The 57,671-nt window shown below is 47.0% G+C and carries 52 protein-coding genes (1 of these 52 running past the window's edge); 38 read left to right on the top strand and 14 right to left on the bottom strand.

The annotated features are described in order from the left end of the window. Positions 1 to 129 carry the end of a bifunctional phosphoribosylaminoimidazolecarboxamide formyltransferase/IMP cyclohydrolase gene (gene purH, locus AS034_RS15105; protein ID WP_058299117.1) on the top strand. 1,407 nt of this gene lie to the left of the window's left edge, so only the last 129 of its 1,536 coding nucleotides appear in the window; its start codon lies beyond the left edge, outside the window; it ends in the stop codon at positions 127 to 129. Positions 130 to 544: 415 nt separating this feature from the next. Continuing rightward, a complete protein-coding gene (purD, locus tag AS034_RS15095; protein WP_058299115.1) occupies positions 545 to 1,816 on the top strand; it encodes a phosphoribosylamine--glycine ligase in 1,272 nt (423 codons plus the stop codon). On the opposite strand, the gene AS034_RS23425 is transcribed toward purD, so the two are convergent. Together AS034_RS23425 and AS034_RS22400 are read right to left on the bottom strand one after the other, a co-directional pair. Continuing rightward, positions 1,794 to 1,883 carry an EYxxD motif small membrane protein gene (locus tag AS034_RS23425; RefSeq protein WP_336433374.1) on the bottom strand — a complete coding sequence of 30 codons (90 nt, stop codon included), beginning with the start codon at positions 1,881 to 1,883 and terminating at the stop codon, positions 1,794 to 1,796. The two genes, purD and AS034_RS23425, sit on opposite strands and share 23 nt — an antisense overlap. Before the next feature lie 110 nt (positions 1,884 to 1,993). After that, entirely contained in the window at positions 1,994 to 2,476 is a 483-nt protein-coding gene (locus AS034_RS22400; protein WP_082641707.1) for a YgaP family membrane protein, read from the bottom strand. Between the two features lie 214 nt (positions 2,477 to 2,690). Between AS034_RS22400 and AS034_RS15085 the strand changes: the two genes are divergently transcribed. The 18 genes from AS034_RS15085 (at position 2,691) to AS034_RS15000 (ending at position 27,153) form a co-directional block, all read left to right on the top strand. After that, positions 2,691 to 4,430 carry an adenine deaminase C-terminal domain-containing protein gene (locus tag AS034_RS15085; RefSeq protein WP_058299114.1) on the top strand — a complete coding sequence of 580 codons (1,740 nt, stop codon included), beginning with the start codon at positions 2,691 to 2,693 and terminating at the stop codon, positions 4,428 to 4,430. A 42-nt stretch (positions 4,431 to 4,472) separates the two neighbouring features. Continuing rightward, on the top strand, positions 4,473 to 5,507 hold the full coding sequence (locus AS034_RS15080) for a DUF3048 domain-containing protein (RefSeq protein WP_058299113.1): 1,035 nt from the start codon (positions 4,473 to 4,475) through the stop codon (positions 5,505 to 5,507). A 21-nt stretch (positions 5,508 to 5,528) separates the two neighbouring features. Continuing rightward, on the top strand, positions 5,529 to 5,831 hold the full coding sequence (locus tag AS034_RS15075) for a YerC/YecD family TrpR-related protein (protein WP_032085452.1): 303 nt from the start codon (positions 5,529 to 5,531) through the stop codon (positions 5,829 to 5,831). 595 nt (positions 5,832 to 6,426) lie between these two features. After that, positions 6,427 to 7,113 carry a heptaprenylglyceryl phosphate synthase gene (gene pcrB, locus AS034_RS15070; protein WP_058299112.1) on the top strand — a complete coding sequence of 229 codons (687 nt, stop codon included), beginning with the start codon at positions 6,427 to 6,429 and terminating at the stop codon, positions 7,111 to 7,113. Between the two features lie 83 nt (positions 7,114 to 7,196). Further along, positions 7,197 to 9,434, top strand: coding sequence for a DNA helicase PcrA (pcrA, locus tag AS034_RS15065; protein ID WP_032085454.1), 2,238 nt, complete (start codon positions 7,197 to 7,199; stop codon positions 9,432 to 9,434). Between the two features lie 346 nt (positions 9,435 to 9,780). Continuing rightward, positions 9,781 to 11,787 carry an NAD-dependent DNA ligase LigA gene (gene ligA, locus AS034_RS15060; RefSeq protein ID WP_058299111.1) on the top strand — a complete coding sequence of 669 codons (2,007 nt, stop codon included), beginning with the start codon at positions 9,781 to 9,783 and terminating at the stop codon, positions 11,785 to 11,787. A gap of 15 nt (positions 11,788 to 11,802) precedes the next feature. Beyond that, positions 11,803 to 12,957: a CamS family sex pheromone protein gene (locus tag AS034_RS15055; RefSeq protein ID WP_032085456.1), complete on the top strand. Its 1,155-nt coding sequence runs from the start codon at positions 11,803 to 11,805 to the stop codon at positions 12,955 to 12,957. 298 nt (positions 12,958 to 13,255) lie between these two features. Then, positions 13,256 to 13,522, top strand: coding sequence for a DUF3949 domain-containing protein (locus AS034_RS15050; RefSeq protein WP_052011227.1), 267 nt, complete (start codon positions 13,256 to 13,258; stop codon positions 13,520 to 13,522). A gap of 309 nt (positions 13,523 to 13,831) precedes the next feature. Beyond that, complete coding sequence (gene aceA / locus AS034_RS15045; RefSeq protein WP_244888169.1) at positions 13,832 to 15,115, top strand: isocitrate lyase; 1,284 nt, start codon at positions 13,832 to 13,834, stop codon at positions 15,113 to 15,115. 351 nt (positions 15,116 to 15,466) lie between these two features. After that, positions 15,467 to 16,501 (top strand): N-acetyl-gamma-glutamyl-phosphate reductase, encoded by a 1,035-nt coding sequence (gene argC, locus AS034_RS15040; protein ID WP_058299110.1) that lies wholly within the window; start codon positions 15,467 to 15,469, stop codon positions 16,499 to 16,501. A 183-nt stretch (positions 16,502 to 16,684) separates the two neighbouring features. Continuing rightward, on the top strand, positions 16,685 to 17,917 hold the full coding sequence (gene argJ / locus AS034_RS15035; RefSeq protein WP_058299109.1) for a bifunctional ornithine acetyltransferase/N-acetylglutamate synthase: 1,233 nt from the start codon (positions 16,685 to 16,687) through the stop codon (positions 17,915 to 17,917). Next, complete coding sequence (gene argB, locus AS034_RS15030) at positions 17,880 to 18,686, top strand: acetylglutamate kinase (RefSeq protein WP_141687729.1); 807 nt, start codon at positions 17,880 to 17,882, stop codon at positions 18,684 to 18,686. The genes argJ and argB overlap by 38 nt, the downstream gene beginning before the upstream one ends. Beyond that, on the top strand, positions 18,683 to 19,843 hold the full coding sequence (locus AS034_RS15025; protein WP_058299107.1) for an acetylornithine transaminase: 1,161 nt from the start codon (positions 18,683 to 18,685) through the stop codon (positions 19,841 to 19,843). Before argB ends, AS034_RS15025 begins: the two co-directional genes overlap by 4 nt. 70 nt (positions 19,844 to 19,913) lie before the next feature. Then, positions 19,914 to 20,978, top strand: coding sequence for a carbamoyl phosphate synthase small subunit (locus AS034_RS15020; RefSeq protein WP_058299106.1), 1,065 nt, complete (start codon positions 19,914 to 19,916; stop codon positions 20,976 to 20,978). Next, on the top strand, positions 20,971 to 24,054 hold the full coding sequence (locus AS034_RS15015; RefSeq protein ID WP_058299105.1) for a carbamoyl phosphate synthase large subunit: 3,084 nt from the start codon (positions 20,971 to 20,973) through the stop codon (positions 24,052 to 24,054). Before AS034_RS15020 ends, AS034_RS15015 begins: the two co-directional genes overlap by 8 nt. Before the next feature lie 2 nt (positions 24,055 to 24,056). Next, positions 24,057 to 25,013: an ornithine carbamoyltransferase gene (argF, locus tag AS034_RS15010; RefSeq protein ID WP_244888168.1), complete on the top strand. Its 957-nt coding sequence runs from the start codon at positions 24,057 to 24,059 to the stop codon at positions 25,011 to 25,013. Between the two features lie 100 nt (positions 25,014 to 25,113). Next, complete coding sequence (locus AS034_RS15005; protein ID WP_141687728.1) at positions 25,114 to 26,358, top strand: hypothetical protein; 1,245 nt, start codon at positions 25,114 to 25,116, stop codon at positions 26,356 to 26,358. Between the two features lie 351 nt (positions 26,359 to 26,709). After that, positions 26,710 to 27,153, top strand: a complete 444-nt coding sequence (locus tag AS034_RS15000) for a YueI family protein (protein WP_074440032.1) — start codon at positions 26,710 to 26,712, stop codon at positions 27,151 to 27,153. Here AS034_RS15000 and AS034_RS14995 read toward each other — a convergent pair. After that, a complete protein-coding gene (locus AS034_RS14995) occupies positions 27,150 to 28,208 on the bottom strand; it encodes an AbrB family transcriptional regulator (protein WP_058299103.1) in 1,059 nt (352 codons plus the stop codon). The genes AS034_RS15000 and AS034_RS14995 overlap by 4 nt on opposite strands. 252 nt (positions 28,209 to 28,460) lie before the next feature. Between AS034_RS14995 and gatC the strand changes: the two genes are divergently transcribed. The 4 genes from gatC to AS034_RS14975 all read left to right on the top strand — a co-directional run bounded on the left by gatC (position 28,461) and on the right by AS034_RS14975 (position 33,608). Next, complete coding sequence (gene gatC, locus AS034_RS14990; protein WP_032085466.1) at positions 28,461 to 28,751, top strand: Asp-tRNA(Asn)/Glu-tRNA(Gln) amidotransferase subunit GatC; 291 nt, start codon at positions 28,461 to 28,463, stop codon at positions 28,749 to 28,751. 12 nt (positions 28,752 to 28,763) lie between these two features. After that, the gene (gene gatA, locus AS034_RS14985; RefSeq protein WP_032085467.1) at positions 28,764 to 30,224 is read left to right on the top strand and encodes an Asp-tRNA(Asn)/Glu-tRNA(Gln) amidotransferase subunit GatA; all 1,461 of its coding nucleotides are present in this window, start codon (positions 28,764 to 28,766) and stop codon (positions 30,222 to 30,224) included. 12 nt (positions 30,225 to 30,236) lie between these two features. Then, complete coding sequence (gene gatB / locus AS034_RS14980; RefSeq protein WP_058299102.1) at positions 30,237 to 31,667, top strand: Asp-tRNA(Asn)/Glu-tRNA(Gln) amidotransferase subunit GatB; 1,431 nt, start codon at positions 30,237 to 30,239, stop codon at positions 31,665 to 31,667. Between the two features lie 327 nt (positions 31,668 to 31,994). Beyond that, positions 31,995 to 33,608, top strand: coding sequence for a M4 family metallopeptidase (locus AS034_RS14975; protein ID WP_058299161.1), 1,614 nt, complete (start codon positions 31,995 to 31,997; stop codon positions 33,606 to 33,608). A 366-nt stretch (positions 33,609 to 33,974) separates the two neighbouring features. Here the strand turns inward: AS034_RS14975 and AS034_RS22765 are convergent, their stop codons facing one another. Next, a complete protein-coding gene (locus tag AS034_RS22765; RefSeq protein ID WP_156416147.1) occupies positions 33,975 to 34,127 on the bottom strand; it encodes a hypothetical protein in 153 nt (50 codons plus the stop codon). Positions 34,128 to 34,228: 101 nt separating this feature from the next. Here AS034_RS22765 and AS034_RS14970 point away from each other — a divergent pair, with 101 nt between their 5' ends. The 5 genes from AS034_RS14970 to AS034_RS14950 all read left to right on the top strand — a co-directional run bounded on the left by AS034_RS14970 (position 34,229) and on the right by AS034_RS14950 (position 37,431). Then, positions 34,229 to 34,657, top strand: a complete 429-nt coding sequence (locus tag AS034_RS14970; RefSeq protein WP_058299101.1) for a DUF4257 domain-containing protein — start codon at positions 34,229 to 34,231, stop codon at positions 34,655 to 34,657. Further along, positions 34,623 to 34,808, top strand: a complete 186-nt coding sequence (locus tag AS034_RS14965) for a hypothetical protein (RefSeq protein ID WP_032085471.1) — start codon at positions 34,623 to 34,625, stop codon at positions 34,806 to 34,808. Before AS034_RS14970 ends, AS034_RS14965 begins: the two co-directional genes overlap by 35 nt. A gap of 375 nt (positions 34,809 to 35,183) precedes the next feature. Further along, positions 35,184 to 35,750, top strand: a complete 567-nt coding sequence (locus AS034_RS14960; RefSeq protein ID WP_058299100.1) for a thioredoxin family protein — start codon at positions 35,184 to 35,186, stop codon at positions 35,748 to 35,750. Positions 35,751 to 35,982: 232 nt separating this feature from the next. Further along, a complete protein-coding gene (locus tag AS034_RS14955) occupies positions 35,983 to 36,363 on the top strand; it encodes a helix-turn-helix domain-containing protein (RefSeq protein ID WP_058299099.1) in 381 nt (126 codons plus the stop codon). A gap of 270 nt (positions 36,364 to 36,633) precedes the next feature. Next, the gene (locus AS034_RS14950; protein WP_058299098.1) at positions 36,634 to 37,431 is read left to right on the top strand and encodes an arylamine N-acetyltransferase; all 798 of its coding nucleotides are present in this window, start codon (positions 36,634 to 36,636) and stop codon (positions 37,429 to 37,431) included. Between the two features lie 70 nt (positions 37,432 to 37,501). On the opposite strand, the gene AS034_RS14945 is transcribed toward AS034_RS14950, so the two are convergent. Next, the gene (locus AS034_RS14945) at positions 37,502 to 37,957 is read right to left on the bottom strand and encodes a DUF2269 family protein (protein ID WP_032085475.1); all 456 of its coding nucleotides are present in this window, start codon (positions 37,955 to 37,957) and stop codon (positions 37,502 to 37,504) included. Positions 37,958 to 38,561: 604 nt separating this feature from the next. Here AS034_RS14945 and AS034_RS14935 point away from each other — a divergent pair. After that, positions 38,562 to 39,476, top strand: a complete 915-nt coding sequence (locus tag AS034_RS14935; protein ID WP_058299096.1) for a diacylglycerol kinase — start codon at positions 38,562 to 38,564, stop codon at positions 39,474 to 39,476. A gap of 392 nt (positions 39,477 to 39,868) precedes the next feature. Here the strand turns inward: AS034_RS14935 and AS034_RS14930 are convergent, their stop codons facing one another. Continuing rightward, the gene (locus AS034_RS14930; protein ID WP_032085478.1) at positions 39,869 to 40,219 is read right to left on the bottom strand and encodes a hypothetical protein; all 351 of its coding nucleotides are present in this window, start codon (positions 40,217 to 40,219) and stop codon (positions 39,869 to 39,871) included. Positions 40,220 to 40,513: 294 nt separating this feature from the next. Between AS034_RS14930 and AS034_RS14925 the strand changes: the two genes are divergently transcribed. From AS034_RS14925 to rlmD, 3 genes are all read left to right on the top strand, one after another. Further along, complete coding sequence (locus tag AS034_RS14925) at positions 40,514 to 40,819, top strand: antibiotic biosynthesis monooxygenase family protein (RefSeq protein WP_032085479.1); 306 nt, start codon at positions 40,514 to 40,516, stop codon at positions 40,817 to 40,819. Then, positions 40,819 to 41,190, top strand: coding sequence for a globin family protein (locus tag AS034_RS14920; protein WP_058299095.1), 372 nt, complete (start codon positions 40,819 to 40,821; stop codon positions 41,188 to 41,190). The genes AS034_RS14925 and AS034_RS14920 overlap by 1 nt, the downstream gene beginning before the upstream one ends. Before the next feature lie 297 nt (positions 41,191 to 41,487). After that, complete coding sequence (gene rlmD / locus AS034_RS14915; RefSeq protein ID WP_058299094.1) at positions 41,488 to 42,861, top strand: 23S rRNA (uracil(1939)-C(5))-methyltransferase RlmD; 1,374 nt, start codon at positions 41,488 to 41,490, stop codon at positions 42,859 to 42,861. A 68-nt stretch (positions 42,862 to 42,929) separates the two neighbouring features. Here the strand turns inward: rlmD and speD are convergent, their stop codons facing one another. Beyond that, complete coding sequence (gene speD, locus AS034_RS14910) at positions 42,930 to 43,319, bottom strand: adenosylmethionine decarboxylase (RefSeq protein WP_058299093.1); 390 nt, start codon at positions 43,317 to 43,319, stop codon at positions 42,930 to 42,932. Between the two features lie 248 nt (positions 43,320 to 43,567). Here speD and AS034_RS14905 point away from each other — a divergent pair, with 248 nt between their 5' ends. From AS034_RS14905 to AS034_RS14895, 3 genes are all read left to right on the top strand, one after another. Further along, on the top strand, positions 43,568 to 44,488 hold the full coding sequence (locus tag AS034_RS14905; protein ID WP_058299092.1) for a spermine/spermidine synthase domain-containing protein: 921 nt from the start codon (positions 43,568 to 43,570) through the stop codon (positions 44,486 to 44,488). A gap of 73 nt (positions 44,489 to 44,561) precedes the next feature. Further along, complete coding sequence (locus AS034_RS14900; RefSeq protein ID WP_058299091.1) at positions 44,562 to 44,792, top strand: helix-turn-helix domain-containing protein; 231 nt, start codon at positions 44,562 to 44,564, stop codon at positions 44,790 to 44,792. A 240-nt stretch (positions 44,793 to 45,032) separates the two neighbouring features. Then, entirely contained in the window at positions 45,033 to 45,227 is a 195-nt protein-coding gene (locus AS034_RS14895; RefSeq protein ID WP_032085483.1) for a YwbE family protein, read from the top strand. A 102-nt stretch (positions 45,228 to 45,329) separates the two neighbouring features. Here the strand turns inward: AS034_RS14895 and AS034_RS14890 are convergent, their stop codons facing one another. Genes AS034_RS14890 through pxpB form a run of 3 tightly spaced genes read right to left on the bottom strand, consistent with a single transcriptional unit; the run spans position 45,330 to position 48,255 of the window. After that, complete coding sequence (locus AS034_RS14890) at positions 45,330 to 46,514, bottom strand: NRAMP family divalent metal transporter (protein ID WP_058299090.1); 1,185 nt, start codon at positions 46,512 to 46,514, stop codon at positions 45,330 to 45,332. A gap of 35 nt (positions 46,515 to 46,549) precedes the next feature. Then, positions 46,550 to 47,551: a 5-oxoprolinase subunit C family protein gene (locus AS034_RS14885; RefSeq protein WP_058299089.1), complete on the bottom strand. Its 1,002-nt coding sequence runs from the start codon at positions 47,549 to 47,551 to the stop codon at positions 46,550 to 46,552. Beyond that, on the bottom strand, positions 47,548 to 48,255 hold the full coding sequence (pxpB, locus tag AS034_RS14880) for a 5-oxoprolinase subunit PxpB (RefSeq protein WP_058299088.1): 708 nt from the start codon (positions 48,253 to 48,255) through the stop codon (positions 47,548 to 47,550). The genes AS034_RS14885 and pxpB overlap by 4 nt, the downstream gene beginning before the upstream one ends. A gap of 324 nt (positions 48,256 to 48,579) precedes the next feature. Between pxpB and AS034_RS14875 the strand changes: the two genes are divergently transcribed. Both AS034_RS14875 and AS034_RS14870 read left to right on the top strand, forming a co-directional pair. Beyond that, the gene (locus AS034_RS14875) at positions 48,580 to 49,740 is read left to right on the top strand and encodes an MFS transporter (protein ID WP_058299160.1); all 1,161 of its coding nucleotides are present in this window, start codon (positions 48,580 to 48,582) and stop codon (positions 49,738 to 49,740) included. Positions 49,741 to 50,120: 380 nt separating this feature from the next. After that, the gene (locus AS034_RS14870; protein WP_058299087.1) at positions 50,121 to 52,865 is read left to right on the top strand and encodes a hypothetical protein; all 2,745 of its coding nucleotides are present in this window, start codon (positions 50,121 to 50,123) and stop codon (positions 52,863 to 52,865) included. A gap of 782 nt (positions 52,866 to 53,647) precedes the next feature. Here AS034_RS14870 and AS034_RS14860 read toward each other — a convergent pair. The 4 genes from AS034_RS14860 to AS034_RS14845 form a co-directional block, all read right to left on the bottom strand. Next, complete coding sequence (locus tag AS034_RS14860; protein WP_058299085.1) at positions 53,648 to 54,184, bottom strand: RNA polymerase sigma factor; 537 nt, start codon at positions 54,182 to 54,184, stop codon at positions 53,648 to 53,650. A gap of 212 nt (positions 54,185 to 54,396) precedes the next feature. Continuing rightward, entirely contained in the window at positions 54,397 to 56,394 is a 1,998-nt protein-coding gene (locus AS034_RS14855) for a DUF6449 domain-containing protein (RefSeq protein WP_058299084.1), read from the bottom strand. Beyond that, positions 56,366 to 57,268 carry an ABC transporter ATP-binding protein gene (locus AS034_RS14850; RefSeq protein ID WP_058299083.1) on the bottom strand — a complete coding sequence of 301 codons (903 nt, stop codon included), beginning with the start codon at positions 57,266 to 57,268 and terminating at the stop codon, positions 56,366 to 56,368. The genes AS034_RS14855 and AS034_RS14850 overlap by 29 nt, the downstream gene beginning before the upstream one ends. Continuing rightward, positions 57,261 to 57,650 (bottom strand): GntR family transcriptional regulator, encoded by a 390-nt coding sequence (locus tag AS034_RS14845; RefSeq protein ID WP_058299082.1) that lies wholly within the window; start codon positions 57,648 to 57,650, stop codon positions 57,261 to 57,263. Before AS034_RS14845 ends, AS034_RS14850 begins: the two co-directional genes overlap by 8 nt. Positions 57,651 to 57,671: the final 21 nt, after the last annotated feature.

Here is a 57,671-nt window from a genome sequence, read left to right as displayed (position 1 = left end):
GCAGCTAAAGCCGGCGTCACAGCCATCATCCAGCCGGGCGGATCGATCCGTGATGAGGATTCGATCAGAAAAGCGGATGAATACGGGATTACGATGGTGTTTACCGGGGTTCGTCATTTTAAGCATTAGGGTTTTGAGGTTGGTTAGTTGGTGCCAGGCACGGATTGGGGTTTTTGTGCCAGGCACGATTTGCCTGTTTGGTGCCAGGAACAAATTGAGTGTTTTGTGTCAGGCACGATTCGGGGGGGTTGTTCCAGGCACAAAAGGTGTAGTTTGAGCCAGGCTCAGATTGAGTGTATTGAGCCAGGCTCAATTTAACCGATTTGAGCCTGGCACCCCAAATAGGCACCCCAATGAACGCACCCATCTGATCAGGTGTTGTACCTGGTACAAAGCCCATGGTTTGTACCAGGTACACAAACTTCAACTTGTACCAGGTACACAAACCCAACAAAACAGCCCACCATAAAAGAAGACAACCATTCCACCCCCTCTCTCATTCAATAATCTAGGAGGGGGTCACTCATTATAAGGAGGCTTTTCTATGAGGATACTTTTGATTGGACGAGGCGGCCGGGAGCATGCGATCGCCCGGAAACTTGATGAGAGCGAAAGTGTTTCACAAGTTTTTTGTGCACCGGGTAATCCGGGCATGGCGGAGGTTGCTGAATGCATCCCTGTCCAGGAAACCGATTTTGCAGCACTTATTTCGTTTGCGAAAGAAAAGGATATAGATTTCACGTTCGTCGGGCCTGAGAATCCTTTGCTGGATGGGATCGTCGATGAGTTCCAGGCCGAGGGGCTCAAGATATTCGGTCCTTCTAAAAGCGCGGCAATCATAGAGGGCAGCAAGTCCTTCTCGAAGGAACTGATGAAGAAGTACAATATACCGACCGCATCATATGAAGTTTTCACGGACATTGAAGCTGCGTCGGCCTATATCAAAAAAGCCGGGGCACCGATTGTGATCAAGGCAGACGGGCTTGCAGCCGGTAAAGGTGTGGTTGTGGCACAGACGGAGGAAGAGGCACTTCTGGCGCTGGAGGAAATGCTACTCGATAAAAAATTCGGGGATGCATCGGTGAAAGTGGTGATTGAAGAATGTCTTGTAGGGGAAGAGTTTTCCTTGATGGCATTCGTACAGGGTGAGAACGTGTATCCGATGGTGATCGCGCAGGATCATAAGCGTGCGTTTGATGGCGATCTGGGTCCGAACACCGGCGGGATGGGTGCATACTCACCTGTGCCGCATATTCCTGAAGAGATGGTGAAAGAAGCCGTGTCGACGGTCCTGTTACCGACAGCAGAAGCGATGGTGAAGGAAGGCCGCCCGTTTACGGGTATTCTATATGCAGGGCTCATGCTGACAGCAGAAGGTCCGAAAGTGATTGAATTCAATGCGCGCTTTGGGGATCCGGAAACACAGGTCGTCCTGCCGCGGATGAAATCAGATTTTGGGCTGGTCATCAGAGATCTGCTTGATGGAAAAGAAATCAGCCTCGAGTGGAAGGAAGAAGCGGTGCTTGGTGTGGTGCTGGCTTCAGACGGTTATCCGGAGGGATATCAAAAAGGCGTCAGCCTGCCTGAGCTGCAGGGTCTTAAAGAAGATGCACTCGTCTTCCATGCAGGGACAGCCCGCAATGAAGAAGGGGAACTGGTGACGGACGGAGGCCGGGTCCTGTTGATCGCAGCTGAAGCCGGAAGTGTCGAAGCGGCTTATGATTCTGTGTATGGAAAATTGGACACAATCCGGTGGAGAGGTCTATTTTACAGAAAAGACATCGGGAAGAAGGCTATCGGACACGTCTCTTCCTAGTTCTGCGGATATACACGTAAGCAATTGCGATGATTCCGCCGATCAGTGAAAAAAGCACATAAGACATATCGGTCAAATACTCCCAGAACATAACAAGCATCTCCTTTAATGAAAATTTAATACGTTAATGTGACGAGGGACGGGCCTTTACCGGGATAAAGGCCCGTCCCTCTTTGATTAGATTTGAGTGAAGCCTTGGTTATCGAAGTTGTCCGTTTTATCGGATGATTTACCGAGTCCGCCGTTCAGCGCGTCCTGGACTTCTTTATTGGTCAGGTCCTCGGGGTTGAAATCGGCATCTTTCTTTGACATGTTCGGCTCGTGTTTTTGAACCTCACTTCCGCTGAAATTCTGATTCCCGTTATTCTTTTTGTCAGATTTCAGCATATCTTTAACATTGAACATGTCCATCGCTTTACTTCCCATTCCTTTGGACTTGTTCTCACTGCCGCTTTCGCCCCTCTTTTCAAAAAGGTCGGTGACAGGGCAGTAGCGCAGGATTCCTTCGCCCACTTTCATGGCTCCGACCATGGCTAATACGAGATAAGAGTCTCTCCAGGGGCGCTTGACGAGCTTGGCTGTTGTCCATGTCAGAATCGTTAGCCCAAGCGTGATTCGGATCAATGCATTGATAATCCCGATATTTGATGATACTTTCATTTGTAAACTCCTCCTTGATTTGAAAATTCACATAATTGTTGTAAACCTTTAATGCGTTAAAATACAAAATATGTTAACATAAATGAAAGCCCTTTCTTTTTGGGCGAAAGGAGCTATGTGAAGGTTTTATCAACCTTTCAGCCAGCATACATGTTAAAGAAATGAGATAAATAAAACAGACATTCAATACCATTCCACCAGAGGAGTGTTCGCCTTGGAACAGCGCTACAGATGGAAGAATAAACAACTGCGGGAACACGTACAGGTTCTCGACGGGGAGCGATCTCCGACTATCCTTTTGAAAAATGCAACATACCTGCACTCCACATTGAAGAAATGGGTGCAGGGACATATATGGGTGTACGAAGACCGCATCGTCTATACCGGTGACAGACTCCCGGACCAGCTGGGGGAATGTGAAGTCGTGGATTGTGATTCACAATACCTGGTGCCCGGATATATAGAACCGCATGTACATCCGTTTCAGCTTTATAATCCCCAATCTTTTTCCAAGTATGCATCCCAAACAGGTACAACTGCATTTGTAAATGATAACCTCATGATGTTTTTACAGTTGGAAAAAAAGAAAGCGTTTTCTTTATTGAAGGAATTCAATAAGCTGCCGTACTCGATGTACTGGTGGACACGCTTTGATTCCCAGACCGAAATGGCCGATGAAGCCACAACCTTTTCAAACGGAGAGGTAAAATCATGGCTTGAGCATGATTCGGTCGTCCAGGGCGGGGAGCTGACTGCGTGGCCGCGCCTTTTGGAAGGGGACGATCTGCTTCTTCACTGGATGCAGGAAGCCAAGAGGATGGGGAAAATCGTCGAGGGACATCTTCCCGGTTCTTCTGACAAAACGATCGCCAAGCTCAAGCTTCTCGGAATCGACGGCGACCACGAAGCGATGACAGGGGAAGACGTCTACAAAAGATTGATCCAGGGTTTGACGGTGACGCTCCGTCACTCATCGATACGCCCGGATCTCCCGGTTCTGCTCGACGGCCTCAAGGAAAAGGGAATCGAAAATTTCGATTCCATCCTTCTTACAACAGACGGGTCGACACCGGCTTTTCATGAAGAGGGAGTCTTGAACGTATTGCTTAAAATGATCATCGATAAGGGGATTTCCCCGATTGAAGCTTACAACATGGCAAGTTATAATGCGGCCAACTACTATAATCTGACACACCTGCATGGAATGATTGCGACAGGCAGGGTTGCCAATATCAACTTCCTCAGCAGAAAAGAGGATCCTACACCTGTTTCTGTCCTGTCAAAAGGGAAATGGGTGCTGAAAGATACGATGCCGGTCGAACATGATCAGGAGATTCCATGGGAGGAACATGGCTTCACCCCTCTCTCACTGGACTGGGATGTAACTTATGATGATCTTCAGTTCTCCATGCCATTTGGCATTGAAATGGTAAACGATGTGATCACCAAGCCGTATTCGATCAATATCAATCCGTCGACAGATGAACTGGCTCCGGATCATGACCAGTCTTTCCTGATGCTCCTAGACCGAAAAGGGAAGTGGAGGATCAGCACCATGCTGAAAGGATTCTCCAACGGGGTGAAGGGATTTGCGTCTTCCTACTCCAATACGGGGGATATCATCCTGATCGGGAAAAGCAAACCGGATATGATCGCAGCTTTCAACCGGATGAAAGAAATAGGAGGAGGGATCGTCCTGACGGAAAACGGAGAAGTGCTTCACGAAATCCCGCTTCCGCTCAGCGGCCTTCTTTCCAAAAAAGAGATACCGGAGCTGATTGAAGAAGAGAAAATCATGAAGACGCTGCTCTCAGAACGGGGCTATAAATTTGCCGATCCGATTTACACGCTGCTCTTTTTGCAGTCGACACATTTGCCTTATATACGGGTGACGCAAAAAGGAATCTATGATGTAATGAAGAAAACGGTACTCTTTCCAACGATAATGCGTTAAAATATGAAAGTATAGAGACAACATTAGGGGTGTTACAATTTTATGCTGAAAAAGCCACTTATTATCTTGTTAAGTGCTCTGACCCTTGCAGCATGCAGTTCAGATAAAGAAGCAGGAAAGAAACCTGCAAAAGAAGAAGCTGCGCCCGTGGCGAATGAAGACGTCGAGAACGTGATGAAATTTCAGTCACCGCTTACCGGTGAAGAAATGAAGGAAGAATCGACCGATCGCGCGGTCGCTGTCATGGTGAATAATCATCCGAAAGCAAGGCCGCAATCCGGCCTTTCCAAAGCGGATATTGTGTATGAAGTATTGGCAGAAGGGGATGTGACTAGATTCCTTGCCATCTTTCAAAGCAGGCAGCCCGATAAGGTCGGGCCGGTGCGGAGCGCAAGGGACTATTATATCGACCTTGCAAAGGGGTACGATAGCCTATATATTGCCCATGGCTACAGTCCAGACGCAAAAGCGATGCTTGAAAGCGGTGAAATCGATCACTTGAACGGCATCAGGTACGATGGGACGCTATTCAAGCGGGCAGATTTCCGGAAGGCGCCTCATAATTCGTATATTTCTTTTGAAAATATTCAAAAAGGGGCAAATGAAAACGGCTTTTCAATGGAGAATCCCCCTGAGCCGCTGCGTTTTGCTTCAAAAGATGCAGCAGTGGATGGAAAAGAAGCGGAATCGGTCATGATTTCCTATTTTAATAATCCGCTGTTTGATGTCGTCTATGAATACAATAGGGACGAAGGCAAATATGAACGATATTCCAACGGGGAACAGACGGTTGACTACGAAACCGAAGATCCGGTCCTGCTTGAGAATATCCTGATTGCCGAAGCACCGCATAAGATCATTGACAGTGCAGGCAGAAGGGATATCGACCTGGAATCCGGCGGAAACGCCTACCTCTTGCAGGATGGAAAACTTCGTGAGGTCAAATGGGAAAACACGGACGGCAGGATTCTCCCATATGAAGACGGAAAGCAGGTTCCGCTCAGAAAAGGTGCAACCTGGATCAATATCATCCCGGACTCTCCAGGCTTGTCAGGATCTGTATCGTATCAACAATAGAGAAGGAAAAGGAGATTATATATGCAAATAAACAAACTTAGAGGGAAAGAACTGGACCAGCTTTTTAACGCGATTCTTTCCCTGCAGGATATGGAAGAATGCTATCGATTCTTTGATGATTTGTGCACGATCAATGAAATTCAATCCCTTGCGCAAAGACTTGAAGTGGCCCGCATGCTTCAAGAAGGCAAGACGTATCATAAGATTGAAACCGAGACGGGAGCAAGCACAGCCACCATCTCCCGGGTGAAGCGCTGCCTGAACTACGGCAACGACGCGTATCAGCTTGTGCTCGACCGCGTGCATGAAAAAGCAGAAGAATAGTAGAGGAACCGTTATCTTAATTGGATAGCGGTTTTTTTGTTTTTTGGTTGGCAGAGGGGCTGTATTTGGTGATGCTTGTGCGATTGGAGAGGGAGGCGGCTTTGGGGCTGTCCTTTGGTTGAGGAGGGGGTTTTTTGGGTATATGGCTCATTCTTTGCTAAGTTTGAAGGTGGGGATGGGCTGTTTTAATGAATTTTATGTAATTTGGTGAGGAAGTGGTTCGGATTTACATAAACAGTCCGTCAACTAGGTAATCATTGCCTGCCTGAGTGTATTTATGATCCATTCCGGAAACTTATGTTCCATTCTGGGAAAATATGATCCATTTCAGAGATTTATGATCCATTTTCCAAACTTATGATTTTACAAGAATCATTCTAATTAAGCAGCACACCCTGCGTATGCCGCACACCATTCGTAAGCCGCTCCACCCCCACGCCTGCACCACTTGCCCCGTTACAACCCAGCAAACACAAAAATGCCTCCAGCGGGGAACACGTCCCAATTTCATTTTTTAACAAAAGACGAGGTAATGCGACTCCCTTCTGCACATGATATAATACGTTAGATGGATGTATGAATGGAGGAACAATCGATGTATGATGTTCAAAAGTGGAGACATGCGTTTAAGCTGGATCCCGATAAACATATAGATGATGATGAGCTGGAGGCTGTATGCGAGTCAGGAACGGATGCCATCATTGTAGGGGGAACGGACGGTGTAACTCTCGAGAATGTCCTCGATTTGATGGCGCGGGTGCGCCGCTATACAGTGCCGTGTATCCTGGAGGTTTCCAATTTGGAGTCGATCACCCCGGGATTTGATTTGTATTTTATCCCGATGGTGATGAACAGCCCGAATGTTGACTGGGTCACCGGCCTTCATCATCAGGCGGTGAAGGAATACGGGGAGATCATGAACTGGGATGAAATCCTTGTTGAAGGGTATTGTATCTTGAACAGTGACTGCAAAGCAGCAAAGGTGACGGAAGCCAATACGGAACTCTCAGGCGAGGATGCCGCTGCGTATGCGATGATGGCGGAAAAGATGTTCAACCTGCCGATTTTCTATCTGGAGTACAGCGGTACATACGGTGATATTGATATTGTAAGAGAAGTAAAAGATTCACTTGAAAATACGACACTTTTCTATGGCGGCGGCATCAAGACCACTGAACAGGCCCGGGAAATGGCTGGGGTATCAGACGTGGTCGTCGTTGGAAATATTGTATATGAAGATTTAAAGGCGGCTTTAAAAACAGTTAAGGCTGTAAAAGGATAGATTCGTGCTGGAGGTTCAGCCCTCCTTAAGATATAATGGAAGACAAATACAGAACAAATGTTCGTTATGGTGGTGAGAATGTTATGCAATTTTTGACTGATCGGTTATTGAACGGAATGAATCCGCAGCAGGCGGAAGCGGTGAAGGCGACAGAGGGTCCCTTATTGATCATGGCAGGTGCGGGGTCAGGTAAGACAAGAGTGCTGACGCACAGGATTGCGTATCTAATGGTGGAAAAAGGAGTGAATCCTTACAACATACTGGCGATCACGTTTACGAATAAAGCAGCCAGGGAGATGAAGGATCGTATCAATAATATCCTGGGCGGAGCATCCGAGAACATCTGGATTTCAACATTCCACAGTATGTGTGTGCGGATTTTGCGCCGGGACATCGACCGCATCGGGATGAACAGGAATTTCACGATACTGGATTCGACGGATCAGCAGTCCGTGATCAAATCCATCCTGAAAGATAAAAATATCGATCCGAAGAAATTCGATGCCCGTTCCATCCTCGGGTCCATCAGTTCCGCGAAGAATGAACTGATCACTCCGGAAGAGTTCTCCAAAACAGCTGGAGGCTACTATGACCAGGTGGTATCGGATGTTTACACAGAATATCAGAAGCGTCTCCGCAAGAATCAGGCACTCGACTTCGATGACCTGATCATGACGACGATCCACTTGTTCCAAAGGGTTCCGGAAGTGCTGGAATTCTATCAGCGTAAATTCCAGTACATCCACGTGGATGAGTATCAGGATACGAACAAGGCGCAATATATGCTCGTGAAATTAATGGCTTCACGCTTTCAGAATCTGTGCGTCGTAGGGGATTCGGATCAATCGATCTACCGCTGGCGAGGAGCGGATATTGCCAATATCCTCTCGTTTGAAAAGGATTATCCGCGCGCGAACGTCATTTTACTTGAACAGAATTATCGGTCCACCAAGCGTATCCTGCAGGCGGCAAATGAAGTAATCCAGAAGAATTCGAACCGTAAGCCGAAGAATCTCTGGACGGAGAATCACGACGGAGAAAAGATTTCTTATTACAGGGCGGATTCCGAGCAGACAGAAGCGCAGTTCGTTACAGGAAAGATCAAGGAGATGGTGGATAGCGGAAAACGTAAATACTCTGACTTTGCCATCCTGTATCGTACAAATGCCCAGTCGCGTGTTATGGAGGAAGTCCTGCTCAAATCGAATATTGAATACAGCATTGTGGGCGGCATCAAGTTCTACGACAGAAAAGAGATCAAGGATATCCTGGCTTATCTTCGTTTGATTGCCAATCCTGATGATGATATCAGCCTTCAGCGTGTAATCAATGTACCAAAACGCGGAGTCGGGGCGACCTCAGTCGATAAGATCGCACGTTACGCAGCGGATCATGACATTTCGATGTTTTCTGCGCTTGAGGAAGCTGATTTTATCGGGTTGAGCCCGAAGATCACAAAAGCTGTGATTGAATTTAAAGAAATGGTCAAAGGCTATACTGGAATGCAGGAGTACTTATCGGTAACAGAGCTTGTAGAAGAAATCCTTGAGAAATCAGGCTACACCGATATGCTGAAAGCGGAAAAATCGATTGAATCCCAGAGCAGACTGGAAAACCTGGACGAGTTCCTGTCCGTTACAAAAAGCTTCGAACAGTCTAACGACGATAAGAGCCTTGTGGCGTTCTTGACAGACCTTGCCCTCGTTGCCGACATCGATAAGTTGGATGAAGATGATCAGCCGAAGGATTCAGTCATCCTGATGACCCTTCATGCTGCGAAAGGGCTTGAATTCCCTGTAGTATTCCTAATGGGAATGGAGGAAGGTGTATTCCCTCACAGCCGTTCCCTCATGGAAGAAGACGAAATGGAGGAAGAGCGGAGGCTTGCCTATGTTGGGATCACTCGTGCAGAAGAAGAGCTTTATATGACAAATGCACAGATGAGGACCCTGTTCGGGCAGACGAAAATGAATCCTGTATCGAGGTTCATCAGTGAAATCCCGGCAGACCTGCTGGATGACGTCATGGCCGAAAGCAAGAGTAAAGGCCCGTTCTCGTCACCGTTTGGCAGAACGGCAGGAGGATCTCCGTCCCGTCCTGCACCAAGGAAGCCAGTCACACGACCGGTTGTACAGAAGACAACCGGCGGAGAAGCAGTCTCCTGGCAGGTAGGCGACAAGGCGTCCCACAAAAAATGGGGCACAGGCACCGTCGTAAGCGTAAAAGGCTCAGGCGACAGCGTCGAACTCGACATCGCTTTCCCAAGCCCGACAGGCATCAAACGCCTTCTGGCCAAATTTGCCCCTATCCAAAAAGCATGATCGGCGGGTTTAGTTTTTGTGATAATGAGGTTGAGGAAATTACGAGCTTTGGATAATAGGTGAAGATGAAGATTTGAGGAAAATCCAGCTGTTGATTGGAGGGGCAAGACGAAGACTCCTGCGGGAAAAGCGAGACAGGTGAGACCCCGCAGAAGCGCAGCGACGAGGAGGCTCACCGGCCGCCCGCGGAAAGCGAAGTCTTGCACCGGAAATCAACAGCGGCATTTAGTTGCAGTAGAATTAAACAAACGTTTGATCAACATCCAAAAACATCGTTAAATCAACGTTCATGAAGTTAAACGCTTGTTCAATAAGCGTGAAAGATTAGCATGAAAGGGTTGTTAGAATGGACCGACAATCGGCTGAAAAACGCGTGCACGAACTGCACGAACTTTTAAATCAATACAATTACGAATACCATGTCCTCGATAAACCATCGGTGCCCGATTCCGAATATGACCAGCTGCTGAGGGAACTGATCGAACTCGAGGATCAGTTCCCTGAATTGAGAACGGCAGATTCCCCTTCCCAAAGGGTCGGGGGGACGATTCTCGATGCATTTGAGAAAGTGGAACACCGCAGTCAGATGCTCAGTCTGGGGAATGCCTTCAATGAACAGGATCTCCGTGATTTCGACCGCCGCGTACGCCAGGCTGTCGGGGATGATTTCTCGTATGTATGTGAACTCAAGATCGACGGCCTGGCCGTGTCCCTCCGTTATGAAAACGGGGCATTCGTGCAGGGTGCGACACGCGGGGACGGATCGATAGGGGAGGATATCACAGCCAACCTGAAGACGATCCGTTCAATTCCATTGAAAATCAAGGAACCCCTTTCGTTTGAAGTACGCGGTGAAGCTTTCATGCCGAAGCGGTCTTTCGAAGCGTTGAATAAAGTGAAAGAGGAAAAGGGAGAAGAACCCTTTGCGAATCCGCGGAATGCAGCGGCGGGATCACTGCGTCAGCTAGACCCCAAAATTGCTGCATCCCGAAATCTGGATATTTTCCTGTATGCCCTGGCAGACATCGGGGATACAGGTATAGACTCTCACAGCGAAGGTCTCAACCGGCTGGACCACCTCGGGTTCAAAACGAATCCGGAACGAAAGCGCTGTGCAGATATAGAGGAAGTCCTTCAGTATGTGGAGAGCTGGACTGAAAGACGTCCGGATCTTTCATATGACATCGACGGCATCGTCATTAAGGTTGATTCATTGGACCAGCAGAAAGCCCTCGGCACGACGGCGAAAAGTCCGCGCTGGGCAATCGCGTTTAAATTCCCGGCTGAAGAAGTGGTCACGATTTTAAAACACATCGAACTGAGTGTCGGACGGACCGGCGTGGTTACACCGACTGCCATCCTCGATCCGGTGAGGGTTGCAGGTACAACCGTTCAGCGGGCGTCCCTGCATAACGAAGATCTCATCAGGGAAAAGGATATCAAAATCGGGGATCATGTTGTCATTAAGAAAGCAGGGGACATCATCCCTGAGGTTGTGAACGTGCTGGAGGACCAGAGAACAGGTGAAGAGAAGGAATTCAGCATGCCGACGCATTGTCCGGAATGTGAAAGCGAGCTTGTCAGGCTGGAAGGGGAAGTGGCGCTTCGCTGCATTAATCCGAAGTGTCCTGCCCAGATCCGTGAAGGGTTGATCCATTTTGTTTCCAGAAATGCGATGAATATCGACGGACTTGGTGAGAAAGTCATCAGTCAGCTGTTCCGTGAGCAGTTAATCGTGGATGTGGCCGATCTGTACAAATTGGAACGGGATCAGCTCCTTCAGCTTGAGAGGATGGGTGAGAAGTCCGTCGATAACCTCCTTCAGGCGATTGAAGCTTCAAAATCGAATTCCCTCGAGAAACTGCTTTTCGGACTCGGGATCCGACATGTAGGGGCCAAAGCGGCCAAGACCCTTGCCCAAGAGTTCGATTCAATGGACAAGCTGATGTCAGTTTCTAAGGAAGAGCTGACGAATATCAACGAAATCGGTGAGAAAATGGGCGATGCGATCGTCGCGTATTTTGAAAACGATGAAGTGAAAGAGCTGGTCGAAGAGCTGAAGGAAGCCGGGGTCAACATGGTATATAAAGGTCCAAAGCCAGTTTCGGCAAGTGAAGCTGATTCTTACTTTGCAGGGAAAACCATTGTATTGACAGGGAAAATAGAACAACTGAGCCGGAATGAAGCAAAAGAGAAAATTGAAATGCTCGGAGGTAAAGTGACAGGAAGCGTGAGCAAGAAGACGGACCTTGTCATTGCCGGTGAAGATGCAGGATCGAAACTTAAAAAGGCGAATGAGCTTGATATAGAAGTTTGGGATGAGGACAAGCTGATGGAAGAACTTAACCGATAAGAGGTGTAGGACGTAATGAAAAAAAGGCTATCGGCCGTATTAGCCGCCCTGTTGATACTCGGCGGCTGTGCGCCGACGTTTGAAAAACAGGATCAAGTCGTTCAGGAGAATCAGGACAGTGAATCGAAAAAGGCGATCATTCCTAACTTTCAAATTTCAAACGATTATTATAAGACGATGCTCCCCTACGACACAAGTAAGGCGCGCGGTGTAGTCGTCAATGATCTGGGTTCCCGATATGATATTAATGAGATTGAAAATGGATTGCTGCGCGTCGCCCAGAACCGTTTTTCAACCGATCAATATTTCTTCAAAGAGGGACAGTTCCTGACAAAGAAAATGGTCGACAGCTGGCTTCAGCGTAAGTTCACGAGTGAACAGCTTGCCGACAAAGGGCTGAAAGAAAGCGAGAACCTGGGATTGAATCCTGTGCAGGCCAAAGGGGAAGACGCGCCGATTTATCTCGCGCATATCGTGGAGCATAATTATTTGGTGAAAAAGAAAGATGACAACAAAGTCAGGCTCGGCGGTGTGGTCATCGCCCTCTCGTTGAATTCGGTCAATTATGAAACCAATCTCTCAAACGGAACGAGGATGGTCAAGAACATCAGCAATGACGTTCTGAAGGAACAAGGGGCGAAGATGGCCGGCGAGGTAATGAAAAGGATGAGGCAGAAAGATGAGCTTAAAAATGTGCCCATCATGATCGCTTTATATAAACAAGCTCCTAAGCAGCAGGTTGTTCCGGGTCAATTCTTTGCCTATGCAACTGTGGAGCCCGGGACCGATACCATTCAGAACTGGGAAGGGATCGATGAAGATTATTATATTTTCCCTTCACCGGTTGCAGCCGAAGATCACCCGGAAGATAATAAGATTTTTCAGGATTTGAAGAAGGAAATCGAAGGCTACTTCCCTGTGTTCACCGGCGTAACGGGAGAAGCGCTGTATCAAGGCGGGAAGCTCACAGACATGAATATGGAAGTGGCGCTGACCTATAATGGCAAAGCGGAAACAATCGGGTTTGCACGCCATCTGTCCAGTTTGATCGGCAAGAACACTCCAGAAAGCTGGAACGTGGAACTGCTTATCAACTCTTCATACGGCCCAGAGGCGCTCGTCGTGAAGAAAAAAGGGAGCAAGGAAACGTATCTTCATATTTACGAATAATCGAAATACCGGTCCTGTCATTGGCAAGGCCGGTTTTATTTATGTGGGCTTCCGTTTTTCAATAAGGCTCTTTTCGCATATTTTGTTGCTTTGCACACCAGAAAATACCGGAACTTGGGTATTTTCGGCTTGTTAGTCAGTCTGTTGTTTAAACTTGAGTTCGAAAAGAGCACGTCCACATGCACTATTCAGGCTGCAAGCCTATTTACGCAGAGCAACAATCTTTTAGAAAACAGCCTTCAATAAAAATGAAACCTGCTTATCAATCATACGTATGATAAATAAAGGAGGGATTTAATTGAATGACTTTTACTCCATCGGGTTATTGGTTGCATCTGCCCTGTTTGTCATTACGATTGTTATGATTCCCATTCAATACCGCTATATCAAGGCGATGGAAGAAGAGAAGGAAAAGCATAAACGCAAAGCGGGAGAGGTTTTTGATGAGATGCCTTTCGGAGAGGCATTTCTTCATCAGAATACACAAATCAATCCATTATTCCTGCCTGCAAACCTGATTGCCTATATCATTTACAGATTAAAACATAAGAAAAAGAGGGATTAGATGCTTCGTAATCCCGTTAAAATCAAGGCCGTTTCCATGGTCTTTTTTTTGTGCAAAATTTGTCGAACAAAAATACATAAAAAAAGGTTCCATCTGAAAACTACCTGTTATATAATACAAACATGTTAATTAATCTGTATTATAACAAAAAGAATACAGTTCCTACATCCATCATAGACATCACTCCAAGACATTCCCCACAACTCAGATGCGCCACACCTGCAGAATATCTGTATTCATCCGCTGACACTTACTTACGTTTTACCCATTATGTTTAAGATTCTAAAAAATGACAAGGGAGAGAGATCAATGACAAAGAACAGTATGAATGAACGAGCAATGACTTTACAGGAAAGCTGGGAAATGGATGAAAGATGGCGCGGTGTTTCCAGACCGTTTTCAGCAGAGGACGTCATCCGTTTGAGGGGATCCATCGATATTGAGCATACATTGGCTAAGCGGGGATCGGAGAAACTTTGGGATTTGCTTCATGAAGAAGACTATATCAATGCGCTCGGTGCCTTAACCGGAAATCAGGCCGTCCAGCAGGTAAGGGCAGGATTGAAGGCAATCTACCTAAGCGGCTGGCAGGTAGCGGCGGACGCCAATCTATCAGGACATATGTACCCTGATCAAAGCTTATATCCAGCGAACTCTGTACCATCCGTCGTGAAGCGCATCAACCAGGCCCTTCAGCGTGCGGACCAGGTTCATTATGTGGAAGGCGATGAAACGATTGACTGGTTTGTCCCGATTGTGGCGGACGCAGAAGCAGGATTCGGCGGACAGCTGAATGTGTTTGAATTGATGAAAGGAATGATCGAGTCCGGTGCATCGGCTGTTCACTTTGAAGATCAGCTTTCCTCGGAGAAGAAATGCGGACACCTTGGCGGGAAAGTGCTTCTTCCTACTCAAACGGCTGTTAAGAACTTGATCTCAGCCCGTCTGGCGGCTGATGTAATGGGAACGCCGACCCTGATCGTTGCCCGTACGGATGCCAACGCAGCGGACTTGATCACAAGTGACGTCGATTCATATGATGCGCCTTTTATCACCGGCGAACGCACACCAGAAGGGTTCTTCCGCACGAAGGCAGGACTCGATCAGGCAATCGCAAGGGGTCTTGCCTATGCACCGTACGCTGACCTTGTATGGTGTGAAACTTCCGAGCCGAACCTTGATGAAGCCCGTCAATTTGCGGAAGCGATCCATAAAGAGCATCCCGGTAAGCTGCTTGCTTATAACTGCTCGCCATCTTTCAACTGGAAGAAGAAGCTTGATGATGAAACGATCGCGAAATTCCAAGTCGAGCTGGGCAAGATGGGTTATAAGTTCCAATTTGTCACGCTTGCAGGCTTCCATGCATTGAACCACAGTATGTTCGAACTGGCAAGGGGATATAAGGACCGTGGAATGGCCGCATACTCCGAACTGCAGGAAGCGGAATTCGCCAGTGAGGTGCACGGCTATTCTGCAACAAGGCATCAGCGCGAAGTGGGAACCGGCTATTTTGATGAGGTATCCATGGTGATCTCAGGGGGTACTTCCTCCACGACGGCCCTGAAAGGATCGACCGAAGCAGAACAGTTTTAATTGCTGAAGGCTGTTTTCTGAAAGATTGTTGCTTTTCGTAAATTGACTAGCAGCCTGAATGTTGCTTGAGGACGTGCTCTTTTCGAATTCAAGTTTAAACCACAGGTGGCCAGACATCAGAAAATACCCAATTTCCGGTATTTTCTTGTGTGTAAAGCAACAAAGTATGCGAAAAGAGCTTTGCTGAAAAATGAACGCCCGTCCCTCGGTGCTTTAAAGCGCTGAGGTACGGGCTTTTTATTTAGGGAGAAAGAATGATGTTTAAATTTTAATAAATATACTATTGATTTTATTTTTATGCAGTCATATAATTAGACCTAATTTAAATCTACTGAGTGTGGTGATTGATTGATGAATGTTGGAATTGTCGGATCTACCGGATACGGAGGGGTGGAACTCCATCGCCTGCTGTCAAATCATCCTGCGGTTGTTGAGTGTATTTTATATTCATCGAGTTTAAAGGGAGACTCCTATGCCGGGCAGTATCCCCATCTGACCGGGCTGACAAATGGTCGGATCCGGGAGATTCAGATTGATGAAATGAAAGAGCTCGATGCAGTGTTCCTGGCGGTTCCCGCGGGGATTTCAAAAGAGATGACACCTAAGCTTCTGGACGGGAAAGCGAAAGTCATTGACCTTTCCGGAGACCTGAGGCTGCAGGATCCAAAGGAATATGAGGACTGGTACAAAGGCGGGGCTGCAGATCCCGCGGTCCTGAAAGAAGCGGTATACGGACTGACAGAATGCAATCAAGTGGCGATTAAAGAAGCTGATCTGATAGCAAACCCGGGCTGTTTCCCGACAGCTTCCCTTTTAGCTCTTGCTCCACTGATACAGAATAAGCTGATAAAGCCTGATTCCATCATCATCGACGCCAAGACCGGTCTTTCAGGGGCGGGAAGGAAACCCTCTTTATCCGGCCACTTTTCAGAAACCCAGGAAAATTTGCGGATATACAAGGTGCATGAACACCAGCACACCCCGGAAATCGAACAGCAGTTGAAGAGGTGGGACGCCGATACAGGACCGATCACCTTTTCGACGCACCTCATTCCAATGACCAGGGGCATCATGGCGACAGTCTATTGCGATCTTCAAAAGGAAAAAACAACCGGTGAACTCCATGAAGAATACCGCCGTTTTTACAGTGGCAGCCCGTTTGTACGGATACGGCCGATCGGCCAATATCCCGGTACGAAGGAAGTATTCGGGACCAACTTCTGTGATATTGCGATAAAAGCAGATTCAAGGACTGGGAGAGTCACCATCGTTTCCGTGATCGACAATCTGATAAAAGGCGCGGCAGGCCAGGCCGTGCAGAATATGAATCTTCTATTTGGCCTCGAAGAAACGGCAGGCCTTCACTATTATCCTATTTATCCATAGACTCTTTTCTCAAACTTTGTTGAGTTGCACAAAAAAATACCGGGACTTGGGTATTTTCTGTTTGTCCGTCCACCTGTTGTGTAAGCTTGAGATCAAAAAGAGCACGTCCACAAGCTATAAGTCTATTTACGAAAGGCAACGACCTTATAGAGAACAGCCTATCCATAAAAGGAGGAGAGAGTTGTGAGTGTCATTGAGAAAAAAACAGTGCAGAAGGTTGAAGGGGGAGGCATACTATCCCCCGCGGGCTTTAAGGCAGGAGGCATCCATATCGGACTTCGTTATGAGAAAAAGGATTTTGGCGTCATTTACAGTGAGAGACCTGCACAGAGCGCAGCGGTTTATACCCAAAGTCATTTCCAGGCGGCCCCGTTAAAAGTGACGCAGGAGAGCATCGCCTCCGCAGGCCTTCTTCAGGCAATTGTGTGCAACAGTGCGATCGCCAATGCGTGCACGGGTGAACAGGGACTGAAGGATGCCTATAAAACAAGGGAATTGATCGCAAAACGGTTCAGGCTTCCCGAGGAGTATGTTGCCGTTGCCTCAACCGGGGTGATCGGTGAGTGCCTCCCGATGGAAAAAATCGAACAAGGGTGCAGTCATATTGCGGTCCATAAAGATTACAACAGTGCCAAATCATTTCAGCAGGCGATCCTGACGACAGATCTCGTTGAAAAAGCGGCTTGTGTTGAAGTCACGGTAGACGGAAAAACCATCACGATCGGGGGTGCTGCCAAGGGTTCCGGCATGATCCATCCCAACATGGGGACGATGCTCGGATTCATCACGACGGATGCGAATATCTCAGCACCGGTCCTTCAAAGCGCCTTGAAGAAAGCGGTCAATACCACGTTCAATCAGATCACCGTAGACGGTGAGACGTCAACCAATGATATGGTCATCGTGATGGCGAATGGAACGGCAGATCATAAGCCGTTAAATGAAAATCATCCTGATTGGGAGAACTTCCAGGAAGGACTGACGCTTTTATGCGAAGACCTGGCAAAACAGATTGCCCGTGACGGGGAAGGTGCGACCAAACTAGTGGAAGTGTCGGTGAAAGGGGCACACTCGGACGGGGATGCCAAGGTCATTGCCAAGAAAATAGTCGGCTCGAATCTCGTCAAGACAGCCATTTACGGAGCAGACCCAAACTGGGGAAGGATTGTCGGGGCAATGGGACACAGCCCTGCCGTCCTCCAGCCTGATACATGTGATATTTACATTGGAGGGGAGCTTGTTTTCTCGGAAGGCACCCCGCAGGTCTTCAATGAACAGAGTGTCAGTGACTATATGAAAAATGAAGAACATGTAGAGATCAGCGTCTTTTTAAAGGACGGTGCCGGAGAAGGAAAAGCGTGGGGGTGTGATTTAACGTATGACTATGTCAAAATCAATGCCAGCTACCGGACGTGAGACACTTGTCATCAAACTTGGAGGGAGCATCCTTTACAGACTCTCCCCGCAATTTTTCATGAGCCTTGCTGACTTGATGAAAGAGTACAACGCGGTGATTGTCCACGGCGGCGGCCCGGAAATCACATATATGCTCAACAGGCTCAATATCGAAACGACCTTCATAAACGGACAGCGCAAAACGACGGCAAAGGTTCTCGAGGTTGCTGAAATGATGCTGAAAGGAAAAGTGAACGGTCATCTAACCGGTACATTGAACGGACACGGATTGAACGCGGTCGGGCTCTGCGGCTATGACGCCGATTTATTGACTGCTTCCCTGATTGACAGGGAGTCACTTGGATTGGTCGGTGATATTGAAGAAGTGAACACCGCGTTACTGACCGTATTGATTTCAGAAGGATATCTCCCTGTGATTGCGCCTCTTGCTCTTACGAAAGACGGAACGAAGGTAAATGTCAATGCCGACCTCGCTGCTGCTGCGATTGCGAAAGCGGCTGGAGCGGAGAAGCTTCTATACGTAACCGATGTACCCGGTATCCTTCATGAAGGAAAATTGATTCCGGACACAACCGCTGAAGAAATCGAGGGGCTGATTGCAGACGGTGTGATTTCGGGAGGGATGATCCCGAAGGTGAAATCGGCGCTTTCCGCATTGTCGCGCCATCTGAAAGAAGTGATGATCACAGGCGGACAGCAGGCAATTTTTAAAGACGGCAGCATACTTGGTACAAAAATCAAAGGTAAAGGAGGGGTCGCGGCTTCATGAGTCACTTATTCCCTGTATATAACCGTTTGGATGTTGAACTGGTTTCTGGTGAAGGAACAAGGGTGAAAGATGCTGACGGAAAGACATATCTGGACTTTATAGCGGGCATAGCGGTCTGCAATCTCGGCCACACCCCTGAAGCGGTAAAGAAGGCAGTAAAAGATCAGCTGGATAAACTGTGGCATGTGTCGAATCTGTTTCAGCTATCCGTTCAGGAACAGGCTGCCGGTCTTCTGGCGAAAGCAAGCGGGCTCGATGCAGTATTCTTCTGCAACAGCGGAGCGGAAGCGAATGAAGCGGCAATCAAACTGGCAAAAAAACATACTGGTAAAACAAAGATCCTCACCTTCAAACAATCCTTCCATGGCCGCACATTCGCGACGATGAGCGCAACAGGCCAGGAGAAGATCCACAGCGGATTCGGTCCGCTGCTGCCGGCTTTTGAGTACCTGCCTTATAACGACGTGGAAGCGCTCAGAGACGTTGGTGGTGACGATATTGCGGGGATCATGGTCGAAGTGATCCAGGGTGAAGGCGGAGTCCATCCGGGAACGGAAAAATTTCTGAAAGAAGTGGAGAATAAGTGCAGGGAGCTCGGTGCTCTTCTGATCATAGACGAAGTGCAGACAGGGATCGGGCGCACCGGAACGCCATTTGCTTTTCAGCATTACCGTCTGCAGCCTGATATTGTAACAGCAGCGAAGGGTCTCGGAAGCGGATTCCCGGTCGGGGCGATGATCGGAAGGGAAGAGCTCGTTTCAACTTTTTCACCCGGCACCCATGGATCCACCTTTGGAGGGAATCCCCTGGCGATGGCCGCAGTGAAAGCGACTTTGGAGACCATCATCGAGGAGTCATTTTTAAAAGAAGTGAAAGAAAAGTCTGAAGCATTTATCCAGTCCCTTAAACATAAACTTGAGTCATTGGCTCTGGTGAAAGAGGTGAGGGGGGAAGGCTTCATGATCGGCATCCAATTGGCGGAAGAAGCGAAGGGTCCGATCGGGCGCCTGCGGGAAAACGGACTGCTGACCCTTCCTGCAGGGCCGGATGTCATCCGTCTGCTTCCGCCTTTGAACGTCACCGAAGAGGAACTTCAGGAAGCACTCGCGATACTGGAACACTGCCTCAGTCAACAAACGGCGGAAGCGGCCAGGTAAAATTTTTTAATCAGGAATGCATAAAAATACTTAATTTATAATAAAAATTCATTTATTGGAGGGATACATCATGACCGGCTGCTTAAGTTTGGAAAACGGGACCGTCTTCAAGGGCGAATTGTCCCCCGGCTGCAAGGGGAACGTTGTCGGCGAGATCGTGTTTTTTACTGGTATGACGGGTTATCAGGAGGTGCTCACGGATCCTTCCTATAAAGATCAAATCGTGGTCTTCACCTATCCGCTGATCGGCCAGTATGGAATCAATGAGAGTGATTCCGAAAGTGCCGGACCTCAGGTCAAAGGGGTCGTCATGCTTCATTGTCCGGACGTTTATTCGCATTATCAGGCGACGTCTTCCCTTAAAGAGTATCTTCAAAAATGGAAGATACCTTATATGACGGGGGTGGACACACGCCAGGTGGTGAAAACGATCAGGGAGCTCGGGAGCCAGAATGCATGTATGAGTGCATCAGCACAAATTCCCCCTTCCCATACGCTGAAGGGCCAGATTGAACAAGTGGCATCGGCAGAAGTAAGCAGGTATGGAAGCGGGAGTATACAGGTTGCCCTAATTGATTTCGGGGTGAAGAAGTCAATCATCACGAGCCTTGTGGATATGGACTGTTCGGTCACCGTCGTGCCATATGATCGTCTGGAATTACTTCAGGAGCTTGAGCCGGATGCGATCGTCATATCCAACGGACCCGGCGACCCAAAAGAAATGGGGGGCATCCTGCCGCAGTTGAAAGAATATATCCTGACACTTCCGACGCTCGGGATATGCCTGGGGCACCAACTGATCGCCCTGGCACTCGGGGGCAACACCCGAAAACTGCTGTTCGGCCATAGGGGAGCAAATCATCCGGTCATCGATCACGGAACAGGCCGGGTTTACCTGACCTCACAGAATCACAACTATGTCGTCGAGGATGAGAGTTTAAAAGGGACGAATCTCAAGCCCCGTTTTTTCAATGTGAACGACGGTTCTGTAGAAGGACTGCAGCATGAGTCGAAACCGATCCTATCCGTGCAATTCCATCCGGAGGCGCGTCCGGGTCCCGAAGATGCATCTTACATCTTTGAAGAATTCTATCAATCCATCAAACAACCAGGGAGAGAGAAGATTTATGCCTAAAGATTCAAGTATTCAGAAGATCCTCGTCATCGGATCCGGACCGATCATCATCGGTCAGGCAGCAGAATTCGATTATTCAGGCACCCAGGGCTGCCTTGCCCTGAAGGAAGAAGGATATGAAGTCGTACTTGTGAACCATAATCCTGCGACGATCATGACCGATACCGAAAACGCCGACACCGTCTACTGTGAGCCTCTTACGGTTAAAACGGTCACAGGCATCATTGAAAAGGAGAAGCCCGACGGCCTGGTGGCGAATCTCGGCGGGCAGACGGCGCTCAATCTTGCAGTGCAGCTCCATGAAAAAGGGGTCCTCGATAAATACGGCGTGAAACTGCTCGGTACTTCGGTGGAGTCGATCCAGAAGGGGGAGGACCGTGAAAAATTCCGTACCCTCATGAACGAGCTCGATCATCCGGTTGCTGAAAGTGAAATCGTCGAGGACGTCAAATCTGCACTTGCTTTTGCAGAAAGGATTTCGCTTCCGATCATTGTCCGCCCGGCTTATACACTGGGAGGAAGAGGAGGCGGGATCGCATCCACGGAAGAAGAGTACGTCAAGCTTGTCCAAACCGGGTTGAAAGCAAGCCCGATCAATCAGATCCTTGTGGAAAAGAGCATTGCCGGCTTCAAGGAAATCGAGTATGAAGTGATGAGAGATTCGAAAGGAAATTGTATATCGGTATGCAACATGGAAAATTTCGATCCGGTAGGGGTCCACACCGGTGATTCAATCGTCGTTGCCCCTTCGCAGACGTTGAGGGATCAGGAGTTTCATATGCTCCGTACGGCGGCTTTTGATATCATCAATTCCCTCGAAGTCGTGGGAGGCTGCAATATACAGTTTGCTTTAGACCCTGACAGCAATCAATACTACGTCATTGAAGTCAACCCCCGGGTCAGCCGTTCATCGGCACTGGCCTCGAAGGCGACCGGCTACCCGATTGCGAAAATCGCCGTCAAGCTGGCCGTCGGCTATTCATTGGATGAAATCATCAATCCGCTGACAAGGACGACATATGCGAGCTTTGAACCTGCACTAGACTATGTGGTCGTCAAGTTCCCCCGCTGGCCGTTCGATAAGTTCCCTGAAGGAAACCGCCGTCTCGGAACGAAAATGAAAGCGACCGGGGAAGTGATGGCGATCGAACGGACGATGGAAGCAGCCTTTCAAAAGGCGGTCCAATCCCTGGACATCGGTGCGATGGGTCTCTCCCTTAAGGAAGGACTTGTGTCATTGCCGGACCGGGTGCTCCTCGAAGCAATCGAATTTCCGACGGACATCCGCTTCTTTCAACTGGTGGAGCTGATAAGAAGAGGCGTGGGAATGGATGAGCTTCATGACAAAACAGGAATCGATAAACTGTTTCTGTCCGTCCTTGAAAATCTGTTGAGTGTAGAGAGTAAGCTGCAGCGAGAACCTTTAAGTCCTGAACTCCTGGAGCTGGCAAAAAAATATAGATTCGAAGACCGTGATATTGCCAGACTTTCAGGCACAGGGGAAAGTGAGGTCACGGCTCTGCGCAAGGCCTTCGGGCTCAAACCGGGCTTCAAGATGGTCGACACATGTGCCGGCGAATTCGACGCAATCACCAACTATGCGTACTCCACCTACTGGGGAGAAAATGAAATAGAGCCGCTTTCCGGCGGAAAGAAGGCGCTCATCATCGGCTCCGGCCCCATCAGGATCGGCCAGGGAGTGGAGTTCGACTACAGTGCGGTCAAAGCGAATCAGCGCCTGCAGGAACACGGCTACAAAACGATCATCGTGAATAATAATCCGGAAACGGTCAGCACTGACTATGAGACGGCAGACCGCCTGTATTTCGAACCGGTCACAGAAGAGAGCGTCATGGAGATCATTCAACATGAAGGGATCGATACCGTCCTCGTTCAATTTGGGGGACAGACGGCCTTGAATCTTGCACCTCTTTTAGAAGAAAGAGGGGTTCATCTGCTTGGTATCACTTCTGACACCATTGATGCCGTCGAAGACCGTGACCGATTCTATCAATTGCTTGACGAGCTCGAGATTCCCCGCGTCAAAGGGGACATCTGTCACAGCAAATCCCAGGCACTGAAGGCAGCGAAGGACCTGCAATTCCCGATTCTGTGCCGTCCGTCTTATGTCATCGGCGGCAAGGGCATGGTCAAACTGGAAACGAAGGAAGAACTCCATAAGTGGCTCGAGGAAGCAGACGAAGACTATTTTCCAGTCCTTGTCGATGAATTCAAAACGGGTGCGGAAGCTGAAATCGATTTGGTGGCAGACGGGGAGAATGCCTATATCCCGGGCATCATGGAGCATATCGAACGGGCCGGCGTTCATTCGGGAGACAGCATGGCCATTTTTCCTGCACAATCACTGTCCGCAAAAGTCAAAAGTGAAATTTCGGACTATGCCGGGAAAGTCGTCTCTGCCCTGAATTATAAAGGAATCATGAATATCCAGTTCCTCCTTCAGGGGGATGAGGTATTCATATTGGAAGTCAATCCTCGGGCAAGCCGGACAGTGCCGATCATCAGCAAGGTCATCGGCTTTTCATTGATTGAAATGGCAGCCGACCTTTTATGTGACGGGCAGCTGAAGATCGATTCGTTCCCTGCACCGTCTGCCGGTGAACTTGAAACCGTGGCGGTGAAATATCCGGTCTTTTCTTCGCACGCCCTTCCTGAACTTGACCATATTCTGGGAGCGAATATGAAGTCGACCGGAGAAGGGATGTGCCTTGGGCATACGGTGGAAGAAGCGATGTTCAAGGTGTTTGAACCGCTGCATGATCATGTGCAGAACGGAGGCACGATATTCGTCGATGGAGATTTCGACGATCTTCAAGTCCATCAAACTTCCGGAGAAGCCGGATTTGATGAGTGGGTGGACGCCCCGGAAGCAGCGGTCTATTTCAATAACCAGGATAACGGAGAGATGAAGAAGAAACGCATTCAGGCACTTGAAGGGGGAATTACCGTCATCACGGAAAAAGAAACCCTGCTTGCTTTTATAAAAAGTATGGAGACGGGCGAAGCTGCTCCGATTCCACTGGCAAAACCTAAAATGATGCAAGGAGTGAAGTGAACATGATGAAATCAAATGCAGTCCTGTCACCGTTTAAGACATTATCCCTTAAAGGGAGGGACCTGTTGACGTGGCTGGACTATACAACAGAAGAGGTGCATGAACTCCTGTCACTGGCGGAGCAGCTTAAGAAGGACCCGGTTTCAAAGAAACTGGAAGGGAAAACACTCGGGATGATCTTCGAGAAATCATCGACCAGGACCCGCGTATCATTCGAAGCCGGCATGCTGCAGCTGGGCGGGCACGCAATCTACATGAATTCACGCGACATCCAGCTGGGAAGGGGCGAATCGATTGCAGACACCGCGAAAGTGCTTTCCTCTTACGTCGATGCCATCATGATCCGCACCTTTGAACATGAAAAGGTTGCAGCACTTGCAGAGCATGCGAGTGTTCCCGTCATCAACGGCTTATGCGATACGTATCACCCCTGTCAGGCACTGGCTGACGTACTGACCATTTACGAGTTGAAAGGTCAGCTCGCCGGAATGAAGGTCGTCTATATAGGAGACGGAAATAATGTTGCCCACTCCTTCATGATCCTGTGTGCGAAGCTTGGAATGGATGTCGAGGTCGCATGTCCCGAAGGCTATGAGCCTTCGCAGGAAGTCATTGATGCCACGGTTGAACTGGCAGGGCAAAGCGGAGGGAGCTTTACGCTCACCCATGACCCGGTGGAAGCCGCTGCCGGTGCGGATTTCGTCTATACAGATGTCTGGGCCAGCATGGGGCAGGAAGAGGAGACGGCAGAGCGCCTTCAGATTTTCGAACCTTATCAGGTTAACGACGAGTTGCTTGCCCACTCCTCCTCAGACGTGAAATTCCTGCACTGCCTCCCTGCCCACCGCGGGGAAGAGGTGACGGCCGAAGTCATCGACGGAGCGAAATCGGCGGTTTTCCAGCAGGCGGAGAATCGCTTGCATGTGCAGAAGGCGATTTTGTTGTCTGTGATTGGTTGATAAAATAAATGGATGAACCCCGTTTCATTTTAGATGAAGCGGGGTTTTTGTTGTGGATAATTGGATTAATTACCCAAAAATACCGCCGGATTCCTGTATAATGAATATATATGAAAGTGAAGAAGGTTTGGGGGCGTTAAAGATGCTGGAACTCATGCTGCTGGTATTATCAATTGCAGTCGTAATTGTTTTATACCGTAAATCAGACGAAGAAGAACCATACCTATTAGCGAAGTTGATTGGGTACACCATCCTCGGGACGGCGATGTTTAACCTGAACGGATTCCCTATTCCCGTTGGGTTTATAATCTTTATACTATTTTTTCGTAACATCCGGGCCAATGTGTGGAGCAAAAATCGTGCAGCTTATACCGGATTTACAGTCTTCCTTTTGTCAGTGATCCTGTCGTTCGCAGTTCAGGAATGGTATGAATGGCCAAGAAAGGTGACCCTGCAGGAGACGAATTTTTATGAGGGAAGCCTGTTGGAAGAATGGACCAATATTAAGAAGGAACTGGACGTGGAGAATGATTATGGCGTGAAGCTGACTAGATTTAGTGTGGTCATTGATAAAGAAGGAGAATACGAAAGTCTTGATATATCAATTGTCGATGAGGATCACCCCGAGACCGTTTTTTACCGGATAAGACTTTCCGAAGACGGGGATTCAGTAAACGTAAAAAGGACCAAGTCGGATGCCGGAGGGTGGGGCCCGACTCCTTATACTGAGGCCGACTTTGTCTTCTCGCAACTGGACCTCATCACCAAACCGATGCTGAACGATGAAAGTATGAACTACTACGAACTGAACTCCGATGGCCAGCGGATGGGCTATGCCGTTAAAGGTGTAGAGAACTACCGAATCGACACCGCAGGCAAAAAAGAACTCAAAGACAGCGAACTTCCCGTCGACGGCATTGCAGTCGATGTATGCAGTACAGAAGGCGGTATCGATGAACACGGCAGGATCTTCGAATGCGGCAAGGTGGAACACTATCTATTTGATGTGCTGAAAAACAAGCCTGAATTGAATACCGGAAGCGTTCTGGAAACAGCAGAAAACATATCCCCGCAGATCGCCGGGTGGTTGACTGAACACTTAGGAGACAATATCGGAAGCGAAAGAGATGGAGAATTCATCTTAAAGACAGACGGCAAGGAAAAGAGGGTAACTGAACAAGAGTATATGAAGGCATTGAAAGAAACCCCTTTTGTCGAAGTCATAGAAGAAGGTCAAGATAAATGGAAAGTAAAAGTCGAAAACCCCTATGGAAATGCACCTCACACCATGAAATTCGAATTAACCAGGGAAGGGCCGGAAGTTTTGGACCTTCATTTCAAATAAAAACTCATTTGTTATACCTGTAGGAAAGTTCTAACCGGGGAATTTTTTTATGCATTGATAAGGTTTATAACGGTGGTTAGCCGGTTCCAGCGATTGATTGGAGTGCAAAACGTAGACTCCTGCGGGAAAAGCGTGTTAGGTGAGACCCCGCAGGCGAAGCCGAGGAGGCTCACCAACCGCCCGCGGAAAGCGGAGTTTTGCACGGAAATCAATAGCGGCATTAGAGGCACCATAACCCTTACCCCTTGTCTGAAAGTGTTTGCATAAGAGAAAATGGGAGAGAATAAGCAAATGAACAGCTTCAATCATATAGTGTAATGAAAATCACCAATATCCGCGGAGGTGCCGGAAGTGAGTAAGCCAACAATCGATGACTATCTTGAAAATGGGATGTACGGACAAAAACAGACGAAGCCTGACGAAAGGCGGAAATTCCTCGGAAGCTTGCGGGAACGGATCGTCATTGCCCTGACACAAAGCCAGGTAAGGGAAAAGAAAGTCTATCAGGAAGTCGCAGAATGCCTGAAGGAACACCGGGGGGCAAAACTCCTGCTGAATGGAAACATGAACTATAACTACCTTACAAAATATATAAAACTCGCCAATCAGTATGGTGTGAAATTTTCAATGGTCACGAACAAAGAATCCCAAACCGATATCGGTCTGCTGCTTGCCTATGATCACGCCATCAACAAGGAAGAGATTTATGTGACAAAGCAGGCAGACAAACCTGCTGTGAACACAAAGCAAAAAAAGAAAAGCGTGTTCTCCAAAATAAAGAACAAGCTTTTCTAATGCTGCTTTGCCTCAAACAACTGTGATTTGAACAGCCATTTGAGGAAGAACGGGATGATGAATAAGATAAAAAGAATCCGGAACAGGTGGTATCCGGTGATAATCGAAAGATCGGCATTCACCGACTGGCCGACGATCGCCATTTCAGCCATGCCGCCCGGTGCCAGGCTGATGAAGGCTGTCAGGAACGAAATATCATGCCATTTGCTTAGAATAAAGCTCAAGCCGACACAGCTTACCAAGAGGCAAAGGGAAGTGATGACGGACAGCGGAACGAATTTAGATAATCCTTCTGCCGAGGAAAAATCGAGCATGAAGCTGAAATAAATCCCGAGGCATAACTGAGCCAGGATGATGAGCACCCCAGGCATGGCCGGAACATCAAGGCCTGCAATCACCAACCCGCCGACTGCAATGATCGGTCCGAGCATGGAAGCGGTGGGGAGGTGTATTTTTTTTGCAGTAAATGCCGATAAGACGGCAATCCCCAAGAATAGGATAAAACCCCAGTCAAAAGACGACATAGTGCCCGGACCCGAACTGGCAGAAGCCGGCGCATGACCTGCGAGAAGGGGACTGAATACCAAAAACGGCACGACAAATATGACGGACAGCAGCCGGACGACCTGCAGGATGGTCACGACGGTCAGGTCGATATTCTTTAATTCTTCACCAAGCACCACCATTTGGGACAGCCCTCCCGGAATGCTGCCGGTAATGGTCGACGGCAGGTTGATTCCGGTTATTTTGGTTGTGAAATAGGCAAGGATCATTGAAATCAGGATGACAGCAAGCGTCATAGTGAGCATGGAAGGCAGCTGTGTTCCGATTTCAATCAGTGTTTTCATGCTGAAAGACTGGCCGATCGCATAGCCGACAATCACCAGGCCGAAATCCCTTAACACTGGCGGCCACTTTAGAGTGATAGGTGTCCATTTTTGAAAAGCAAAGACGGCCACCATCGAACCGAGCATCCAGGACAATGGGACGTGGAGCAGGGTGAAGAGACCGCCGCCTGCGAGTCCGATCAGGAACGTTGTGAGAATCGCACGCATATGGAAAATCCTTTCTTTTATTATCTAATTTAAAGGTATAGAAAATAGGGGGAGGTGGCAACTTCTTTGTTTCGTAACCCGAAAAATAAAAAATCGTATGGCGTGACAAGGACTCACCTTCCATCAGACTGGCATACGGATTTGACCAGTTGGAAGTCATTTCATACAGACCTGGCCTATTGCTTTAACACCGCGATTTTTGGTATTATCAATAGTATTGCAAGTGTTCGAAACTTTATGGAGGTGAAGAGGATGTCTAGAATTTCAGAAGATCAGGTGAAGCACGTTGCACACCTTGCACGACTAGCCATCACGGAAGACGAAGCAAAGAAGTTTACCAATCAATTAGATGCGATCATCGGGTTTGCCGAGCAGCTCAATGAATTAGATACAGAGAATGTCGAAGCGACAAGCCATGTGCTTGATATGAAGAATGTTATGCGTAAAGATGAGCCGACAGAAGGGCTTCCGCGTGAAGAAGTGTTAAAGAACGCACCGGATAAGAAGGATGGACAAGTACGCGTGCCATCGATTTTGGACTAAGGAGGGAAACTCATGTCATTATTTGATCATAAATTATCAGAGCTTCATGAGCTTTTACATAAAAAAGAAGTTTCTGTTACAGACCTGGTCGACGAATCATACAAACGTATCGATGCCGTCGAAGATAAAGTGAAAGCATTCCTAACACTGGACGAAGAGAATGCCCGTGCGAAAGCGAAGGAAATGGATGCAAAGCTCGGGACGGATGAATCGAAAGGCCTTCTATTCGGGATGCCGATCGGGATCAAGGATAATATCGTCACAAAAGGCCTTCGTACGACGTGTGCAAGCAAGATCCTTGAGAACTTCAACCCAATCTATGATGCAACGGTCATCAATAAATTACATAATGCCGATACAATCACAATCGGGAAACTGAATATGGATGAGTTCGCCATGGGTTCATCGACTGAGAACTCAGGTTTTCAAAAGACAAGCAACCCTTGGAATCTTGAAACGGTTCCCGGCGGATCTTCAGGCGGTTCAGCAGCTGCGGTTGCAGCCGGGGAAGTTCCATTCTCACTGGGTTCAGATACAGGCGGATCAATTCGTCAGCCTGCATCTTTCACAGGTACTGTCGGTTTAAAACCAACTTACGGACGTGTATCCCGTTTCGGTCTTGTCGCATTCGCGTCTTCTCTTGACCAAATCGGACCGATCACACGGAATGTTGAAGACAATGCATACTTGTTACAAGCCATTGCTGGTCTTGATCCTAACGATTCCACTTCAGCGAACGTTGAAGTACCTAACTATGCAGAAGCATTGACAGGCGATATCAAAGGTCTGAAAATCGCGGTGCCGAAAGAATATCTTGGTGAAGGTGTCGGGGAAGAAGCACGCCAATCCGTTCTTGCTTCACTTAAGGTGCTGGAAAGCCTTGGAGCGACTTGGGAAGAGGTTTCACTCCCTCACTCCAAATATGGTGTAGCGACATACTACTTGCTCGCTTCATCGGAAGCGTCTGCAAACCTTGCCCGTTTTGACGGTGTCCGCTACGGCTACCGCACGCCGAACGCAGACAACCTTCTTGATCTTTACAAGAAGACGCGCGCCGAAGGATTCGGGGACGAGGTAAAACGCCGTATCATGCTCGGTACGTTCGCCCTCAGCTCGGGATACTATGATGCTTATTATAAAAAAGCGCAGCAGGCACGTACGCTGATCAAGAAAGACTTTGAAGACGTATTTGAAAAATATGATGTCATTGTCGGCCCGACAACGCCGACTCCTGCATTCAAAATCGGTGAAAAGATCGATGATCCGCTTACCATGTACGCGAATGATATCCTGACGATCCCTGTCAACCTTGCAGGTGTGCCGGGAATTTCCGTTCCGAACGGTTTCTCTTCAAACGGACTTCCGCTTGGACTGCAAATCATCGGGAAGCACTTTGATGAAAGCACAATTTACCGCGTAGCTCATGCATTCGAACAGGCTACAGATTTCCATACAAAAAAACCACAACTGTAAGGGGTGAAATCAATGAACTTTGAACCAGTAATCGGACTAGAAGTCCACGTAGAATTAAAGACCGACAGTAAAATGTTCTCACCGGCGCCGAACCACTTCGGGGCCGAGCCTAACACGAACACGAACGTCATCGACCTTGGATACCCGGGGGTACTTCCGGTGGTGAACAAGCGTGCCATTGAGTTCGGAATGAAAGCGGCAATGGCCTTGAACTGTGAAATCGCACAGGATACCAAGTTTGACCGTAAAAACTATTTCTATCCGGATAACCCGAAGGCATATCAGATTTCTCAATTCGACAAGCCGATTGGTGAAAACGGCTGGATTGAAATCGAAGTCAACGGTGAGAAAAAACGCATCGGGATCACCCGTCTGCACCTGGAGGAGGATGCAGGTAAGCTGACTCACTCCGGCGACGGATATTCCCTTGTCGACTACAACCGCCAGGGTACGCCTCTCATCGAGATCGTATCAGAGCCGGATATCCGTACCCCGGAAGAGGCGTATGCGTATCTTGAAAAGCTGAAATCCATCATTCAATATACAGGTGTTTCAGACTGTAAGATGGAAGAAGGTTCACTGCGCTGTGACGCGAACATTTCCCTCCGCCCGATTGGACAGGAGAAGTTCGGTACGAAAGCGGAGCTTAAGAACCTGAACTCCTTCAACTTTGTTAAAAAAGGACTGGAATACGAAATCGTCCGTCAGGAAAAAGTCCTTCTATCAGGCGGCCTGATTCAGCAGGAAACACTCCGTTTCGACGAATCAACGGGTAAAACGATCCTCATGCGTGTAAAGGAAGGATCGGATGATTACCGTTACTTCCCTGAACCGGATCTGTTGAACCTCCACATCGACCAGGAGTGGATGGACCGCGTACGTGCGGAGATTCCTGAGCTTCCGGATGCGCGTAAACAGCGCTATGTGGAAGAAATGGGACTGCCTGCATATGATGCGATGGTTCTGACTTTAACGAAAGAAATGTCCGATTTCTTCGAAGAGACGGTCGGCGAAGGGGCAGACGCGAAGCAGGCTTCCAACTGGCTGATGGGTGAAGTATCAGCTTACATGAATGCCCAGCAAAAAGAACTTCACGAGCTGAAATTGACTCCTGCAGGTCTTGCGGGCATGATTCAGCTGATTGAAAAAGGTACGATTTCTTCCAAAATCGCGAAGAAAGTCTTCAAGGAGCTTGTTGAAAACGGAGGAGATCCTGAACAGATCGTGAAAGATAAAGGTCTTGTTCAAATCTCTGACGAAGGAGCCCTTCTAAAAATCGTCACCGAGACACTGGATAACAATCCACAATCCATCGAAGACTTCAAAAACGGTAAAGACCGTGCGATTGGATTCCTTGTCGGACAAATCATGAAAGCAACAAAAGGCCAGGCAAACCCGCCGATGGTTAACAAATTGCTTCAGCAGGAAATCCAAAAACGATAAATCCAATCATTTGAAGGCCCGTCCCTCACCGCTTTAAAGCGGAAGAGGGATGGGCCTTTTTGTGTGGAATTTGATGGAAATCAGAAAAGAATGCACGTATAGGACGTTATTTTGTTCAAGTTTTCCTGAAACGAACGATTTTTTAGCTTTTTTTGTAGGTATTGAGATATAGGTTTGAGAAAGTTGTTTTTTGGGTATTTTGGCTCATTCGTCTGCTGGCAGTCTTGTACTATAGTTTTATCTACAGTTTGAAAAGTTAGAAAATTCTAAAAAGAGGTGTTGTAATTGAAGAAAAAAGTCGTAGCGTTAGGATTAACTGCAGGTCTGATGATGAGTCCCGTATTATCCGCGGATGCATTGGGTGCACCCGATCTGAGCCAGAAAGTGAACTTCAATGAGAAGATTGGAGCCCCGCAATTCATTTCAGGGAAGCTGACCCAGCCTTCTTCCAATGCTCCTGAAAAAATCGTGATGGATTATTTCAATCAAAAACAGGATGTATTTAAGTTCAAGGGCGATGCAAACCTTTCTTTTAAAGTAGTAGAAAAGAAAAAAGATAAACTCGGATTTACATATCTCCGCGTTCAGCAAATGTACAAAGGGACACCGGTATATGGAGCCGTTTTGACTGCGCATGTCAATAAAGATGGTGTATTGACGGCAGTGTCCGGGGCACCGGTTCCGAATCTTGCAGACAAGCAGTCTCTTAAAGCTTCTAAGAGCCTGTCGAAAAATGATGCCCTCGCTGCAGGGGAAAAGGATTTAGTGGCTGAAATCGGCAGTGAGCCGGCTTATGAATATGCCCCTAAAGCAAAAACAGTGATTTATGTAAAAGGCGGGGAGGCACATCAAGCTTATCTCGTAAACTACAATTTCTTAGATCCGAAGCCGGGTAACTGGAACTATTTCATCGATGCGGCAAGCGGGGAAATTTTGGATAAAGTAAATGAGATCCATGAAGCCGGCGGAAAGCCTGGTGGTAATGGTATTACAGGAACTGACGCGGTAGGTACTGGTACAGGAGTACTTGGCGATTCGAAGTCTCTGAATACAACTTTTTCTTCCTCCACTTATTATTTGCAGGATAATACAAGGGGCGGCGGTGTATTCACGTATGATGCGAAAAACCGTCAAAGACTGCCTGGGTCTCTCTGGGCGGATGCGGACAATAAATTCAATGCTTCATACGACGGTGCTGCGGTCGATGCCCATTATTATGCAGGAGAAACATACGATTATTACAAAGACGTCCACAATCGCAACAGCTATGACGGCAACGGGGCAGCTCTGAAATCAACGGTCCACTATTCACGAAGCTATAACAACGCATTCTGGAACGGCCAGCAAATGGTTTACGGTGATGGGGATGGATCTACATTCGTTCCACTATCAGGAGGACTTGACGTCGTGGCACATGAACTGACCCACGCCGTGACGGATACAACGGCTGACCTTATCTATCAAAACGAGTCAGGTGCCATCAATGAATCCATGTCCGATGTATTCGGAACGCTGCTTGAATACCACACAGGGAACAACCCGGATTGGGAAATCGGGGAAGACATCTATACGCCGGGAGTGAGCGGGGACGCACTTCGCTCCATGTCAGATCCGACGAAATATAATGACCCTGACCATTACTCAGTCAGATACACAGGTACCGGCGACAACGGCGGTGTCCACATCAACAGCGGAATCGGGAACAAAGCGGCTTATCTGTTGAGCCAGGGCGGTACACATTATGGAGTGAACGTAACGGGTATCGGGACGGATAAAGTAGGCGATATCTACTACCGTGCACTTACGCAGTATCTGACTCCATCTTCAAACTTCAGCCAGCTTCGTTCAGCTGTGGTACAGTCCACTTCTGACCTTTATGGTTCAGGAAGCTCCGAAGTGGCAAGTGTCAATGCTGCATTTGACGCTGTGGGGGTAAACTAAGTTAAGGTAGATGAAAAAGGGAGGGCTTAGGCTCTCCCTTTTTTATGTATAGTGAGGTTGAAAGATGAGGGTTCTGTTCAAAAGAGAAGTTTTTTTTATGATGGAGGTGGACAATTCCTGGACCGAATCCAGTCCACCGAAGTTGACTCAACAGAAAATCAATCACCAAAATCCAATCCGTCAGTCAATCCGCGCCGGCTCTCGGTACAGGCTACTAACAGTCCACCCCGTCCACATCAAAAAACCAAGTATCTCATACTTGGCATACAAAACCCCATTCACATGAAAGGACAAAATTGAATTGAAGCCTCTATATATTCCTATTTGTAAGAAATCAGGCCGTCAAAATCGTTTACCGGAAAAAATCTATGCCTGCTTTCTGCCTTTTTCCAGGATCTTTTTTGCCATGCGGTAATACATATCTGCTTCCGCTTTGGATTCGGCGCTTTTTAACTGCATCATATAGTTCTGAAATCGAAGTTTGTCGACAGACGAGACTTTCATCACAATTTTCCTCATTTTTGCTCTCCTTTGGTGGACAAATATGTGTCCAATTATCTATTCTGAATATTCTGTAAATAATATATAATAATAGTAAATGATTCCAGAGGGTGGATAGAATGTCCTTAATTGAAGTGATCTTGTTGCCAATGTTGATGGGCGGTATCGGGGGCTTAGGACATATTTTGATTTTCAAAAATGGTCATTTCACCTTTCCACGGAAATTTATCGACGATCAGGGGGAGAAGCATTACCTTTTTGGCTCAACGAAGGATATTATCATAGGTGTTCTGGCAGGTTACCTCTCTGTACTTCCAGTCATCGATACGATCCCGATGTGGTATGCCATCTACATCAGTTTATTATCCGGAATCGGGGGAAGTTCCGTCATTACCAGGAAAATGGAGCAAAGTTTGGCTACGACGAAAGAATCCTATATCCAAGAGCTATCACAATATCAGCTCGAATTGACCTCTAAGGGAGGATCTTCAAATCACAATGAGGTGAAACCTGTTGGCAAAGTGGAAGAAAAGAAGAATCAAGGTTGAACTGCCGCCTGAAGATTATGAGAAAGCGAATCTTTACATGAAAAGGCTGAAGGAGGCAGACAGTGTGATCGAGCTGAACTACTACTATAAAAAAGTCGCACAGATAATAGAGAATTCCAGACATTTTGAAGATGGTTCAATTGAAAAGTAATCCTATAATCATATACATTAACCAAATTGAAGAGGATTAAACTGACTATTGAGTCAGCTTTTTTTGTGAGATTCCGTTTTTCGGTTTTCTGTATACATTCGTATTTCAATGAGGACTGAATAAAAAATCACCCTATTCCCCGCTGGATCTTCCTTTGAATAGCCCGATGGCTATTCATTTTTTTCTATAGATGACAATCTCAGATGAAATTGCTTTCTTTTATTATATGCCTGCAGGCATAATCGCACAATTGAAATTTATGAATCAGCCAGAATAGATATTACTTGTGGATTCAGGTAAAGATGAATAAGATATAGAGAGAAAATGAGAAAGAATAGTGATGTTTATAGCTATGCACGCTTAGGAGGAGTTCATATGACCTTGCAAGAATGGTTCAATAAAGGAATGTCATCAAGTGAATATTTAGAATATATGAAAACCCACAGAGAAAATACATTGTCTATCTTAAATAAATTTACCATCCCCGAAGAAGATAAAGACGTCTTGAAGTCGCTTGCCGGTCATTCTTTACGTGTCATCGCGCTGACTGAAGACTGGTGCGGTGATGCGATGCTGAATATCCCGATCCTCTTGAAACTGGCAGAGGAGGCGGATATGGAGGTGAAAATGATCCTCCGGGACGAGAACCTGGAGCTCATAGATCAATATCTCACCAACGGCACATCAAGGGCGATCCCGATCTTTATCTTCATTGACGGGGAGGGTGAAGAAAAGACCGTTTGGGGACCGCGGGCGCCGATGGTGAAAAAAATCGTCGATGATGAAAGGGCGAAACTGCCTCCGAAGGATCATGAAGAGTTCCCTGAAAAGCAAAAAGAAATGATTGCACGACTGACAACGCAATATACAAGCGATAAAAACATCTGGAACGAAGTATACGAAAGCCTTAAAACAACCCTGGTCCAGAAAATATTGATGTAATCCGCATCACAGCAGCCGAGGAGACTTTTTTCTCCCGGCTTTTTCTATACTGCCGATTGGATGACTTCACCCTTTGATGAAAAAACAGGAAGAATTATGCAGTTTTTGTGTAAGGGAGGCATTGCCACATTTTTGGGTGTGGTAAAAAGTGCCCTCGTGATTGGAACTTTTTGCCGGTTCACGAATGACGTAATTCACGGTACTATGGTATAGGATGAGGAGTTGAAGCATCATGATTCACCAAAAAACAAATACAATTGTCATTGAGACATTGGATAGATTTCCCCATAAAATTCACATTAAATTGGGAGAGATCCTTCGTGAACGAGGATTGACACAAGGTGACCTGCACCGTTTGACCGGTTTGCGTGTAGCGACCATCAATGAATTAGTGAATTTCAAGAAAAAATCACTGACGGTTGCCCATCTTGTTTCAATCATGATCGCTCTTAGAATCACGGATATCCGTGATCTTATCGAAATAGAATTCGATGAAGAGGTACAAGCCTACTTCAACGAAGAGAACGAGCGAATGAATAACGGGTTCACTCCAGACCTTACAAAAACAGCAGAAACAAACGTAAAGCGTATCGCAGCTGGAGTCAAAAACTAAATCACCCGTATGTATCGAGGCCATCTTTGATCGGCCTTTTTTTTCTTGCATTTGAAGGCCTGGTCCTTCAATGTGATAGAGCACAATCCCTTTTTCTGGGAGAGATGTGAAGATGACATGAAAACGTAACGTGATTTGGAAGGGATTTGTTCTATGATAGGAGAAGAAGTAGTAAAGACGATTTTGGGCCGACAGGGCGTAAATTGGTTGAATTTGACCTTTTAGGGAATTAACATTATATACATAGCATGGTTTAGAAAGAGTGATAGGATGAACGCTGTAGAAAAATACGTGAATTACCTGAACATGGAGATCGAGGAGCCGACGATTAATTATCTGCAACGACTGATCCAGCAGCATCTTATTCGCATTCCATATGAAACCTTCAGTAAATTTTATTATTTTTCAAAAGGGGGCACGTATGTCCCGTCGCTTGAAGATTTTACGGAACATTTGTATTCAAAGGGCTGGGGAGGCACCTGCTTCACCCTGAATATCAATTTTGGGAGGCTTCTGAAAGAATTGGGCTTTGACTGCCGGTTTGTGAGGGTGAAACCCGGACACCTCGGCCTGATGATCACCATCGACGGTAAAAAGCTGTACGTTGACGTCGGGTATGGCTCGCCCATCATGAAGCCGGTTGAACTTGAAGCAAGGCATCGCCACCTCCTGCACGGGTTCGGGGAAGAAATCATTTTCACCCACAGAGATCAATTCGTGTTTGAAGTGGACCGCCGTTCAAACGGAAAATCCTTCGTGAAAAAGATGATTGAATGGATCCCGCTTGAGGAAGATGATCTCATAAAGGATATTGAAGCATCCTATCAGGACACAGACGACAATATCACAATGAGGCGCATCACCGCCGTCCGGTTTCAGGGGAATCAATGCTATTTTCTCCGCAACCAGACCCTGAAGGTCATGACGTACCGCAATATCCGGGAATATCAGATGAGAGACCTCGACAAATGGAGGGAAATGATCCAGGAGGTTTATCAATTCGATGACAACTCCCTTCAGGATTCCCTGCAGTTCCTGGAACACCGTAATATCAAACTGTTTTCTTAAGCCGCCCTGCGATGATTCGTCCAGGACGGCTTTTTTGTATCTATATACTGATTCCAAAGGACTACTATAATCACGGTTTCATAATCATAAAAATAAAGAGAAGCACTCCCAGGGCCGACGCAAGATAGAACCATCGATCTATGGTTATCAGTGCATTCTGAATCTCTTCTGGCGGAGCTCCTGTGAGATCGAGGTTTTCAGGGCGTCCGAGCCATTCATTCACTTTTCTAGTTGGAGGAGTGATCAACACGATCACGATGAGTTGAATGAGGACATAGAGAATCAAAGAGCCAAGAAGCCACAGTTGTGTGAACGGACCGTAATTCCCCAGGAAGAAAAGAGCAATTCCCGTCAAAACAGCAATACTTCCGCCTATTTTTGGGAAGAATTCTAAAGACCTGCTGTATTTCATGGCGATGCGCAATTCATCCACATCCTTACCCGGCCTCGTCAACAGGTGGGCAAAAAACGTCGGACCCACCCCGATCACAGCAGAAAGCACATGAACCAATATCAATACCTTCATAACGAACCTCCATCACTGCGTAATATATAATCTTTTAATCGTACGATGGTTGGAGTGGTTTTATGAAAGTCTTTTTTAGAATGCTTGTCTGCAGCATACTTTTATGCGGAAGATAAAGAAAGTTAGTTTAAATCGGAGCTTGTTTAAAATAGAATTTTACTCCTTAGTCCAATCCCGCTGTTGGTTGGAGTGGAAGACGAAGACTCCTGCGGGAAGAGTAAGTAATGTGAGACCCCGCAGGAACGCAGTGACGAGGAGGCTCACGGGCTACCCGCGGAAAGCGAAGTCTTCCACGGAAACCATCAGCGGAGTTAACATCATTAACTTAGTCGCCGGTCTTTTGTAATAAATCAAAGAGCCAAATGTCATAAAACCTTCTTTTATTCCCTCGGATTTTATTAGATTTTTTTTCGGAAAAGAGTTATGATATGGAGCGGTAGATGCTTGTTTGAAGAAAGGCATCTATTTTGCCATTTTTAAACAAACAGCAGGAATCAAAGCCATATTGCATGTAAACACTTATTTTAATATGATGTTAAAAGATGGAATTCTAATATAATCTCCGAGATCGGGTAATTCAAACTAAAGATTAGGATGATGGGGTATGAAACGCGCAAGAATTATATACAATCCTACTTCAGGCCGGGAGCTTTTCAAAAAGCATCTTGCCGAAGTGTTGATTAAATTGGAACAGGCAGGATATGAAACATCCGTGCACGCAACGATCTGTGAAGGCGATGCAACAAAAGCGGCCAAAATCGCTGTAGAACGGAAATACGATATCGTCGTCGCAGCAGGCGGGGACGGAACGCTGAACGAAGTGGTGAACGGACTGGCGGAACAGGACTATCGTCCGAAGCTTGGCATTGTGCCGATGGGGACGACCAATGACTTCGCGAGGGCCCTTCATATTCCGAGGGACATCGGACAGGCCATTGATGTCATCACGAAGGGAGAATCCATCCCTGTCGACATCGGCCGCATGAACGAACGTTATTTCATCAATATCGCAGGCGGGGGACGCATCACAGAGTTGACGTATGAGGTCCCAAGCAAGCTCAAGACGATGATGGGACAGCTTGCCTATTATCTGAAAGGCATTGAAATGCTGCCATCGATCAAACCGACGGATGTATCGATCGAATATGACGGCAAGCTTTTTGAAGGCGAAGCGATGCTGTTTTTAATCGGATTGACCAATTCAGTTGGAGGATTTGAGAAGCTCGCTCCTGACGCTTCAATCAACGACGGCTTGTTCTCGCTTCTAATTTTGAAAAAGACAAACCTGGCGGAGTTCATCCGTATCGCTACGCTTGCCGTCCGCGGTGAACACGTGAAAGATCCGAACGTCATTTACACACAGGCGAACCGTATCAAAATCCATGCGAAGGAAAAAGTGCAGCTGAACGTGGATGGTGAACTCGGCGGCGTCCTGCCGGCTGAATTCGAAAACTTATACCGCCACCTGGATGTATTTGTCCCGCTGGACAAGATCCGCCCTGAAGATAAGGCGATTTGAATGTGAAAAGGAATGCCCGTTATTGCGGCATTCTTTTTTTTATGGAGTTAGAGGTTTGGGGGGGTGTGGACGTTGGTTTGTGGAAGTATTTGGTAAGTGACGGAATTATTTTGAAAATTCGAAGATTATCGGGTGAAATTAAAAGATTTTCAACTGGAATTAAAAGATTATTGAGGTAAATTCGAAGATTATGGCCATAAATCGAAAGAATCACAATGAAAGCCGCGTCCCGGCGTCATTAATACAACCAAAAACCGATGAAAGCCCCGCCCCGGCACCGTCAAAACAATCAAAAACGATGAAAGTCCCATCCCAGCATCAGCAAAACAACCAAAAAACGGCCCCCCGATACCAACCTCGGAAAGCCGATTTCCATTTTCACCACAAAATCTCTATTGAACCAATAAAAACACCAAAAAAACAAGCGGAAACCCGACTAAAAAGCCCCACCCGATCTGCTGCTTATGCCGGAAAGGCAGTTTCCTCACGATGAACGAAAGTACATGGGCAACCATCACGAATACGAACGCCCATATCAGCTGGCCGACGACGAATACGAAGAGATAGGACAGGATGGATTGACTGCCCAGTACAAGTGAGAGGCCGAATCCGATGGTCAAGGTTAAAAAGGTGAGCCCCATCAAGATATAAGGGAGCCACCAGCGGCGTGATTTTAATGTAAAAAGCACACCGAGGAACACATTCCCCACCAGGATCAGGTTTACTAAGATGTCTGGATTCATATGATCTACCTTCTTTTACATGTTCTTTTTTGAAGTCATTATTTTAAGAAAGAAATATACAGCATTCCCTATTTCCTTTTGAGTAAATCTTGAAACGAGGTAAGTTTTGACAGGGTGCAGAGCTGGTCTCTCTTAAAATATCTTTCTATACTAGCAACTATCTCCGATTCTTTTCAAGCGATAACATGGATCTTCCAGAAATCGTCATGAAGAATAGTTTCCATGTGAACCCCGTTGTGTTAAAGTGGGAAAAAAGCTTGTCGGCAGCAAAAAGCCAGGAGAGGGGTGGATTTCATGTATATCGTACATTCAACATTCGCTGTACCGGATGATAAGGCGGATGAGGTCATATCCATTTATCATTCGCGTTCGGGGCTCGTGGATGAAGCAGAAGGATTTCAGCGGTTCCTGCTTCTCCAGAATGAAAAGAAGCCCGGCGAAATCACCGTGCATATGGAGTGGGATACGAAGGAACATTTCATGACATGGATACAAAGTGGAGATTACAAACGGATTCATGAGCTTGAAAAAAAGTATCCTGATAAAGATCTTGCATCGATCATCCCGTCGATTGATAAGTATAAGGTGGTGGCTTACTGATGGATAGTATGTACAAACCTGTCATAGACAGCGCCGTAAAGAAGCTCTATGAACGTTATCCCGAGCTGCTCGAGAGATTCGGGGGAATCGGTATGCAGAAGTGTTACGAAGATAACGTACACCATTTTAATTACCTTAACACGACAGCGGCGGCGGGTGATGAAAAGATCTTCGTCGACTATGCATTGTGGCTGAACAATGTCCTGATCAGCAGGGGCATGAAATCCAATCATTTAATCGATAATTTCCAGTGTATCGTTGAAGCCCTGGAAGAGAGCGACATCGAAGAAGCCGGCCGCTTTCAGGTGTATCTGAATGCCGGGATCACGGCGATCCGCGAAAATGATCTGGCATCGCAGCTAAGATCGTAGAATACGTGCAAGGACATCGGAGACGGAATGTGTCCGGTGTTTTCTTTTTGAATAAAAAATAAGTGTGTATGCTATCCAGCTCCGGCGGCTGCAGGCTTGAGGTCAAAAGCTAAATGGTCCAGGATGGCCAAAAGCTCCTTCACGGTCCATCCATCTTATGCTTGTCTGGTCGAGCCGCCTGCGCATTTCGGGTTGTCGAGCTCGGGCGGCTGGCACTTCGAAGTGTATTTCAATTTGACTGACCGGATGTGGTACAATCAGTAGAGTCTAATTAGGAAGCAGAAAAGGAAGATCATAATGAGTAAAAAAGCACCTGTTCAAAAAAATGATTATATAGATGGCGCCTATTTCGAGGATTTGACGCATGATGGGAACGGCGTGACGAAGGTGGACGGCTACCCTTTATTCGTTCCCAATGCGCTGCCCGGTGAAGAAGGCACGGTGAAGGTCGTAAAACCAAGTAAAGGATACGGGTTCGGGCGTTTGATGGAACGGACGAAGGAAAGTCCTTACCGCCAGGAACCTCCGTGTCCGATTTACAGGGAGTGCGGCGGCTGCCAGATCCAGCATATGACCTACGAGGGCCAGCTCAGAGCGAAAGAGAAGAATGTACGCGATGTGATGCAGCGGATTGGTAAGCTTCAAGACGTCAAGATCCATGAAGTGCTTGGGATGGAAGAACCATGGAGATACCGGAATAAAGCACAGGTGCCGGTCGGTGAAAAAGACGGGCGCTTTGTAGCAGGTTTTTATCAGAAGCGCAGCCACGAAATCATCGATATGGACAAATGCATCATCCAATATGAAAAAAATGATGAAGTGATCCAGCACGTTAAGGATATCTGTCAAAACCTCGGCATACGTCCATATGATGAAAAGAAACATAAGGGGACGCTCCGCCACATCATGACCCGCACGGCATACACGACAGGGGAGGTCATGGTCGTCCTTGTTACAAGAACGAATGAGCTTCCCCATAAGAATGAAATTGTGGAAGAGCTCGTCCGGAATATTGAAGGATTGAAATCCATCATCCACAATGTGAACGGGAAAAAGACGAACGTGATCATGGGTGATACGACACGCGTCCTCTGGGGCGAAGAAGTCATCCACGATAGGATCGGAGACGTGAAGTTTGCGATTTCTGCCCGGTCCTTCTATCAGGTCAACCCTGAGCAGACGAAGGTACTGTATGACAAGGCACTCGAGTACGCAGATCTCAAAGGTGAAGAAACGGTCATCGATGCATACTGCGGAATCGGGACCATCTCGCTTTTCCTGGCCCAGACAGCAAAGAAAGTGTATGGAGTGGAAATCGTCCCGCAGGCGATTGCCGATGCAGAACAGAATGCGGTCCTGAACAATATGACGAACGTTGAATTCAAGGCAGGACCGGCAGAAGTCGTCATCCCTGAATGGTATGATGACGGGATCAGCGCCGATGTGCTCGTCGTCGATCCGCCGAGAAAAGGATGCGATGAAGCACTTCTCGACACCATCCTCACCATGAAACCGAAAAAGGTCGTATATGTTTCCTGCAACCCTGCAACATTGGCACGCGATCTGCGCATTTTGGAAGACGGCGGGTATAAAACAACTGAAATCCAGCCGGTCGACATGTTCCCGCAGACGATGCACTGTGAGGCAGTCGCGAAAATAGAATTGGTATAATCAAGAAGAGAGGCCGGGGGCTTCTCTTTTTTTAGGTTTTAGAGGACAACGGAGGTTGGACTGCGTATTCAATCCTCACGGAGGGCCAATCTTTTGATCGTCAAATCACTTTGTCCCCGCGTAACTTTTAATGAATTCACTTTGTCTGGTTTTAAGGCTGATAACAGATACTGGATTGATTTCAAAGGGTCGACTGAATGGCCGCAAGTATATCCGTCGATGGCGGCAAATCCTTTCTCAGGATACGTATGGATGGAGAGGTGGCTTTCTGAGAGGACTGCAAACAGAGTGGCTCCGTGCGGGTCGAATCTGTGATAGTCAATTGAAAGAACCGTGGCTCCGCTTGCCAGGGCTGATTCATTCAATTGCTCTTTTAGAAAAGCGATATCGTTGAGCTTATCGAAATCCACGCCCCACAAGTCGGCAATGATATGTCTCCCGAATGTACTGTATTCCAAGTGACTCCTCCTTTCTTCCGCTTTATTTAGAATATGTACGAGCCCTCTATTTTGACTTGAAAATGGATGCAGCTTTCTTAAAATCCACCTATTAATCTATATGACAGTTATCTGCAGGGGTGTTTGTCCCTTCACAACGATAGGCTTACAATCTATTTTTTCCCGAATGATAGAAACGGAAGAACTTATGAGTTGATTTCAAAATAAAATAGAATAATGAGAAATCAATTATAGGGAAGTGATTAATAATGGGACATAAAGCCAATGATTCTCAAGAGAAAAGAGTCCCGGAAACGTACGGGGATGATTGGGACCGTGCTGGGCTGAAGGAATTGAACGCCGGCGGGCATGATCGCCTTTATAAAGGCAGGAGCAAGTTTCAGGACATTCAGGTCATAAGTGCCGTGGATATCAGGTTATACTTGAATGAACAACTGCAGTTCAGTTCCCTGGATGAAAGGATTTACCACGAAGCGTTCGTCCATGTACCTTTCGCGCTCGGCAAATCGATAGAATCGGTTCTGGTACTGGGTGGAGGGGATGGACTTGCCCTGCGTGAAATCCTGAAGTATCCCGGTGTCAAAGAAGTGGATTTAGTCGATATTGACGGCAAAGTGGTAGAGATTGCAAGAAATGTTCCTGCCGTGGCTGAATTAAACGAACAGGCTTTTTCAGATAAAAGGGTAACGGCACATATCGAGGATGCCAAAGTCTTTATTAAGGAAAATAAGAAGATGTATGATTTGATGATCATAGACTTTCCCGATCCAACAAATGAACTCCTGGCAAGTTTGTACAGCAGGGAGCTATTTGAAGAGTTCTATCATTTGCTGAATGAGGATGGATTGCTTGTATGTCAATCTAATGCCCTGGACGCCACCCCCACGGTATTTTGGAGTATCGGTTTGACCCTTGAACAAGCGGGGTTTCATACGAAACAGTATCACACGATCATCCCTTCTTTCGGTGATTGGGGCTTCCAGCTGGCTGCAAAGAAAGAAATCACTTTAAAGTTCCAGAAAATAGAGGTCCCCCACCGCACCCTGCCCAGAGAATTGACCACACTATTCGTATTTCATCCTGCCTATGAAGAGTATAAAAAAGAAGCCATCATCAATTCCGAATCGAATTTGAAGATCCATGAAATTTTCAGGATGGAAAACATTTAAGAGAGGCATGCATCTGAATGGCTTGCGGGTTATGCTATAATAGTGAAAAATATTCATTATTGAGGCGAACCATATGTATCTCACAATCGCAGAAACAGCAGAATACCTTTCCCTGCCCGAATCGTATATAGAAGCTATGGTGCATGATAATAAAATAAGAGCGGTTCATGACGGAGAGCAGTACTTGATCTACCGTGAACAATTCAACCAGCACCTCGAACAGATGGAAAAAGCGAAAAAACAGCTGGCCGAATACCTCAGCGAGCCGATTCCGGAAGATCCGGATGTGAAGGATGAGGATTGACGGGGTATAAGTGGAATCACTGGTGACAGAGGTCAGAAAAACAGGATCGTTGATTAAGTAATTGCTCCAGATTTAGATTTATTGCGCCGGAATTAGGATTATTGCGCCACAATCGAAATATTTGCGCCGGAATCCCCGGAATTGCGCCTCTTTTTCATTTATTGCGCCACTTGTCGAATTTTCTTTCATACACACTTTAATCAGAACCCGCCCAAAATAAAACAAAGACAGGAGAATTCCATGAACGGACAACAGCGAGCAAATATCAAACCAGGACTTCAAGTTGAAATCGTACTGAAAAAAGACCAGCGTACCGGGAATCTGACCCAGGGGGTCGTAAAAGACATCCTGACAAATTCGGCCAATCATCCCCACGGCATCAAGGTCAGGCTCGAGGACGGCCAGGTCGGAAGAGTAAAGAATATTTTATCTTAAAGCTTAAAAGAAGGACAGTCCCTCGATCACGAGCGGGCTGTCCTTTTTGTCGTAAAAAAGCCCCAAATCCCCTAAAGGATTTGAGGCTTCAATGATGGCTGGCTAAAACAACTTCGGCAATTCATTGATCATTGTATAGACACCCATATACGACATGGCCACCACGATGATGAGGCCGAATACCGTCAGCCAGACCGGATGTTTGTAATCGCCGACGATTTTTTTCTTATGTGCTGCAAGGAGCATGACCCCAAGGGCGATCGGCAGGATCAATCCGTTCAGCGCACCGACGAGGATCATGACGGCAACTGGTTTACCGATCGACACAAACACGAGTGTCGAGATGACGATAAAACCGATGATCAGCCATTTATGGTATTTTTCCAAAAGAGGGGTGAAGGTTCGGATGAATGATACGGACGTATAGGCAGCCCCGACCACGGATGTGACGGCAGCTGACCACATGACGATCCCGAACATTTTATATCCGATGTTTCCGGCAGCAAGATTGAAGACGGATGCCGGCGGGTTTGACGGGTCAATTTGCAGACCCTGCGCAACGATTCCGAGCGAAGCCAGGAATAAGAAAATGCGCATGAGGGAAGCGATCCCGATGGCAGAAACAGAGCTTTTCGTAATTTCAGGAAGAGCTTCCCTGCCCGTGATGCCAGCTTCGAGCAGACGGTGTCCGCCCGCGAACGTGATGTAGCCTCCGACCGTACCGCCTACCAGAGTAATGATGGCCATGAAGTCGATCGTATCCGGCATGAATGTCTTTGTGACTGCTTCTCCGACGGGAGGGCTCGATGTGAACATGACATAAAGGGTAAGAAGAATCATTAAAAATCCGAGAATCTGTGCAAACTTGTCCATCAATCGGCCAGCTTCTTTGAAAAGGAAGATCCCGATGGCGATAAGGCCGCTGAATAAAGCGCCCATCTCAGGGGAAACCCCGAACAATACATTCGTTCCAAGTCCTGCTCCGGCGATGTTCCCGATATTGAAAGCAAGGCCGCCGGCAACAATCAGGAATGCAAGGAAATAGCCCAAGCCGGGGAGGATATCGTTGGCGATGTCCTGGGCCCTTTTTTCAGATATGGCAATGATCCGCCAGATGTTCAACTGGGCCCCGATGTCAATGATGATGGAAATGAGGATGACGAAGCCGAAGCTTGCTGCCAATTGTTCCGTGAACACAGTCGTCTGTGTCAGGAACCCCGGGCCGATGGCCGACGTGGCCATCAAGAAGGCAGCCCCGAGCAAAACGCTGAGATTTGAAGTTTTCATGTATTTCTCTCCTTTTCTGCTGATTCTGTGATGGTTTATTTAAGCTTGAGTGCAATCCCCTGCTTTAGATGGCGAAGCTGCTTTTCCCTGTCTATGAGAAGCTTCTGGGCTTCCTCATGGGTGATGACTGTAAAGGATAGCTCTTCTCCCGGTTTCGTCTGGGCGATCAGCGGAAGGTCGACAGAAGCGATCTGGCCGATGCGGGGGTAGCCTCCCGTCGTTTGCCGGTCTGCAAGCAGGATGATCGGATTTCCGTCCGAAGGAACCTGGATGGTCCCAAAGGAAACGGCTTCAGATATCATATCCGTATCTTGTTCCAGTTCGAGTGTTGTCCCCTCCAGCCGGTAGCCCATACGGTCGGACTGCGGCGACACTTTGAATGGCTTTTCGAAGAATACCTGCCTGCTGTCTTCTTTGAAAAGCGGGAACTCGGGTCCTTCCATCACCCTGATAGCCTTTTGTGACCGGTGGATGGAGATGAATTCCGAAGAAATCGACCAGTCGATTTCCGTAAAATGGCCGTCCTCCAAGTAAGGGGTCAGATACTCGATTATTTCCTGTGAATCATCAAGCACTTCACCGGAATGAAGGAGGTCTCCTTCTTTTAAACTGCGGCCGCCATAGCCGCCGATTCCAGCCCGCAAATAGGTGGAACGGCTGTTCATGACAGAAGGCGCGTCAACGCCGCCGGCAAGGGCGAGATATGACCGGGCACCGCTTTTGCATCCGCCGAATTTCAAGGTGGAGCCTTCTTTCACTAGAACGGACCTCCATAATGGGACGGGCTGTCCATCAATGGAAGGGGATAAGTCGCCTCCGCAGATGGAGATGAGGGAGGTCTCCTGGAATTCAAGTACTGGACCGGTAAGGGTCATTTCAATCACCGCTTCGTTTTCATCATTCCCCACAAGCCAGTTCGAAATTCGATGGGCGATCGGGTCCATGCTTCCGCTGACGATGACGCCGTATTTTTGATATCCGTATCTTCCGAGGTCCTGTACGGTGGAGAGGAGGCCCGGCTTTACTACATGGATCATGCTTTTCCCTCCATTTCTTTAAATTCATCTTCAGAGATCGAAACGAATTTAATGCGGTCTCCCGCCTGAAGGAGACTCGGGGTCTCTTCATCCGGCTGGAACAATGACAGGGGAGTCCGGCCGATCAGCTGCCAGCCGCCCGGCGTTTCAATCGGGTAGACGCCTGTCTGGTCGCCGGCGATCCCCACGGCGCCTGCCGGGATTTTCATGCGGGGTGATTTTTTTCTCGGTGTGGCAAGTTCCGGGTCTAAACCTCCGACATACGGGAAGCCCGGTGCAAACCCGATCATGTATACAAGGTAGTCACCGCTAGCGTGCTTCGATATGACCTCATCCGCCGATATTCCATGATAGGCCGCCACTTCTTCCAGATCAGGACCGTATTCCCCGCCGTAGCATACAGGGATTTCTACGACTCTGCCGGAAGCGGAAGTGTGTGCTGCATCGCCGGTAAGCAATTCAGCCAATAGTGAGCAGACTCCTTCATAAGGAAGTTGTCCTTCTCTTTCCTGTAAAACCAGCATTGGATCGTAATAAAGGGTGACAGTCGTAAAAGCGGGGATGATATCGACCAGCCACTCTTGAGGAGTTTCTTCTAATATGGATGTGACTAACTTTACCTTTTCATGCGTGCCGGTTTCAATTGCATTCCCCAATTGAATGACGACGGCACTGTCTCCCAAAGGCCGTAAAGAATAGTTCAAGCTGCTTCCTCCTTTAAAAAAGTTATATTTATACAAATTTATAAATAAATATTCAAAAATAGATAGTCAAATTAATTTTTCAGAACTTTTGGTCATGTTGTCTATTATAGTATAAATCGATAACTTTTCAATGAGGGAAATCATTGTAAGAAAATAGCAGAAATCTTTGGGATGAAATGATATCTCTTTTTTCCGGAATGTGCTATTATTTAGTAATTCGAAATAAATTCTTAGAATAGGTTATTCACGTGAATAAATGAATAATAGAAAGGGGGATTTCCTGTGACTAAAACAAAAGAACCTCTATGGACAAGGTCTTTTATTATGTTGATGGTGGGAAATCTTTTTGTATTCATGTCGTTTCAAATGCTGATCCCGACTTTGCCGCCTTATATCAAATCACTTGGCGCGTCAGGTCTGGAAATCGGTCTGGTGACGACTTTATTTTCAATCGGAGCGGTTTTGAGCAGGCCTTTCATCGGCTTTATGCTTGAATATAAGGATCGGAAGCCTTTGGTCATCATCGGGGTGGTTTCATTGCTGCTCATTACGGTGATCTATCCACTGTCTTCGATCGTCGTGATCTTTTTGATGTTCCGGTTTGTGCACGGTCTTGCGTGGGGGTGGTCGACGACCGTCAACGGAACGGCTGCCGTCGATGTCGTGCCGAAATCCCGCCTTGGTGAAGGGATGGGCTATTACGGATTGTCGATCACCATCGGGATGATCATCGCACCGAGTCTCGGAATCTATCTGTTTCAAGTGACGACCTTCACGAATCTGATCATCACATCCAGCGTTCTTGGCGTTATTGCCATCGTCCTGCTTGCCCTGGTCCGTTATCAGACTCCGGCAGTCGTGAAAGAAACAAAAAAGGATGATCTTAAATTCTCCTATATGGGTTCATTGATTGAAAAATCAAGCTGGTTCCCTGCATTCATCACGATCATGGTCACATTCGGCTACGGTTCGATCGTCACCTTCATCGTCATTTTCGGGGAAGAGCGCGGTATACAGCATATCTTCCTGTTTTATTTGTTCAACGCCATCATGGCCTCCATTTCAAGACCGGTTGCAGGGAAGTGGTTTGACGACCACGGTCCGAAGGGACTTGTCCTTTTCTGCATAGCGATCACATTTGCAGGCATGTGGGCATTATCATTCGCCCATTCGGACGCACTGATCATCGTATCGGGAATCCTGTTCGGAGTGGGATTCGGCTCGCTGATCCCTACCCTCCAGTCATGGACGCTGTCGATGACGCCGGATAACCGCAGGGGAGTGGCGAATGGAATGTTCTTTTCATCCATCGACCTCGGCATCGGGCTGAGCGGACTTGTTTTCGGTGTCCTTGCCCAATTCGTCGATATCGGAGTCCTGTTCCAGATCTCAAGCTTCTTCCTCGTACTCGCATTCATCGTGGCAGTCATGCAGGGCCGTAAGCAGCAAAAGCGTAGGCGGCTCGGTCAGGCCCGACAAGCATAAGAAGAATCGGCCGGGAAGGCGTTCTTTGCCTTCATGGCCGATTCAGCTTATGACCTCGAGGGACTAGCCGCCTGAGCTGGATGAACCAAAAGCGTAGGCGGCTCGGCCAGGCCCGGCAAGCATAAAAAACAGAGTTTACACCTTCATAAAAGGTGGTAAATATTTAGGACTATTCAGTTTTCGAAAGGGTGTAGCCTTTTTGTAACGGGTAGTCCTTTCTTGTGTAATGAAAGTGAGTCGAATGAATCACGGAATAAAGAATCAATTAGAAAATGAAAAGGAAATGAAACTTTATAAGGGTGAAATTCTGATAGAATGATAGCAATAGACTAGTCTGTGAGTCCTTTTTCCAAGAGGGATCACATATATCGGAGGACATTATGACTGAAGAAAAATTATTGATGGAGAAGTCGTTTTATGAAACTTTTTTAATAGACAATGAATCAACCCTTCATCCTATTGAAGTACTGGGGGCTGCGTTTGTGGAGGAGCAGCAGAACGAACCCTACGACCTGACGTACATCCGCTATGCGCAGGGTGAGGTGTATTTTCACAGCAAAGATTATGAAGCGGCCATCTTTAAATGGGAGAGCGTCCTTAACGAGCTCGAGCCATGGGCCAAGAAGAACATCGCTGATTCGTATTATGCACTGGGCATGCTTTCTTCAGCGGAGGATGTCTACACAGGCATCTCGACCGAAAATCCGGTGCTGACGATGGAGATTTCCCTTCAACTGTTCCATCTCTATATCGAAAGAAGCAAGCTGAAGTCGGCGTATCGCATCATTGAAAAAGCGCTCGGCATCGACCCTGATTATCCGCATGTTTCCCAACTTGCAAAAACGTTTTATGAAGAACAGCAGGACTGGAAAAATGCAGTCGGCCTTGCTGTGGGCGAATCGATCCGGACAGGCAGTGAAATATGGTTCCGCTCCCTGCTGGAGTATGCGGAAATGGGATATACGTCAGTATACACACCGAATTATTTCTACGATGTGCTGATCGCCGTCTATGAAAAAGATCGTCCGTTGTTCAGGGATCTTGTTCAGAGCTTATGGACCTCATTCAGGGAAGTTCCGGAGACTCATATTGAATGGATGGCCACGGTGAACACAATCTTTGAATATGTGGAACCGGAAACCGGCGAACGCTGGGGAGAGATCTCAGCCGAGTTCCAGAATGCCTATCTTCACTTCCTGGAAGAAGGGTATCTGGTAAAAGAAATCGAAGGCTTCATGCCTGCTCTATTGGCCAACTGGCTGAAAATCAGCAAGCAAGAGCAGCCGCTGTTTGCATCGGCAGCAGTGATGGCCTGGAGTGACGTCTTTGCTTATTCCATGGATCCCGAGGTTGTAGAAGAAGCGGAAAGGCTTCTCCTGCAAGGGGAATATCCTGCTTTCAAAATGGAAGAGACCCTGCTCCTGTTGAATAAAATCATCAGCTGGTCCGAGGGGAACGGTGCACCTGTCTCTTATAAAATGAAGTGGATCGCCGAGCAGCTCCTTGACACAAGCCAGCAATACCTTGTGGTTGCGGGCAGCGAATCCAGCGGTAAATCTTCCTTTGTACAATCCGTGCTTGGGGAAAGCGTGGGTGAGGCAGAGCATTCGACTGTCGTATACAGATATCACCGCGACCAGGTCGAAGTAACCGAGGTCCATGAGCGCGGTGCGGAGAAAGTGGAAAGCATCGCTGACTTCGAGGAGTTAATGGAGAGGGAATCATTCGTCGAGTACCGGCTGCCTTCCGATTTCCTTCAGAAGAATGGAAGTGCGCTGATCGACGTACAGGCTAACAGCAGGGGAATGAAAGATCTGACTTCCTTCTATCCCGCTGCAGACGGCCTTCTCTATGTGCTAAATGCAGACGCACCATTCAATGCTGAAGACCGCAAGACACTGAGGACATTGAAAGAGATCGGTCAGCACGTAAATGTCCATTTCCTTTTGAATAAGATGGATAAAATCGACCATGCCGGCCATTCTGAAGAAATCATTGAATCGGCCCGTACCAAAGCCAGGGAATGGTTCCCATCTGCTGAAGTGCTTCCGTATTCATCACTTGAAGCGGTACACCTTCAGCAGCGCGATGTGGAAGCATTTTTGAAAAATCATTACTTCCATCATCCGGGCGAGCTGAAGCGTGAGCGGAGAGTGAAGCTTTTCTATCTTGTTAGGAAAACGCTGAAAGATTTATTCTCCCAGCGAAAGAATCAGGAGCTTGGTTTACAAGAAGCAATCGAAAAAAATAAAGATATCCTTGTCCGCCTGAACGGCTTCCATACTTACCTGGAAGACATGCAACATGATAAAACCAAGGATATAAAAGATTCTTTCCGCAAAAAGAAAGAAGAGATGAAAAAAGAAATCTCGAGGAAAGTCCCTGAGATCCTGAGCGGTTGTTCGGATCTGATCACGGAAGAAAGTGACTTCAGACAGATTCACACCGAGTTGAATGAAGCAATGAACGCCAGGATCCAATCGTATATCCAGGAAGATCTCATGCCGCGCTACATGATCTTACTGGAAAACTGGCTTCAGTCCTCAAGGCAGGAGCTGCAGGACGGCCAGGACTATTTACATGAAATGAGCACCACCTTCAATGAGTTATTCGGTAAAGACCGCGTTGTCCTGCAGTGCGATTTCCAAGTCGTCGACGACTGGAAAAGGGATGTAAGCAGGATGGGAACCAGGGCGCAGATCGATAAGGAGAATATCCTTCTCAAGTTCAAGCCCGGTCAGTTCCTGCTGAAGAGTGCCGGCAAATTATTCGGAGGGATCCCTCAGAACAAGAACCTGCTTCACACTCAGTACAAACGCTACCTGGAAAACGAAGATTATTCAGAAACTGCCGAATCGGTCGCGAACAAGTTTTTCGTCCAATTCGATTTGTTTGAAAAATCACTGGACCAGGACATCCAATCATTCTTTGCAGAGCCGTTCAATCAGCTTGATCTTACGATTAAAGAGACAGAAGCAGAAGTGGCGGCAGAAGAAGAGACATTGAAAAAAATGAAAGAACATCCGGAACGCTATTTCGATCCGATTACCCTGTTCGAAGTGAAATTGCTTCATGATGAGTACAGGATGAAGGCAGGGGCAGGGAGTACACGTCCGTCTTATTGACCTGAATAGTGGGGAGAGCCGATTCGCTTTTGGTGAATCGGCTTTTTGTTGTTTTATAGGGAGAGAAGTGGACCGGGGGAGGAGGCTGGTGAGGTGTTTTTGGGTGGATGGAATTTAGGTATTTTTAGTAATAGATGAAACTAACTTCATCAGAGCAGTTGAAAATTGGTCATTTTTGGTAAGTGACGGAATTATTCCTGAAATTCGAAGATTATCCATCAGAATTCGAAGATTAATGCCTGGAATTCAAAGAAAAAGTCCAGTTTTCGAAAGATTACAGGCTGAAATTAAAAGATTCCGCGGTTCCTCCTTTATAGCCGTAGCAAAAGTGGCAGCCGGTAAGGTCGTCAGAGGGGTTAGGAATGGGTCATTTTTGGTAAGTGACGGAATTATTCTAGAAATTCGAAGATTATCCATCAGAATTCGAAGATTAATGCCTGGAATTCAAAGAAAAATTGCAGTTTTCGAAAGATTCCAGGCTGAAATTAAAAGATTCCACCGATTCCGGCCGTTCCGGGAGCAACGTGATAGCGCTCATTGAGCTCAAAACGTTGATTACACGCCAAACTGCATTGCAATCAATACGCACACTGCCTCAAAAATGCCGATAACGTCATAAAACCACAACAAACCTCAAAAAACACTAATCACGCCCCAACCACCGAATACAAACGCAGCTCGGTCCACCCCCGCAACGCCAATTACACCCGTACAACTCTAATAAAAATAAAAACCCCCAAAGCGACGCACGCTCCGGGGATTCTACCCAATAATTTAACAAATCAAGCTGTCTTATTCAATAATACATTCAACTGTTTCCTCGCCCGGTGGTACCGGGTCTTGACCGTGGCAGGGTTAAGGTCGAGCCTGAGGGCGATCTCCTTATCACTGAGACCGTGGATTGCTTTTAACCGGAGGACTTCCTGCTGCGCAGCAGGAAGCATCCCGATTCCTTCTTCAATTTCTTCTTCCAACAGGTGAAAGTCGACTTCGGATTCTACCAATCTGGCTTCACGCGAGATAAATGGAGAATCATAGGTTTCCTGATCGTCGACCAGCTCTTCCCGGCGCTTTGATTCCTTCCGGATGAAGTCGATGGCTGTCCGGCTGGCAATCGATGAAAGCCATCCCTGAATCTTTCTGAAATCAATCAGGGTGTCCCATTTCCGGTATGCTTTCATGAACGTTTCCTGTACGATGTCTTCTGAAAGATGGGCATCCTTCGTCAGTTTATAGGCGATGTGATAAATCAATCGGTGAAATTGAATATATACATCCTCGAATGTTGGGGATTCAATGTGTATGAGTTTGGCACTCACTGGATATCACCTCGATTCTTTCTCATTGGCTGTTTTCTAAAAGATTGTTGCTTTTCGTATCTAGGCTTATACCTGAATATAGCCTGTGGACGTGCTCTTTTCGAACTCAACCCTTCAACAAGAAACGGACCGGTAACCCGAAAATACCCAAGTTCCGGTATTTTCCCGTTATCTATAGCAACAAAGTATACGAAAAGAGCTTTCTCATTACATTATTCAAGAGCTTGTTTTACAAAGGAAGGAGCGTCTTCTTCGGTCAGGCCCATCACTTCGACATGCGGTTGTCCTTTGTATTTGATGCCGACGAGATACGGATTTTGCTGTCTCTCATAGCTGAGCTTCTCCAGTATTTCATTCAGCTTTTCTTTTTCATTGATCTCAAGTCCGGTTCCTTGTTCCTTCAGTTTAGGGAAGATGTCGCCGGGGTAATCTGCTTTCATCAATTCACGAGTATGTTCTTTTTTATCAATGACATAGATCCAATCGATGTCATCCGCTGTCACTTTGATTTTCTCCAGGTATCCTTTATCGCGAAGCCATTGTTCGAACTCATCATATGTGTTGCGTATGCTTATACCTGTTCGCTGGTTATTGGATAACAGAACCTCAACGGAGAATGTGCTCAATCTGTTTTGATCGTCGAAGCTCTCATTGTAAATTTCTTTCTTTAAGATATCGATTGCTTCCTTGATTTCTTCAGGGTCGACAATTGTGACGGTTTTTCCAGCGGTGTATTCCTGGTGAAGCGTCAATTTATCGATTTTCTCTTCATCGATGTGGAAGATGTCGTTCGTAGCTTCTTTGTATTCCCGGGTTTCGTATAAAGCCGAGTAGTACTCTTTCAGATCACCTTGCTCGATTTCGTAGCTTCGGACCAGCGTACTTCCGTCTTCTAATTTATAGTAAAAGAATGCAGGCATCCGGTCGTATCCGGTCGAAGTTTCTCCTTTATTAATGATGGCTTTGTGCAGATTCCGTACTGCTTTGATCGAATCTTCTTCTTTCAGCATTGGATCGCGTTTGATCTCTGGAACGAAGCCATTCTCGCTGCTCATCATGATCTCACTGTCGCTGTTAAATAAGTCATAATAGCTGTAACCGACATACGCCTCCTTGATGCTGCCTGCTTCCGGCACTTTCTTTTCATATTGAAAAAGGTCGAATTGGAACAGGAATGAAGCGGCGCCGATCACAAGCAGGTAAACAACGTACCCTTTCCAGTGGTGAAAGACTCTCCAGTGTTTTTGTAAAATCATTTCTGCAACATAATAACCGATCAGGGCACCAACGACGTATCCAAACCACATCCAGTACCCCTGACCCTGCACTTCGGTGAAGTACATACCGCCGACAAGCATGGCACAGAAAGTCACGCTGTATTTAAAAATCGGCTGAAGGAGTTTGAATGTGATTGGCTGTGATGCTGTCTCGATTTTTCTATTTTTATAGAGTAGAAGAGCGAGTACATAGAATAAAATCGTCAATCCTGCATAAATCAGTGCGTCCCATCCTGAAATCATTTTGTTTTCGAGCATGGCCGCCTTGACGATCGGAGAATATTCTTCAATTTGGATGTTGTAATAGTATTCGGTCGGATAGCCGAACAAGATCTGCTTCAGGCTGAAGGTAACCAATAAGAACATTCCTGCCGGCAATAACAGAATGATGTAGGTCAGCGCGCCTTGCACCGCCGAAAGGCCTGTAACCATGGCGATGAACGTTCCCGTCAAGAAGAAAAGGAAAGACATCAGCAGTGTGATTCCGGCCCAGGCGAAGATGTCTGCTGCATCAATGTAAAGATTAAGTTCAGTAATCCAATAGAGTCCCAGAAGGAATAGTGTATTTAGCAGTATCGGTATCAGCAGGATTCCCAGTCCAGTGAGCAAAGCATGATGGAAAATCTTGTTCCGTTTGATCGGCAGACTGTGAATGAAATCCGCCGGGTGTTTTACGTGCAAGTAGCGGAACAGAAACACTGCCAGTAACACCGGGATAAGGAACAGCAGCCCCATTTGAATCGGATATTGCATTTTAAAAAGATTTTCATAGATATTGTTGTAATAAGTAAGATTTGGGTTCGTCAGTTTACCCAGGATGTCAATCGGAAGCGCAAACAACAGCCCCATAAAATAGACGATTCCCAGCCAGCCTACACTCCGCAGGCTTTGCATGATTAGTTCCTTATTGATCCAAGATGTTTTGGATGGCATATCCAACATCCCCCATTTCATATATAAAGATTTCTTCCAGTGTCAGCGGCAGTAAGTCGAAAATGACCGGATGGTAGGAACGAATCAGGCGTTCGACCTCTTCATGTTCACCGCGTACGATACATAATAGTACACTGCCCCTCGTTTCTTTATGAAGGACATCCAGTTTATTGAATAGTCCGTCGGGGACTTCCCCTTTAAAGGCGAGCTGGATTTTATGGATGCCTGATTTGAGGTCATCGAGTTCTTTTTCAAGCAGGAACCTGCCTTGATGCAGGATGGCGATATGGTCGCAGATATCCTCGACCTCTCTCAGGTTGTGGGAGGAAATCAGGATCGTCATTTCCCTTTCAGCCACTTCTGTAATCAGTACATTTTTTAATTTCTTTCTGACGACAGGGTCAAGTCCGTCAATCGGTTCGTCCAGCACCAACACATCGGGCTTGGCAGACAGGGCGAGGATAAAGGAAGCCTGGCGCTGCACCCCTTTTGAGTACTTATGAAGCTTTTTATTAGGATCGATTTCAAACAATGCGGTCAGCTGATGATAATACTCCTCATCCCAGCGGCTGTACGTATTTTTATAAAATTGAGCCATCTGTTTCAGTGTATAGTGGGTAAAAAAGAACGGCTGATCCGGAAGGAAGACGACTTTTTCCTTGATCGCGGTCTTTTCGAATACCGGCTGGCCATCCACCGTGATTTCTCCTTGATCTGCCTTTAAAATCCCGGCGATCGTACGCAGTAACGTGGTCTTGCCGGCACCATTTGATCCGAGCAGTCCGTATATGGATCCCTTTTCGATGGAAAATGAAATATTATGAATGATTTCGGTTTTGTCAAACGCTTTACTGACACCTTTAATCTCAATCATCAGCTTGATTCCCCCCGACTGATGCCTCGATTTCGGCGATCATTTCTTTTAAATCTTCAGCGGTGATCCCTAAATAAAGGGCTTCCGATAAGAGTTTTGTAAGTTCTTCTTTCACTTTCATGATTTTCTCCGCATTTTGGATGTGACTTGAAGGATTGACAAAGCTACCTCTCCCTTTCACTGAATAAATATATCCTTGAGATTCAAGTTCCCTATATGCTTTCTGGATTGTGTTTGGATTGATTGTCAGCTGCTGAGCCAATGTACGCACTGACGGGAGCTGCTCATCCGGCTTCAGCACTTCGTTGATGATCAGTTCTTTGAGCTTTTCCACCAATTGTTCGTAAATGGGCTTCCGGCTTCTTAAATCGAGTTCAAACATATCCACCCTCCCAACTGTATA

This window comes from [Bacillus] enclensis (assembly GCF_001456935.1).
Classification (GTDB): Bacteria; Bacillota; Bacilli; order Bacillales; family Bacillaceae_B; genus Rossellomorea; species Rossellomorea enclensis.
The sequence above is the reverse complement of the archived record's forward strand: the minus strand, read 5'-3'. Positions and strand labels throughout refer to the sequence as shown.

Excerpts from the sequence above, each read along its gene's own strand:
- AS034_RS23425 (WP_336433374.1), bottom strand. The coding sequence starts at position 1,883 with ATGTCTTATGTGCTTTTTTCACTGATCGGCGGAATCATCGCAATTGCT.
- AS034_RS14890 (WP_058299090.1), bottom strand. The coding sequence starts at position 46,514 with ATGAAAACTTCAAATCTCAGCGTTTTGCTCGGGGCTGCCTTCTTGATG.
- AS034_RS14950 (WP_058299098.1), top strand. The coding sequence starts at position 36,634 with ATGAACGCTGTAGAAAAATACGTGAATTACCTGAACATGGAGATCGAG.
- gatC (WP_032085466.1), top strand. The coding sequence starts at position 28,461 with ATGTCTAGAATTTCAGAAGATCAGGTGAAGCACGTTGCACACCTTGCA.
- AS034_RS14850 (WP_058299083.1), bottom strand. The coding sequence starts at position 57,268 with ATGATTGAGATTAAAGGTGTCAGTAAAGCGTTTGACAAAACCGAAATC.
- AS034_RS14925 (WP_032085479.1), top strand. The coding sequence starts at position 40,514 with ATGTATATCGTACATTCAACATTCGCTGTACCGGATGATAAGGCGGAT.
- AS034_RS15020 (WP_058299106.1), top strand. The coding sequence starts at position 19,914 with ATGACCGGCTGCTTAAGTTTGGAAAACGGGACCGTCTTCAAGGGCGAA.
- AS034_RS14875 (WP_058299160.1), top strand. The coding sequence starts at position 48,580 with ATGTTGATGGTGGGAAATCTTTTTGTATTCATGTCGTTTCAAATGCTG.
- AS034_RS14855 (WP_058299084.1), bottom strand. The coding sequence starts at position 56,394 with ATGCCATCCAAAACATCTTGGATCAATAAGGAACTAATCATGCAAAGC.
- gatA (WP_032085467.1), top strand. The coding sequence starts at position 28,764 with ATGTCATTATTTGATCATAAATTATCAGAGCTTCATGAGCTTTTACAT.
- AS034_RS15005 (WP_141687728.1), top strand. The coding sequence starts at position 25,114 with ATGAATATATATGAAAGTGAAGAAGGTTTGGGGGCGTTAAAGATGCTG.
- AS034_RS14930 (WP_032085478.1), bottom strand. The coding sequence starts at position 40,219 with ATGAATCCAGACATCTTAGTAAACCTGATCCTGGTGGGGAATGTGTTC.
- AS034_RS15075 (WP_032085452.1), top strand. The coding sequence starts at position 5,529 with ATGCAAATAAACAAACTTAGAGGGAAAGAACTGGACCAGCTTTTTAAC.
- AS034_RS14955 (WP_058299099.1), top strand. The coding sequence starts at position 35,983 with ATGATTCACCAAAAAACAAATACAATTGTCATTGAGACATTGGATAGA.
- gatB (WP_058299102.1), top strand. The coding sequence starts at position 30,237 with ATGAACTTTGAACCAGTAATCGGACTAGAAGTCCACGTAGAATTAAAG.
- AS034_RS15015 (WP_058299105.1), top strand. The coding sequence starts at position 20,971 with ATGCCTAAAGATTCAAGTATTCAGAAGATCCTCGTCATCGGATCCGGA.
- AS034_RS22400 (WP_082641707.1), bottom strand. The coding sequence starts at position 2,476 with ATGAAAGTATCATCAAATATCGGGATTATCAATGCATTGATCCGAATC.
- argB (WP_141687729.1), top strand. The coding sequence starts at position 17,880 with ATGACTATGTCAAAATCAATGCCAGCTACCGGACGTGAGACACTTGTC.
- AS034_RS15080 (WP_058299113.1), top strand. The coding sequence starts at position 4,473 with ATGCTGAAAAAGCCACTTATTATCTTGTTAAGTGCTCTGACCCTTGCA.
- AS034_RS14945 (WP_032085475.1), bottom strand. The coding sequence starts at position 37,957 with ATGAAGGTATTGATATTGGTTCATGTGCTTTCTGCTGTGATCGGGGTG.
- AS034_RS14975 (WP_058299161.1), top strand. The coding sequence starts at position 31,995 with ATGATGAGTCCCGTATTATCCGCGGATGCATTGGGTGCACCCGATCTG.
- AS034_RS14995 (WP_058299103.1), bottom strand. The coding sequence starts at position 28,208 with ATGCGTGCGATTCTCACAACGTTCCTGATCGGACTCGCAGGCGGCGGT.
- purD (WP_058299115.1), top strand. The coding sequence starts at position 545 with ATGAGGATACTTTTGATTGGACGAGGCGGCCGGGAGCATGCGATCGCC.
- pcrA (WP_032085454.1), top strand. The coding sequence starts at position 7,197 with ATGCAATTTTTGACTGATCGGTTATTGAACGGAATGAATCCGCAGCAG.
- AS034_RS14970 (WP_058299101.1), top strand. The coding sequence starts at position 34,229 with ATGTCCTTAATTGAAGTGATCTTGTTGCCAATGTTGATGGGCGGTATC.
- AS034_RS14870 (WP_058299087.1), top strand. The coding sequence starts at position 50,121 with ATGACTGAAGAAAAATTATTGATGGAGAAGTCGTTTTATGAAACTTTT.
- AS034_RS14935 (WP_058299096.1), top strand. The coding sequence starts at position 38,562 with ATGAAACGCGCAAGAATTATATACAATCCTACTTCAGGCCGGGAGCTT.
- AS034_RS14895 (WP_032085483.1), top strand. The coding sequence starts at position 45,033 with ATGAACGGACAACAGCGAGCAAATATCAAACCAGGACTTCAAGTTGAA.
- AS034_RS14905 (WP_058299092.1), top strand. The coding sequence starts at position 43,568 with ATGGGACATAAAGCCAATGATTCTCAAGAGAAAAGAGTCCCGGAAACG.
- ligA (WP_058299111.1), top strand. The coding sequence starts at position 9,781 with ATGGACCGACAATCGGCTGAAAAACGCGTGCACGAACTGCACGAACTT.
- AS034_RS15055 (WP_032085456.1), top strand. The coding sequence starts at position 11,803 with ATGAAAAAAAGGCTATCGGCCGTATTAGCCGCCCTGTTGATACTCGGC.
- argC (WP_058299110.1), top strand. The coding sequence starts at position 15,467 with ATGAATGTTGGAATTGTCGGATCTACCGGATACGGAGGGGTGGAACTC.
- AS034_RS14885 (WP_058299089.1), bottom strand. The coding sequence starts at position 47,551 with ATGATCCATGTAGTAAAGCCGGGCCTCCTCTCCACCGTACAGGACCTC.
- argF (WP_244888168.1), top strand. The coding sequence starts at position 24,057 with ATGATGAAATCAAATGCAGTCCTGTCACCGTTTAAGACATTATCCCTT.
- aceA (WP_244888169.1), top strand. The coding sequence starts at position 13,832 with ATGACAAAGAACAGTATGAATGAACGAGCAATGACTTTACAGGAAAGC.
- AS034_RS14900 (WP_058299091.1), top strand. The coding sequence starts at position 44,562 with ATGTATCTCACAATCGCAGAAACAGCAGAATACCTTTCCCTGCCCGAA.
- AS034_RS22765 (WP_156416147.1), bottom strand. The coding sequence starts at position 34,127 with ATGAGGAAAATTGTGATGAAAGTCTCGTCTGTCGACAAACTTCGATTT.
- AS034_RS14960 (WP_058299100.1), top strand. The coding sequence starts at position 35,184 with ATGACCTTGCAAGAATGGTTCAATAAAGGAATGTCATCAAGTGAATAT.
- AS034_RS14920 (WP_058299095.1), top strand. The coding sequence starts at position 40,819 with ATGGATAGTATGTACAAACCTGTCATAGACAGCGCCGTAAAGAAGCTC.
- pcrB (WP_058299112.1), top strand. The coding sequence starts at position 6,427 with ATGTATGATGTTCAAAAGTGGAGACATGCGTTTAAGCTGGATCCCGAT.
- rlmD (WP_058299094.1), top strand. The coding sequence starts at position 41,488 with ATGAGTAAAAAAGCACCTGTTCAAAAAAATGATTATATAGATGGCGCC.
- AS034_RS14845 (WP_058299082.1), bottom strand. The coding sequence starts at position 57,650 with ATGTTTGAACTCGATTTAAGAAGCCGGAAGCCCATTTACGAACAATTG.
- AS034_RS15025 (WP_058299107.1), top strand. The coding sequence starts at position 18,683 with ATGAGTCACTTATTCCCTGTATATAACCGTTTGGATGTTGAACTGGTT.